Origin of the sequence: Velocimicrobium porci, assembly GCF_009696045.1 — a bacterium.
GTDB lineage: Bacteria > Bacillota > Clostridia > Lachnospirales > Lachnospiraceae > Velocimicrobium > Velocimicrobium porci.
The window spans coordinates 1-57,671 of the sequence record NZ_VUMT01000015.1 but is presented as its reverse complement, the minus strand read 5'-3'; the positions used below and the strand labels follow the sequence as shown (position 1 = coordinate 57,671).

General features: G+C 33.9%; 52 protein-coding genes, 4 tRNA genes and 1 riboswitch (1 of these 57 running past the window's edge). Of the genes, 9 read left to right on the top strand and 47 right to left on the bottom strand.

Going from position 1 to position 57,671, the window contains the following annotated elements; translation table 11 throughout:
* A protein-coding gene (locus FYJ58_RS10435) for a hypothetical protein (protein ID WP_205839231.1) crosses the window boundary here: on the top strand, positions 1 to 2 show a 2-nt sliver of it. 223 nt of this gene lie to the left of the window's left edge; just 2 of its 225 coding nucleotides fall inside the window; its start codon lies beyond the left edge, outside the window; only part of the stop codon is in view: it crosses the left edge, with 2 bases visible at positions 1 to 2.
* Between the two features lie 47 nt (positions 3 to 49).
* Here FYJ58_RS10435 and FYJ58_RS10430 read toward each other — a convergent pair whose 3' ends face one another.
* The 3 genes from FYJ58_RS10430 to FYJ58_RS10420 form a co-directional block, all read right to left on the bottom strand.
* Entirely contained in the window at positions 50 to 202 is a 153-nt protein-coding gene (locus FYJ58_RS10430; protein ID WP_154519671.1) for an SHOCT domain-containing protein, read from the bottom strand.
* 120 nt (positions 203 to 322) lie between these two features.
* Entirely contained in the window at positions 323 to 505 is a 183-nt protein-coding gene (locus tag FYJ58_RS10425) for a hypothetical protein (protein WP_154519670.1), read from the bottom strand.
* Between the two features lie 25 nt (positions 506 to 530).
* Positions 531 to 719 (bottom strand): hypothetical protein, encoded by a 189-nt coding sequence (locus FYJ58_RS10420; RefSeq protein WP_154519669.1) that lies wholly within the window; start codon positions 717 to 719, stop codon positions 531 to 533.
* 284 nt (positions 720 to 1,003) lie between these two features.
* Here FYJ58_RS10420 and FYJ58_RS10415 point away from each other — a divergent pair, with 284 nt between their 5' ends.
* Positions 1,004 to 1,144 (top strand): hypothetical protein, encoded by a 141-nt coding sequence (locus FYJ58_RS10415; protein ID WP_205839233.1) that lies wholly within the window; start codon positions 1,004 to 1,006, stop codon positions 1,142 to 1,144.
* A gap of 268 nt (positions 1,145 to 1,412) precedes the next feature.
* On the opposite strand, the gene FYJ58_RS15365 is transcribed toward FYJ58_RS10415, so the two are convergent.
* The 8 genes from FYJ58_RS15365 to FYJ58_RS10385 form a co-directional block, all read right to left on the bottom strand.
* A complete protein-coding gene (locus FYJ58_RS15365; RefSeq protein ID WP_408647382.1) occupies positions 1,413 to 1,496 on the bottom strand; it encodes a putative holin-like toxin in 84 nt (27 codons plus the stop codon).
* Between the two features lie 116 nt (positions 1,497 to 1,612).
* Positions 1,613 to 1,735: a hypothetical protein gene (locus tag FYJ58_RS15065; protein WP_268892676.1), complete on the bottom strand. Its 123-nt coding sequence runs from the start codon at positions 1,733 to 1,735 to the stop codon at positions 1,613 to 1,615.
* A gap of 28 nt (positions 1,736 to 1,763) precedes the next feature.
* Positions 1,764 to 2,342, bottom strand: a complete 579-nt coding sequence (locus FYJ58_RS10410) for a hypothetical protein (RefSeq protein WP_154519667.1) — start codon at positions 2,340 to 2,342, stop codon at positions 1,764 to 1,766.
* Between the two features lie 690 nt (positions 2,343 to 3,032).
* A tRNA-Thr gene (locus FYJ58_RS10405) sits at positions 3,033 to 3,105 on the bottom strand.
* Between the two features lie 105 nt (positions 3,106 to 3,210).
* The gene (locus FYJ58_RS10400; protein WP_154519666.1) at positions 3,211 to 4,044 is read right to left on the bottom strand and encodes a DegV family protein; all 834 of its coding nucleotides are present in this window, start codon (positions 4,042 to 4,044) and stop codon (positions 3,211 to 3,213) included.
* Positions 4,045 to 4,256: 212 nt separating this feature from the next.
* A complete protein-coding gene (gene htpG / locus FYJ58_RS10395; protein WP_154519665.1) occupies positions 4,257 to 6,329 on the bottom strand; it encodes a molecular chaperone HtpG in 2,073 nt (690 codons plus the stop codon).
* 116 nt (positions 6,330 to 6,445) lie between these two features.
* A complete protein-coding gene (locus tag FYJ58_RS10390; RefSeq protein ID WP_205839230.1) occupies positions 6,446 to 7,612 on the bottom strand; it encodes a CapA family protein in 1,167 nt (388 codons plus the stop codon).
* A 28-nt stretch (positions 7,613 to 7,640) separates the two neighbouring features.
* A complete protein-coding gene (locus tag FYJ58_RS10385; RefSeq protein WP_205839229.1) occupies positions 7,641 to 8,102 on the bottom strand; it encodes a DUF5721 family protein in 462 nt (153 codons plus the stop codon).
* 267 nt (positions 8,103 to 8,369) lie between these two features.
* Here FYJ58_RS10385 and FYJ58_RS10380 point away from each other — a divergent pair, with 267 nt between their 5' ends.
* A complete protein-coding gene (locus FYJ58_RS10380) occupies positions 8,370 to 9,656 on the top strand; it encodes a M18 family aminopeptidase (RefSeq protein ID WP_154519662.1) in 1,287 nt (428 codons plus the stop codon).
* A gap of 79 nt (positions 9,657 to 9,735) precedes the next feature.
* Positions 9,736 to 9,936, top strand: a complete 201-nt coding sequence (locus tag FYJ58_RS10375) for a hypothetical protein (protein ID WP_154519661.1) — start codon at positions 9,736 to 9,738, stop codon at positions 9,934 to 9,936.
* A 24-nt stretch (positions 9,937 to 9,960) separates the two neighbouring features.
* On the opposite strand, the gene FYJ58_RS10370 is transcribed toward FYJ58_RS10375, so the two are convergent.
* Positions 9,961 to 11,835: an alpha-amylase family glycosyl hydrolase gene (locus tag FYJ58_RS10370; protein ID WP_154519660.1), complete on the bottom strand. Its 1,875-nt coding sequence runs from the start codon at positions 11,833 to 11,835 to the stop codon at positions 9,961 to 9,963.
* 14 nt (positions 11,836 to 11,849) lie between these two features.
* Positions 11,850 to 13,664: an ABC-F family ATP-binding cassette domain-containing protein gene (locus FYJ58_RS10365; RefSeq protein WP_154519659.1), complete on the bottom strand. Its 1,815-nt coding sequence runs from the start codon at positions 13,662 to 13,664 to the stop codon at positions 11,850 to 11,852.
* Between the two features lie 227 nt (positions 13,665 to 13,891).
* Here FYJ58_RS10365 and FYJ58_RS10360 point away from each other — a divergent pair, with 227 nt between their 5' ends.
* Positions 13,892 to 15,526 (top strand): ABC-F family ATP-binding cassette domain-containing protein, encoded by a 1,635-nt coding sequence (locus tag FYJ58_RS10360; RefSeq protein ID WP_154519658.1) that lies wholly within the window; start codon positions 13,892 to 13,894, stop codon positions 15,524 to 15,526.
* Positions 15,527 to 15,625: 99 nt separating this feature from the next.
* On the opposite strand, the gene FYJ58_RS10355 is transcribed toward FYJ58_RS10360, so the two are convergent.
* Positions 15,626 to 16,210 carry a zinc dependent phospholipase C family protein gene (locus FYJ58_RS10355; protein WP_154519657.1) on the bottom strand — a complete coding sequence of 195 codons (585 nt, stop codon included), beginning with the start codon at positions 16,208 to 16,210 and terminating at the stop codon, positions 15,626 to 15,628.
* A gap of 277 nt (positions 16,211 to 16,487) precedes the next feature.
* Here FYJ58_RS10355 and FYJ58_RS10350 point away from each other — a divergent pair, with 277 nt between their 5' ends.
* Complete coding sequence (locus tag FYJ58_RS10350; protein ID WP_154519656.1) at positions 16,488 to 16,679, top strand: hypothetical protein; 192 nt, start codon at positions 16,488 to 16,490, stop codon at positions 16,677 to 16,679.
* A gap of 164 nt (positions 16,680 to 16,843) precedes the next feature.
* Positions 16,844 to 18,148 carry an HlyC/CorC family transporter gene (locus tag FYJ58_RS10345; protein ID WP_154519655.1) on the top strand — a complete coding sequence of 435 codons (1,305 nt, stop codon included), beginning with the start codon at positions 16,844 to 16,846 and terminating at the stop codon, positions 18,146 to 18,148.
* Between the two features lie 64 nt (positions 18,149 to 18,212).
* Here FYJ58_RS10345 and FYJ58_RS10340 read toward each other — a convergent pair whose 3' ends face one another.
* From FYJ58_RS10340 to FYJ58_RS10300, 9 genes are all read right to left on the bottom strand, one after another.
* Entirely contained in the window at positions 18,213 to 20,060 is a 1,848-nt protein-coding gene (locus FYJ58_RS10340; RefSeq protein ID WP_205839228.1) for a right-handed parallel beta-helix repeat-containing protein, read from the bottom strand.
* A gap of 1 nt (position 20,061) precedes the next feature.
* Entirely contained in the window at positions 20,062 to 21,306 is a 1,245-nt protein-coding gene (locus FYJ58_RS10335) for a right-handed parallel beta-helix repeat-containing protein (protein WP_154519653.1), read from the bottom strand.
* Between the two features lie 86 nt (positions 21,307 to 21,392).
* Positions 21,393 to 22,352 (bottom strand): hypothetical protein, encoded by a 960-nt coding sequence (locus FYJ58_RS10330; protein ID WP_154519652.1) that lies wholly within the window; start codon positions 22,350 to 22,352, stop codon positions 21,393 to 21,395.
* On the bottom strand, positions 22,339 to 22,854 hold the full coding sequence (locus FYJ58_RS10325) for a hypothetical protein (RefSeq protein ID WP_154519651.1): 516 nt from the start codon (positions 22,852 to 22,854) through the stop codon (positions 22,339 to 22,341). Before FYJ58_RS10325 ends, FYJ58_RS10330 begins: the two co-directional genes overlap by 14 nt.
* Positions 22,851 to 22,997 carry a hypothetical protein gene (locus FYJ58_RS10320; protein WP_154519650.1) on the bottom strand — a complete coding sequence of 49 codons (147 nt, stop codon included), beginning with the start codon at positions 22,995 to 22,997 and terminating at the stop codon, positions 22,851 to 22,853. The genes FYJ58_RS10325 and FYJ58_RS10320 overlap by 4 nt, the downstream gene beginning before the upstream one ends.
* Before the next feature lie 24 nt (positions 22,998 to 23,021).
* Positions 23,022 to 23,483: a hypothetical protein gene (locus FYJ58_RS10315; RefSeq protein ID WP_154519649.1), complete on the bottom strand. Its 462-nt coding sequence runs from the start codon at positions 23,481 to 23,483 to the stop codon at positions 23,022 to 23,024.
* 22 nt (positions 23,484 to 23,505) lie between these two features.
* The gene (locus tag FYJ58_RS10310; RefSeq protein WP_154519648.1) at positions 23,506 to 25,425 is read right to left on the bottom strand and encodes a hypothetical protein; all 1,920 of its coding nucleotides are present in this window, start codon (positions 25,423 to 25,425) and stop codon (positions 23,506 to 23,508) included.
* Complete coding sequence (locus FYJ58_RS10305) at positions 25,410 to 27,092, bottom strand: Flp pilus assembly complex ATPase component TadA (protein WP_154519647.1); 1,683 nt, start codon at positions 27,090 to 27,092, stop codon at positions 25,410 to 25,412. Before FYJ58_RS10305 ends, FYJ58_RS10310 begins: the two co-directional genes overlap by 16 nt.
* Positions 27,093 to 27,102: 10 nt before the next feature.
* Positions 27,103 to 27,900 (bottom strand): hypothetical protein, encoded by a 798-nt coding sequence (locus FYJ58_RS10300; RefSeq protein WP_154519646.1) that lies wholly within the window; start codon positions 27,898 to 27,900, stop codon positions 27,103 to 27,105.
* Positions 27,901 to 28,367: 467 nt separating this feature from the next.
* On the opposite strand from FYJ58_RS10300, the gene FYJ58_RS10295 reads away from it, so the two are divergent.
* Complete coding sequence (locus FYJ58_RS10295; RefSeq protein WP_154519645.1) at positions 28,368 to 29,237, top strand: AraC family transcriptional regulator; 870 nt, start codon at positions 28,368 to 28,370, stop codon at positions 29,235 to 29,237.
* A gap of 75 nt (positions 29,238 to 29,312) precedes the next feature.
* Here FYJ58_RS10295 and FYJ58_RS14770 read toward each other — a convergent pair whose 3' ends face one another.
* The 11 genes from FYJ58_RS14770 to FYJ58_RS10245 all read right to left on the bottom strand — a co-directional run bounded on the left by FYJ58_RS14770 (position 29,313) and on the right by FYJ58_RS10245 (position 38,673).
* Positions 29,313 to 29,465 carry a hypothetical protein gene (locus FYJ58_RS14770; protein ID WP_205839227.1) on the bottom strand — a complete coding sequence of 51 codons (153 nt, stop codon included), beginning with the start codon at positions 29,463 to 29,465 and terminating at the stop codon, positions 29,313 to 29,315.
* A gap of 129 nt (positions 29,466 to 29,594) precedes the next feature.
* Complete coding sequence (gene pyrE / locus FYJ58_RS10290) at positions 29,595 to 30,269, bottom strand: orotate phosphoribosyltransferase (RefSeq protein ID WP_154519644.1); 675 nt, start codon at positions 30,267 to 30,269, stop codon at positions 29,595 to 29,597.
* Positions 30,270 to 30,319: 50 nt separating this feature from the next.
* Positions 30,320 to 31,222 carry a dihydroorotate dehydrogenase gene (locus FYJ58_RS10285; RefSeq protein WP_154519643.1) on the bottom strand — a complete coding sequence of 301 codons (903 nt, stop codon included), beginning with the start codon at positions 31,220 to 31,222 and terminating at the stop codon, positions 30,320 to 30,322.
* A gap of 24 nt (positions 31,223 to 31,246) precedes the next feature.
* Complete coding sequence (locus FYJ58_RS10280) at positions 31,247 to 32,017, bottom strand: dihydroorotate dehydrogenase electron transfer subunit (RefSeq protein WP_154519642.1); 771 nt, start codon at positions 32,015 to 32,017, stop codon at positions 31,247 to 31,249.
* Between the two features lie 143 nt (positions 32,018 to 32,160).
* Complete coding sequence (gene pyrF, locus FYJ58_RS10275) at positions 32,161 to 33,087, bottom strand: orotidine-5'-phosphate decarboxylase (protein WP_154519641.1); 927 nt, start codon at positions 33,085 to 33,087, stop codon at positions 32,161 to 32,163.
* A 23-nt stretch (positions 33,088 to 33,110) separates the two neighbouring features.
* Positions 33,111 to 34,400: a dihydroorotase gene (locus FYJ58_RS10270; RefSeq protein ID WP_328597843.1), complete on the bottom strand. Its 1,290-nt coding sequence runs from the start codon at positions 34,398 to 34,400 to the stop codon at positions 33,111 to 33,113.
* An 88-nt stretch (positions 34,401 to 34,488) separates the two neighbouring features.
* Complete coding sequence (locus tag FYJ58_RS10265) at positions 34,489 to 34,866, bottom strand: Hpt domain-containing protein (protein ID WP_154519640.1); 378 nt, start codon at positions 34,864 to 34,866, stop codon at positions 34,489 to 34,491.
* 88 nt (positions 34,867 to 34,954) lie between these two features.
* A complete protein-coding gene (locus tag FYJ58_RS10260) occupies positions 34,955 to 35,713 on the bottom strand; it encodes a nucleoside phosphorylase (RefSeq protein WP_154519639.1) in 759 nt (252 codons plus the stop codon).
* A 288-nt stretch (positions 35,714 to 36,001) separates the two neighbouring features.
* The gene (locus FYJ58_RS10255) at positions 36,002 to 36,715 is read right to left on the bottom strand and encodes an NUDIX domain-containing protein (RefSeq protein ID WP_154519638.1); all 714 of its coding nucleotides are present in this window, start codon (positions 36,713 to 36,715) and stop codon (positions 36,002 to 36,004) included.
* A 15-nt stretch (positions 36,716 to 36,730) separates the two neighbouring features.
* Positions 36,731 to 37,099 carry a VOC family protein gene (locus tag FYJ58_RS10250; protein WP_154519681.1) on the bottom strand — a complete coding sequence of 123 codons (369 nt, stop codon included), beginning with the start codon at positions 37,097 to 37,099 and terminating at the stop codon, positions 36,731 to 36,733.
* A gap of 182 nt (positions 37,100 to 37,281) precedes the next feature.
* The gene (locus tag FYJ58_RS10245; protein ID WP_154519637.1) at positions 37,282 to 38,673 is read right to left on the bottom strand and encodes an ATP-binding cassette domain-containing protein; all 1,392 of its coding nucleotides are present in this window, start codon (positions 38,671 to 38,673) and stop codon (positions 37,282 to 37,284) included.
* A gap of 49 nt (positions 38,674 to 38,722) precedes the next feature.
* Here FYJ58_RS10245 and FYJ58_RS10240 point away from each other — a divergent pair, with 49 nt between their 5' ends.
* A complete protein-coding gene (locus FYJ58_RS10240) occupies positions 38,723 to 39,664 on the top strand; it encodes an exonuclease domain-containing protein (RefSeq protein ID WP_154519636.1) in 942 nt (313 codons plus the stop codon).
* Between the two features lie 99 nt (positions 39,665 to 39,763).
* Here the strand turns inward: FYJ58_RS10240 and pflA are convergent, their stop codons facing one another.
* The 13 genes from pflA to FYJ58_RS10175 form a co-directional block, all read right to left on the bottom strand.
* Entirely contained in the window at positions 39,764 to 40,489 is a 726-nt protein-coding gene (pflA, locus tag FYJ58_RS10235) for a pyruvate formate-lyase-activating protein (protein WP_205839226.1), read from the bottom strand.
* 5 nt (positions 40,490 to 40,494) lie between these two features.
* A complete protein-coding gene (gene pflB / locus FYJ58_RS10230; protein WP_154519634.1) occupies positions 40,495 to 42,723 on the bottom strand; it encodes a formate C-acetyltransferase in 2,229 nt (742 codons plus the stop codon).
* A gap of 327 nt (positions 42,724 to 43,050) precedes the next feature.
* Positions 43,051 to 43,833, bottom strand: coding sequence for a formate/nitrite transporter family protein (locus FYJ58_RS10225; RefSeq protein ID WP_154519633.1), 783 nt, complete (start codon positions 43,831 to 43,833; stop codon positions 43,051 to 43,053).
* Between the two features lie 57 nt (positions 43,834 to 43,890).
* Entirely contained in the window at positions 43,891 to 45,564 is a 1,674-nt protein-coding gene (locus FYJ58_RS10220) for a formate--tetrahydrofolate ligase (protein ID WP_154519632.1), read from the bottom strand.
* 268 nt (positions 45,565 to 45,832) lie between these two features.
* A riboswitch (ZMP/ZTP riboswitch) is annotated at positions 45,833 to 45,916 on the bottom strand.
* Positions 45,917 to 45,925: 9 nt separating this feature from the next.
* Positions 45,926 to 46,441: an HD domain-containing protein gene (locus FYJ58_RS10215; RefSeq protein ID WP_154519631.1), complete on the bottom strand. Its 516-nt coding sequence runs from the start codon at positions 46,439 to 46,441 to the stop codon at positions 45,926 to 45,928.
* Positions 46,442 to 46,577: 136 nt separating this feature from the next.
* Complete coding sequence (locus tag FYJ58_RS10210; protein ID WP_154519630.1) at positions 46,578 to 47,432, bottom strand: EamA family transporter; 855 nt, start codon at positions 47,430 to 47,432, stop codon at positions 46,578 to 46,580.
* Positions 47,433 to 47,822: 390 nt separating this feature from the next.
* Positions 47,823 to 47,895, bottom strand: a tRNA-Gly gene (locus FYJ58_RS10205).
* 53 nt (positions 47,896 to 47,948) lie between these two features.
* Positions 47,949 to 48,021, bottom strand: a tRNA-Gly gene (locus FYJ58_RS10200).
* 53 nt (positions 48,022 to 48,074) lie between these two features.
* Positions 48,075 to 48,147: transfer RNA gene (locus FYJ58_RS10195), tRNA-Gly, on the bottom strand.
* A gap of 64 nt (positions 48,148 to 48,211) precedes the next feature.
* The gene (locus FYJ58_RS10190) at positions 48,212 to 50,998 is read right to left on the bottom strand and encodes an ATP-binding protein (RefSeq protein ID WP_154519629.1); all 2,787 of its coding nucleotides are present in this window, start codon (positions 50,996 to 50,998) and stop codon (positions 48,212 to 48,214) included.
* Positions 50,999 to 51,002: 4 nt separating this feature from the next.
* Positions 51,003 to 52,430: an HD domain-containing phosphohydrolase gene (locus FYJ58_RS10185; protein WP_328597842.1), complete on the bottom strand. Its 1,428-nt coding sequence runs from the start codon at positions 52,428 to 52,430 to the stop codon at positions 51,003 to 51,005.
* 308 nt (positions 52,431 to 52,738) lie between these two features.
* A complete protein-coding gene (locus tag FYJ58_RS10180) occupies positions 52,739 to 53,500 on the bottom strand; it encodes a nitroreductase family protein (RefSeq protein ID WP_154519628.1) in 762 nt (253 codons plus the stop codon).
* A gap of 163 nt (positions 53,501 to 53,663) precedes the next feature.
* Positions 53,664 to 57,440, bottom strand: a complete 3,777-nt coding sequence (locus FYJ58_RS10175; protein ID WP_154519627.1) for a phosphoribosylformylglycinamidine synthase — start codon at positions 57,438 to 57,440, stop codon at positions 53,664 to 53,666.
* Between the last annotated feature and the right edge of the window lie 231 nt (positions 57,441 to 57,671).

The window sequence follows — 57,671 nt, the reverse complement described above, 5'->3', positions numbered from 1 at the left end:
AGAATTGACTTTTTCTCTTCTACTTTACAAACCTATAATTCTAATGCCTTCACTTTTGTTTCAATGCTTTTATTGCATATAGCCGATTACTTTCCTCTTTAAGAGCCTGTTCTTTCGCTTGATAATTCTTTTCTAACTCGTCAAATTCATCTTGTGAAATTGCTCCATTTTCTAACAGCTGTTTTAATTTTTCTAAATTCATTTATTTCATTTTCCTTTCGAGTTGTTATAAATCGCCCACAATTTGAGTGATGTCAACCTGTCCCACAAATTAGTTTGCCCTCATTTCGGAGCATAAAAATAAGACGTATTTCTCAACGTCCTAATCAGTTTCATTAAATGCCACTATTTCACTTTTTTTAATGTACGCTTTTAAACCATCTTCAAACTGAAAAGGTAAAAACGTATCCTCTTTTATAAAATTATCTTCCAATAAGGCTCTAACATGTTCTACCGTTGCGTCCAACTCATAAAATACATTGTTTTTCAAATATATTTCAACCATTATACATTACCCTTAAAAATACCACTTAATCTCTTCTTTCTTCAAACTCAATACAATATCCTTTTTTATAATCTACTTTATTCTTTTCATCTCGACAATTCTCACACCAAAATTTATTACAATTACCACATAATAATTCAGCTACTGCCATATCTATGGCAGTATTTCTGGGAGCATTATATTTTTCTTGTAAAGTGTCTATATACAATTTCACTTTTTCTTTTTACTGATAAATCGCTCATATAATCACCTTCACTAAAATACATACTTGATTTTTTTGTTAATTTCCACTTTCTTTATTTGATAAGTCGGATTATGTAATATCATTTCACTTTCCATTCTGTTTTCTGTAATAAATGCATTTGTCCCTTTTGGGATTTCAATTATTAGCTTATTTTCTTTATCGTCATAAACATTATTCTTATTTAGGCTACAGGAAGCAAATTGTTTTTCTATACTTACATGAACCCAAACACAGAGAAACTACGCAAAAAATATATGGATAACCCACCGGAAGGAATGACATCCGAGGACATTCGCCGAATGAGCGAGGATAACCTTCTAGATATGGATTATTTCTTAAATGAAGACGACTTATTTGATGACGAGGCTGGCGTTGAAGGTTTCTATATCTCCTAAGTTGCGTCGTCTTGCCACCATATCCAAACACCAGTTTATCTGACGTATGTTTGGCGAACTGTTGTTCTTTTATTACTTTTCCAAAATCGTAATTTCCTACAAAGTCAAAAAAGACACTCCGAAGAGTGCCTAAACTACTTGTAAAATTTATTTCCTTGTGTTATAGTTAAATTAGAAACGGGAAAACCGCCCACAAAGTGGTTGACCTCTAAAATTGGTTCAATAACTGCCCAATTCCGCCAAGAACAGGGGCAGTTATTTTTTTATTTTATTTCCTATCTAAATAGGAGATAAGTGCTATAATAAGTAACCCAAAGGTCAACATAATCATTAACGCTTCATATGTACTCATTTGCACCACCTCCTCTCTTTTTGTATGAGAAGAGGTCAACTACCCTGTACACAGTTATTCCCTGTGTTCTATTGTAGCATGGTTATTTCTTCCATGCAATTATTTCTTAATATTTCTTACCGCCTCAAACGCTCCTCTGCTGTCTTGTCTGTTGTGGTTTCCAAGACTAATGTCCCGTTCTGGATTTCTACTGTTTTGCATGGTAATGTTGTGTTGTCTAATAATTTGATTTTTGTCATACGTTATTTTCCTTTTTTTACATTCTATTTACACGCATATATAATTACAATCAATGCAATAAAAAATTCCTATATCTTGGGAAGGTATCCAGTCATTAAGCCAAATTGTTCCGTTTTTGCATGTCCTTATTTCGAATATTTTATCTCTAAAAAATTTTTCTTCTAATACTTCACTAATGCAAACATTTTTCCGAAACATCAAAATGTCACCTATGTTAGAAGCTACCGCTCCCATATCATCTAAATGCTTTTTTTCTTTCCATTCTGGGTATTTCATATCTTCAGGAATATAATGCGTTTTTCCGTCTTCCCCTCGTGCAGCTCTAACTTCGTCTATATTTTCGACTGATTCCACATATTCGCTTTTAGATTCTGAATTGTTATTTGTTTCGTTTTCTACGAACAAATCTTCTATTTCCAAATCTTCTATTTCCAAATCTTCTATTTCCAAATCTTCCAATTCATACTTCAAGAAACAACGCCAATGAATATCGTTTGCAGCATCTCCACTATTACCATTTGCAAGACCTACACCAATTTGCTGTTTAATATCATACACAACATTTTTACGATTTTTTTCTAATCTGTCTTTTAATGTCAGACCCAAAACAGGATTTTCAACTGCCCTTTTGATTACTTCAAATCTACAGGTTTCTATTCCCGCAAAATTAGCATGTAATTTTTCTGCTGTATTTGCTTTTGAACCGCTGGAAGAATATCATCCACCTTTTTCTGTATCGTATCCATGAAATTAGCATATTCATTTTGTTGTTGCAATATAACATAAGTTAATGAATCATTCTTAGGTGAATTTCATAAATAGTACAATCTTCCCCTATTATTTCTTAGGCAGTCTTATGGCTGCCTTTTCTCAATTACTCTCAAAAAAGTGCTAAAATTATATACTGGGTATGGCAAATAACAGTTGAACCTAGTGGTTACGGAATAAGTTGGAATGAGGATTTAGATTGGTCTGAAAGTGAACTTTGGGAGAATGGAACGGAGACTCCTTTATCTATGTGTGACTTTGTGAATTTTGTAAAATATAATTAATACAAACGAATCCGCTGAAATTCTTAACTGTAGTAGGAAAACTATTGAATCAAGTGTTAAACGTGGTAGATTTCAAGCAATCAAAAAATATTAAGTAGTATGCTAAATGACTCTGTCAAATGGCAAATGATTGATAGTAACCCATGTACAAAGATTTCACCACCTAAACCAAAAAATAGAGAAATACAGCTTTTTTATTTTTCCTAAAATCGCTGTATTCCTCTATTTACAAGGGTTTTTATCAAGCTTTCGATGGGACTCGAACCCACGACCCCTTCATTACGAGTGAAGTGCTCTACCAACTGAGCTACGAAAGCAACTTAATAAGAGTGACTTGCACCACTCTTATTATTATACTAACTTCCTATCTATAACGCAAGTATTTTTTTTAATTCTAAAAATTTTTCATCAAATAGTAATTCTTAATATGCGATTATAATTCCTCCATCATTCGCATAAAGCGTGCTGACCCCTGCTGTATCTGCAATTGTTACTTTTTGAAAAGGAATTTTTTGCAAGATTTGTTCTCTTACGAATTCAGCACGTTCTAAATTATTGCAATGTGCAATTGCCAGCATCTTCTTTTCCGGGTTCTTAACATTTTTCGCAATTATGTCAACCATTTTACTTAATGCACGCTTCATACCTCTTCCTTGATCTAACTGAGTAATTGAACCTTCATCTGTCGAACCCATAACTGGCTTTATGTTAAGTGCATTGGCAAGCAATGCTTTGATATTAGAAAGTCTTCCATTTTTACGAAGGTTATCTAAAGATTCTAAAACAAACATTGTATTCATTTCATCTCTATAACAGCTCACTTGTTCCACAACCTCATTAAAAGACAATCCACTGTCAACAAGCTCTTTTATTTTGCCTGCAATTAATGCCTGCCCACAAGAAGCAGATTTTGAATCAATAATTGCAATATTCTTTTCATGCTGTTCCAAATATAAGTTCTTTGCCAGCTCGGCACAATTATATGAGCCACTCAATTTAGAAGATAATGTCACCACATAAATGTCATCTGCCTGTTCAAATAATTCCATATATGCTTCTGGTGCAGGACATGCTGACTTTGGCACTTCCGGATAAGCTGCCATTTTCTCTATAAATTTTTTCTGGTCAAATGTTTCGTCATCAATGAAACTGTCTTCTCCTATTTCCAACGTAAGTGGTACCAAATAGTAATCTCCTGATTTCCTCTGCTCTCTTGTCAAGTCAGTACAGCTATCTCCTATAATTCGATATGACATGAAACGCACCTCCTATAACTTCTTTTACTATCACATGTAGTATTCATTACCATATATGATAGCATACTTAAATACCTAAGTCAATTTTTTATTCTACTTCTTTTCGACAAATAGAACAACAAAATCTGATAAAAAACAAAGAACTGCCACAAAATACTATTTTATAACTTAGTATCTTGTAGCAGTTTTTATCCAGTGTTTAAAGTCTATCTCTATTTTGCCAAAAGCATCATGATCTTATTACTTCTTGCAATAAAATTCGTCATTGCTTCTGCTGTTAATGGTTTATTACTTAATAATGCCAAATCATATAACTGCTGACAGAACATGTCAACATTTTCACCATCTTTATGCTCAAAAATGTATTGAACAAGTTGGTTATTAGCATTTAAAACTAACGTTTCGCCTTGACCGCCAAACATTGCCGGATCCATTCCTCCCATAGCATACATTTTCATCATATCCTGCATTCTTCTGCTTTCTTCAGATAATGTAATCATAGAAGCAATTGATTCATTTTTCAATTTTTCAACCTTAACTAATAAATTCTCTTTTCCAAGTGCTTTTTTAAATACTTCTGTCAATGTATCCGTTTCTTCTTTTAATGCTTCTTCATCCACATCTTCTTTTAGCGTATCTGTAACATCGGCATCAATTCTCTGGAAGCGAACTTTTAAGTCACCCTGCTCTAACTGGGTAATAAATGGCTGATCAATGTTGTGTGTCAAAATCAACGCATCAAGTCCCTGTTCTTTAAACATATTAATATACTGGCTCTGTTGTTGTAAATCGGTTACATAGTATACAACTGCCGGTTCTTCTTCTTTCTCAGCCTCAGATTCATTGTTATCTGCTTCATTAACTGTTGCGTCCTCTGCCTTTTGCTCTTCAGCTTCGCCGTCTTTCTGTGCTTCTACATACTCAGGCAAAGTGATATATTTTTCTTCCAGGTTTTTAAAGATAATAACCTCTTTCATCTTATCACGGAATTTATCATCTTTTAAGCAGCCATATTTAATAAATGGACTAATATCATCCCAATATTTTTCATAATTTTCACGGTCTACCTTATACATTCCAATTAACTTGTCGGCAACCTTCTTTGTGATGTAATCTGAGATTTTCTTAACAAAGCCATCATTTTGCAATGCACTTCTTGATACATTTAAAGGTAAATCAGGGCAATCAATCACACCTTTTAATAACATTAAAAATTCTGGGATAACCTCTTTAATGTTATCTGCAATAAATACCTGATTATTATATAATTTAATAACACCTTCTAAGTTATCATATTCGGTATTTAGTTTTGGGAAATACAAAATACCTTTTAAATTAAATGGATAATCCATATTCAAATGAATCCAGAATAATGGCTCTTTATAATCATGGAATACATTACGATAAAATTCTTTGTATTCCTCTTCCGTACACTCATTTGGATGTTTTGTCCATAAAGGTGTTGTATCACTTAAAGAAACCGGACGTTTCTTAATCTTTGCTTTCTCTTTTCTAGGAGAAACTTCAACAACTTCCTTTTCTCCATTTTCATTTTCTTTTTCTTCTGTCTTCGCTTCTTCCACGATATTTTCAATTACAACATCATCTTCACGAACTTCACTTGCATCAATTGTTTCATATTCCGGCTCTGCATTTGCCTTTGTCAAGTAAATCTCAACCGGCATGAAAGAACAATATTTTGTTAGTATTTCACGGATTCTGTATTCATTGGAAAATTCATAACTGTCTTCATTTAAATATAATGTAATTGTTGTACCAACTTCTGCCTTCTCGCCTTTATCCATTGCAAATTCAGTTCCACCTTCCGACTCCCAGTGAACTGATTCTGCACCTTCTTTATAAGATAGTGTATCAATTGTAACTTTATCTGCTACCATAAATGCAGAATAAAAACCAAGTCCAAAATGACCAATAATCTGATCTTCACTTGCTTTGTCTTTATATTTTTCTAAAAAGTCAGTTGCTCCTGAAAATGCGATTTGATTGATGTATTCTTTTACTTCATCAGCAGTCATACCAACACCATTGTCAGTAAAAGTAAGTGTTTTTTCTTCCGGATTTACCTCTACATCTACTTTAAATTTAACATCTTCCGGTATGGTAGCCTCGCCCATTAACTCTAATTTTTTTAATTTTGTAATTGCATCACAGCCATTTGATACTAATTCTCTTACAAAAATGTCATGGTCTGAATATAACCATTTTTTAATAATAGGGAAAATATTTTCTGAATTAATTGACAAGCTTCCTTGTTCCATTGACATAAATACTCACTCCTTAATTTCTTATATATTATTTTTAATTATTTCTTGTTTTTCTTCGATAAACATAATATTAATACCGTTTGTTCCGAATGTCAAGAAAAAATTAGCACTCATTTTTAGTGAGTGCTAACAACCCTTCGTTCTTCTGTTTCTCCTACGAATGAAACTTGATATGAAATTTCTTCGTAAAACTTATAAAAGTTATCCAATTCTTCCTTTTCTTTAATTAAAACTGTTTTAAAATGATTTGCCTTACATGGAAGAACGGAGAGTTCCATATGCCCGTCTTCTTCAATAACCACTTTCAAAACAACCGTTTTTTCTATTGTCGTCCCAAAAATAAAATTCCCTAAGCTATATACGATCGGCTTATCCTTATAAAATTCAATCCCCTGAAGACAATGTGAATGACTTCCAACAACAAGATCCGCCCCTGCATCAATATATTGTCTTCCAAGATTTCTCTGATAATCTTCTGGAATGTTCTTTCGTTCTAATCCCCAGTGTACATATAAGATTACAGCATCTGCTTTATTTTTCGCCTCACGAATCAGGTCAAGTACATTTGCCGGATCATAAGTTGTCAATAGCCCCGGCTTGTCAACTCCTGCATTCCAGTCTACGACAGGAATTACACGTGAAGCAGCAATAAATGCAATCGTTCGTTGATTAATTGTTCGATACTTAATCTCTTTTGCTTCTTCAAAATTTTTCCCTGCCCCTAAGTATTCAATTCCTGCATTTTTTAAAGTTTCACATGTATCAAGCAAGGCATCCACTCCAAAGTCAAGGGTGTGATTATTTGCAATTGAGGCAACATCAACGCCAATCTTATTTAATATTGATACTCTGTTTGGATCTACCCGAAAAGTAAATTGTTTATCTGCAGCCTTTTTTCCCCGATTACTGAATGGAAACTCATTATTTATAATTGTAATGTCTGCCGAACTCAATTGCTCTGCTACTGAAGATTCCAATATTCCATCAATTCCATCTTTATCATAACAATCTAAAACACCATCCGAAAATAATATATCGCCGACAAATGCAAGTGACGTCCTCTTTTCTTTTATTTTTTGTTCTTGTTTTTCATCTTGCTTCATCAACTTCTCTTCTTCATTACTATGCTCTTTTTGTATCTCTATACGATTTCTTTTTTGCATATTCTCTGTTTCCCGGTTATTCAATCTGTTTTGACTTTTCAGCTGTTCAAATAAAAAAAGAAAACATACAACTCCTGTCAGAAACAATATAATTTGAAACATTAATTTTTTCTTGTTCAATCCCATTCTCCTATCTAAGCAAAAGTTATTACATCTCTTCAAAAACAATTTCTTTCGCTTTTAAAAATACTTTTACCTTTTCATCCCACTCTTTTTCCAACGATTTATCCATTGAAAAAACAGCAATCGAAGTTCCCGTTACAATTGTAAGATTATTATTTTCATACCGGATATTCAAAAATAATCCTTCAATCTGATCCTCTTTGAACGAACTTTTTATTTCTTCTAAAAAATGAAAAATCCCTTTTTTAGGATACATAAACACAACTTTTAAGACCTGAGGGGTTTTATTCCCTTTTATAATTTGAAATGCCAATGGCTTCATTTCTTTCCATTTTGCATATTCTCTTGCTCCAAGTAATTCCAATTCTTGTTGGTCATACCAACTTTGATTTAAATGCCCATTAATTTTATACTGATTGGAAGTTAAAATTTCCAGCTCTGTCATCCAAAACGTGTCAAAAACTTCCCCGATCAATAACTTTGACATAAAATCCTTCACATCTAAAATTTTTACTGCAACCATTTTATAAATCCTTTCCTTATTTTCTATGCTTTTTCACACATATCAAAGCTACAACGCTCATTATAGCATCTTTTACTATAGAATTCTATTTTTAGTAAAAAATAGAAGTTTTTATCTATACTTCTTGTCTTTTTTTTCAAATTCTTATATGATATTCCTATGGCCTTGGGCAGTTTAAAATTCTTTCCATGTATTTTAAACTTATTAAATATAGAAAAGAGGGATTCAATTATGAATGCAAATGAACAATTACTGTCATTTTTAGATTCAGCAACTTCGCCATTTCATGCAATTATGAAGAGTGCTTCTATGTTAGAAGAAAAAAGTTTTGAAAAATTAGAAATTGGAAAACCATGGACGCTAAAAAAAGGTGGAAATTATTATGTAACTCTATATGATTCCACTTTATTTGCTTTCCATATCGGAAAAAATATAAAAGAAAATGTTACATTTCGAATTGCTTCTTCTCATACCGACCATCCTTGTCTGAGAATCAAGCCCCATCCGGAATATTCTGAAAAAAACTATCTCCGGGTAAATGTCGAAACTTATGGAGGACTGGCAAGAAGTTACTGGCTTGACCGCCCACTATCAGTCGCAGGTAAAGTAGCTTTAAAAAGTGAAACTATCTTTGAACCTGAAATCCGTTTTATTGATTTCAAACGCCCACTCCTGACAATTCCAAGTCTGGCAATTCATATGAATCGGGACACCAATAAAGGAATTGAACTAAATCCACAATCTGATATGCTCCCATTAATCGGAATGATGAATGAAACATTAAACAAAAATGATTATTTTTTATCCTTTATTGCAAATGAATTAAAGGTAAAAAAAGAAGATATTTTGGATTTTGATTTCTATGTATACAATCAGGAATCTGCATGTATATTAGGAATGAATGAAGACTTTATTTCTGCACCAAGATTAGATAATATGACTTCTGTATTGGCATGTTTAAACGGAATTGTAAATGCCTCTAACGAATCGGTTATACAGATAATTGCATTATATGATAACGAAGAAATTGGAAGCCGTACAAAACAGGGTGCCGATTCGGTTATTACTAACATTTTACTTCAAAAAATCTTTGATGCTCTTTCAATGACAACCGTTCAATTATACGATTCCATTATGAACAGCTGTATGATTAGTATTGATGTAGCACATGGATATCACCCTAACAATCCATCTAAAAATGATCCAACGAACGTTACACAATTAAATGGCGGTGTTGTATTAAAACTTAATTCCAGTCAAAAATATGCAACTGATACACAAGCAACTGCAATTATTCAGCAACTTTGTGAAAGTTATCAGATTCCATATCAAAAATATGTGAATCGTTCGGATATGCCTGGCGGAAGCACACTCGGCTCTCTGTCTTCTTCTTGGCTTCCAATGAAGACAATTGATCTTGGCGTACCTCTTCTTGCAATGCATTCTGCAAGAGAACTTATGGGTGCTAAAGACCAAGATTCTATCAACCGACTTGTAACCGCTTTCTTTACGGCCTGATTGTATATTTTTTCTCATCTAAGGAACAATAAAACAGTAATTTATTTTACAATTATGTTCCACAGAAAGGAGATTCTTTATGCGTTCAGATTCAAAAACCTACGAAAAAGTAGCTGAGCATTGTTCTTCCTTTGATCCAAAGAAAGACAGTGACACATTTAAAAGTCTTTACAGCGATAATGTAGATATTTCCTGCACAAACTGTAAACATTTTTCAAAAAATGCTTACTGCAAGCTCGATTTATACGATCAAATCGTAGCCGAACACAATTATCAATAATCCCAATCTTAAAATGACACCAGCCTAGTTCTCTGGTGTCATTTTTGATTGAAATATAACAATACTTCTTGGTTTTACCAAATAAGACGTCATTTTTACCTCATGTACCGCTTCTACTTCTTCGCTTGTATCTAATAATTTTCCCCAATATTTTTTTCCAAAAAGCCGTGGCAAATCAAAGGTATGTGATTCCCAATGCATATTATATGCAATATAAAAATCGCAATCATTTTGTCCATATTCTGTATAAGCATACTCTCCACACAGCATAATTCCCAAAACCCGGCTATAATTACTTGCATCCAGATACCATGCTTTTGTTCCGTGAAATGAAATGTCCGGACATCCAAGCAGAGCATAATCCATAACTTTCAATTCTTTTTTCATGTGAAGAATGGGGTGTGTTTTTCTTAATAGGATTAGCTTCTGTATAAATTCAAACAAATCACTATTTTTCTCAAGTAATTTCCAATTAAGCCAAGATGTTCCATTATCCTGACAATAAGCATTATTATTGCCATCCTGAGAATTTCCAAATTCATCACCAGCCAGCAGCATAGGTGTCCCCTGACTTAATAATAGCATAACAACTGCATTTTTCATTTGCTTTTTTCTAAGAGAAAGTATCGACTTTTTCCGTGTCTTTCCCTCAACACCACAATTCCAGCTATAATTATAGTCTGTCCCATCTCTTCCATCTTCGCCATTTTTTTCATTATGTTTCATATCGTAAGAAACCAAATCTGCTAAGGTAAATCCATTCACATTCGTAACATAATTAATCACCGCAAAAGACTCCGGATTACGCTTCATCCGATATATAAAAGGATTAACCTGCCCTTCATCACCTTTTAAAAATCTCCGACTATCATTCATAAAACCATCATTATACTCTGCAGCCAGCTTTTCATTTGCAAATTTGCAATTCTCTTCTGTACTTCCATGATTCCATGAAGTAGCAAAAAGCTTTGCACTTCCAATCACAGGATCCTGCATAATAAACGAAACCGGAACTACATTGTCATTCACACGAAATCCATCTACATGATAACAAAGAATCCAATATCGAAGGCAATCCAAAACCATTGTCATATTCGTTCCTGCCTCGAAAAACATGTCTAAAATAATTTCCATATCATTTTGATGCAATTCCTTAATAAGAGATTTTAGCTCAACATCCGGCTCTTCCTTATCAAAAGCATAAGAAGTCTTTGGTGCAAAATAATTCGAATTTTTTGTATATCCCCAATAATTTAGATGAATATTATCCAAATCATGCGGTGTTTCTTTAAACTCTGCCGGCATTCCATAAATCTTTCTGCTCTCCCGTTCCATTCGCTCCTCAAATTCGTAAATCGGAAGAAAAAATAACGCATTAACACCTAATCTTTTTAAATAAGGAATTTTCTCCTTCACCCCTTCAAACGTTCCACGCCCGGTCACTCCGGAAGAAATATGCTTTGTAAATCCCCTTACATGAATCTGATATAAAATCATCTCATTATACGGAATATGAGGTGCCTTATCATTTCCCCAGTCAAAAAAATGAGATTCTATTCTGCCTCTCTGCTCGTTCCATTTTTTCGATGCCCAATGCTCTCTTCCTGTTATTCGTTTTGCATAAGGGTCTGGTATAATTTTTCCGTCTATTTCATAATCATATTCCAAACCGTCAAATGAAATTCCCGATAAAATAACAGAGCGTACCATACCGATACAAACTTCTTGTCCTAAAAAAATTTCAAATGCTATTTCTTTTTTTCCTCTTCGATATAATAACAGTTTACAAACTGAATCTTTCGGAACTACCGTTGCAAACTGCATTCCCCTCTCAGTTTCAGTCACTCCAAGTGGAAACGCATTTCCTTTTCTTATTTGTAATTCCTCTTTCTTCGCCACATCTTCCTCCTATACTATGATACGAAGCCATTTTCTTTTTCAGCTTTTATCTGCTCAGCCAAATCATTCAGATACACCCAACGTTCCATTTTCTGTTCAAGCTGAAGTTCCAATTCTTCTTTTTGCTTCATAAGCTCATTTAATTTTCCATAATTACTTGCTTCTTTTTCAATTAGAGGCTCTAAATTTTCTAATTTTTCTTCTAGTTCCGCAATGCAATCATCAATTGTATCATATTCCTGCTGTTCCAGATAAGAAAATTTAAGCTTTTGACTGGTCTTTACTTTTTCTTTTTTAGGTTGGGAAATCTTTTCCTTTTCCTGCCCGCTAACAGATTTCTTATCTCCTGCTACACTATGATAATCAGAATAATTTCCTTCATATTGACGAATCTTTCCATTTTCTTCAAATGCAAAAATTCTTGTTGCTAATTTATCTAAAAAATACCGGTCATGGGATACAGCAATCACAATCCCTGAATAAGTGGATAAATAGTCCTCTAATATTGTAAGTGTCTGAATATCCAAATCATTTGTCGGCTCATCCAAAATTAAAATATTAGGAGCCTCCATCAATACCTTTAATAAGTAAAGTCTTCTCTTTTCACCACCAGATAACTTCTTAATATAAGAATACTGTAACGTACCATCAAACAAAAATAACTCACACATTTGAGAGGCAGATTTTGTTCCATCTGTTGTCTGAATCGTCAACGCAGTATCTTTGATGTAATCAATTACTCTTTGATTTTCATCCATATACTCGTTTTCTTGTGAGAAATATCCTATTTTTACAGTTTCTCCAATTTCAACTGTCCCCTCATCTGGCTCTACAATTCCATTTATAATTTTTAGCAACGTAGATTTTCCACATCCATTATGACCAATAATTCCAACCCTATCCTCTCGCAAAAATATATAACTGAAATCTTTGATTAGCTGTCGTTCTCCATAGCCTTTGGATATATGACTTAATTCAATTGTTTTCTTGCCAAGTCTGGTTGACAGTGTATTTACCTCCACTGTACTATCCCCAACAATCGGTTTTTCTCTATCTCTTAACGCTTCAAAACGTTCAATATGGGCTTTTTGCTTTGTAGACCTTGCCCTTGCCCCACGCATCATCCATTCTAAGTCTTTTCGATAAAGACTTTCTTTTTTCCGCTCTGTCGCAAGTAACATTTCTTCCCGCTCTGCTTTCAATTTAAGAAATCCTTTATAATTAGCAGAATAACGATACAAATTTCCCTTGTCAATCTCTACAATACAATTTGTTACTTTATCAAGAAAATATCGGTCATGCGTTACCATAATGTAAGCCCCACGCCATTGATTCAGGTAATTTTCAAGCCACTCTGCCATCTCATTGTCTAAGTGGTTCGTCGGCTCATCCAGTACCAGAATATCGGCAGGGGTCATTAATGTTCGCACTAATGCCGCACGCTTTTTCTGCCCTCCGGACAAAACAGAGACCGATTCATCTGCATTGGCAATCCCAAGCTTCAATAGCATTGCTCTTGCCTCTCCTTCAATATTCCAATGCTCCTCCTGCCCCTTTTTGTTACAAATCACATTTTCCAGAATCGTCTTTGTTTTGTCAAACTCTGGATTTTGTGGCAAATACTCAATTCTAACTTTATTTCCTTTCGTTACCGTTCCCTCATCCGGCAGTTCAAGTCCCGCAATTAACTTTAATAATGTTGATTTTCCTGTACCATTTATTCCGATAACTCCGATTCGGTCTCCCTCATTAATTCCAAGTGTTACTTCTTTTAATAAGATTTTATCTGTAAAACTTTTTGATATCTTTTCTGCAGTTAATAAATTCATAATTCTAATATATTATCGCCAATCTGCCTGCGATACTATCCTTTCTTTCTCTCTCAGTTCTATAAGCACTATTATAGCTAACTGGTACTTCAAATACAAGTTATCACGGAAATTTCGAAAAAAAGCTTGCAAAATATTGAATTTACGATAGAATATGATTTGGTATGTATATTTTCGGTATCAAAAAAAGTTTAGATAGAAGATAAGAACACAGAAAGGATTTTATTATGATTCAAGCTAGCAACATTACATTACGTCTTGGAAAAAAAGCATTATTTGAAGACGTAAATATTAAATTTACAGAAGGAAACTGTTATGGTTTAATTGGTGCAAACGGCGCTGGAAAATCAACATTTTTACGAATTCTTACCGGCGAAATTGAACCTACAAAGGGTGATGTTATTATTACACCAGGTCAACGACTCTCTTTCTTAAAACAAGATCATTTCCAATATGATGAATATCAGGTTCTTGACACTGTTATTATGGGAAATCAAAGACTTTATGATATTATGAAAGAAAAAGAAGAAATCTATGCAAAAGAAGATTTCACAGAAGAAGACGGAATAAAAGCAAGTGAATTAGAAGGTGAGTTCGCAACTTTAAATGGTTGGGAAGCGGAATCGGATGCTGCTACTTTATTAAACGGATTAGGAATCGAAACAGACCTTCACTATGCTCTTATGAAGGATTTAAATGGTTCTCAAAAAGTAAAAGTACTTCTTGCTCAGGCTTTATTTGGTAATCCAGATATCTTATTACTCGACGAACCTACCAACCACTTAGATTTAGATGCAATTCGCTGGTTAGAAGAATTCTTAATCAATTTTGACAATACAGTTATTGTTGTATCCCATGACCGCTATTTCTTAAATAAAGTATGTACTCATATTGCAGATATTGATTATGCTAAAATTCAGCTTTATGCAGGTAACTATGATTTCTGGTACGAATCCAGCCAGTTGATGATAAAACAAATGAAGGAAGCAAATAAAAAGAAAGAAGAAAAAATCAAAGAATTACAAGATTTTATTCAGCGTTTCAGTGCCAATGCTTCAAAATCAAAACAAGCTACCTCCAGAAAACGCGCATTAGAAAAAATTGAATTAGATGATATTAAACCATCAAGCCGTAAATATCCTTATATTGATTTTAGACCAAACCGTGAAATTGGTAACGAAGTACTTACTGTATCCAATCTTTCAAAAACAATTGACGGGGTAAAAGTATTAGATAATGTGTCCTTTATTGTTGGTCACGATGATAAAATCGCATTCGTTGGAAGCAACACACTGGCAACAACTACTTTATTCCGTATTCTTGCCGGAGAATTAGAGCCAGATGAAGGCTCTTACAAATGGGGTGTTACAACCTCTCAGGCATATTTTCCAAAAGATAACACAAAAGACTTTGACTGTGATGATACAATCGTAGATTGGTTAATGCCATATTCTCCTGAAAAAGACGTGACATATGTTCGTGGTTTCTTAGGAAGAATGTTATTTGCAGGTGATGATGGTGTTAAAAAAGTAAGAGTTCTTTCCGGTGGTGAAAAAGTTCGTGTTATGCTTTCTAAAATGATGATTTTAGGCTCAAATGTTTTGATTATGGATGAACCTACAAACCACTTGGATATGGAATCAATTACTGCATTAAATAATGGAATTATCAAATTCCCAGGGGTCGTTTTATTCACTTCTCAAGACCATCAGTTTATACAGACAATTGCCAACCGTATTATCGAAATCACACCAAATGGTCTGATTGATAAAGTATCTACCTACGATGAATACTTGGATAACGATGAAATGGCACGGAAAAGACAGGTCTTAAGTGTACAAAATGAAGAAGATGAAAACTAAAATAATCTGCTTATAAAAAAAGGTTGTCGCAAAATGAAATTTTCTAAAATTTGCGACAACCTTTTTTAACTTACACCTATTTTCAATTGTTTCAAACTCCTAGGCTAAAACGATTGCTTTTTGAGTTTTAAACTCAAGTAGTTGAAGAATCGCATCTACCACTTTATGACAAAGTTCTACAATATACTCACAGTCCGATTTTACTGCATTGATTAAATTTAAATATTCTTTATGCGTACTCTTAATAAAAGAAATAATCTCTTCCGAATTTTTAAATAAGCCATTTTGCTCACGAACCCGTTTTGCCTCATCACTTGCAACATATTTACGAATCGCATGTTTTAAATCTTCTTCATATGCACAGTGATCTTTTATATTTCCCGGATAAGTTTTATTATGTGGAAATGTAAAATAATCTGCAACATAATGCGTAATAATTCCTAAATGTCTGCAAAAATAAGAACTAAGCCCTCTTTCGCTATCGTAATTTTCTGTAATTTTATCAATCTCTTTTTTTAATATATCAATTGTTTCTTCAATCGAATGTCTTCTTGTAATAAATGATGGGATACAATCTGGAAGGATACTACCTATATAAAAAGCCTTTTTATGAAGCTGTAAACATTCCATTCCATTGCTATTCATTAGGTATTTTGCCACTGAAATATGTGATTTCTTTCTCATAAATTAAACGCACCTCCAAAAACAAGGTTACCAGTTTCTCATATATATTAATTAATCTATACACGCTTCGTTCTCTCCCAAACACCATTCATTTTACTCTCACTTTTATGTTTGTGCAATCTTTTTTTCTTCTTAACATAAAATTTAATTTTTTATTCACATTTTTTTAAAATATGTACAGCCAACAAACGATCAGAATAAAAACACTGCAATTGCACATCCTAATTTGGAAAAACTATAAAAATACTACTTTTATATAATACGAGGTGCTAAAAAAATGATAAATAATAACGAACTTCCAATCGGTTTTACTATGGAACTTGCAATGCATTCTGATATTTTAACACAGTTTGCCACACTGCCAAAGTCAGAACAAGAAAAAATTGTAACTGGTGCAAGACAAGTAAGAAGCAAAGATGAAATGAGAAGCTATGTAGAAAATATGTTTTCTTCTTCGTTTCGACCATAAAAATATAAATTAAAAAACAAAATGGCGGACAATAAAACAATCTCTAGTTTATCTTATGTTCGCCATTCCAACTAGTAATTATTATTACATAATAAATCTCCAGTATATCTTGACAATAATTGGCTTCCTATTGTAGAATAGCTTAAAGATTGGAGATGATGAATTTGGACCCTAGTGATGTGACGCAGATAATAATCTTATTTCTTTTAATCTCATTATCTGCATTTTTTTCTTCTGCTGAAACAGCCCTTACTGCTGTTAATAAAATAAGAATTCGTTCTTTAGCAGAAGAAGGTGTAAAAAGCGCAATAATTGTCAACAAATTAATTGAGGATCCGACAAAAATGTTGGGAGCAATACTGATAGGTAACAATATTGTTAACCTGACTGCCTCTTCGTTATCAACCACAATTGCCATTCATCTGTGCAATAAAATGGGTATGGGAAATAACGCAAGCATCGGTATTGGTATTGCTACAGCGATTGTAACTATTTTAATTTTAATTTTTGGTGAAATCACACCAAAAACACTGGCTACACTGAATTCCGAAAAGTTAGCCTTAAGCTATGGAAAAATAATTTATTTTCTTGGGCAATTACTAACGCCAGCAATCTATATTGTAAATAAATTATCCTTAGCTTTATTATTGCTATTTCATATCGACCCAAATGAAAAAGTTGCTTCGATGACTGAAAATGAGTTAAGAACTATTGTAAATGTCAGTCATGAAGAGGGGGTTATTGAAACAGAAGAGCGCCATATGATTACAAATGTTGTAGACTTTGGTGACTCATTGGCAAAAGATGTTATGGTACCCCACATTGATATGGAATTTACAAATGTAAATGCAACCTATGATGAATTGGTAAGTGATTTTGAAGAAGAAAAATTTTCAAGACTGCCAGTTTATGAAGATTCCAGAGATAATGTAATTGGTATTATCAACTTAAAAGATGTTTTCTTCTACAAAGGAAAAAAAGAAGATTTTCATATTCGTGATTTTATGCGCGATCCTTACTTTACTTATGAATACCAAAAAACTTCTGAACTTTTACTGGAACTTCGAAAAGCTTCTTCCTCTGTTGCTATTGTATTAGATGAATATGGTTCAACTGCAGGTTTAATTACATTAGAAGATTTACTGGAAGAAATCGTCGGGGATATTAAAGATGAGTACGATGATGATGAAGAAGACCAAATTCAGCAGATTGCCCCAAATGAATATATGATTGAAGGAAGTACAAAGCTTGATGATATCAATGATTCTCTTGGTCTTACTTTAGAATCTGATGATTATAATTCAATTGCCGGTCATATTATTAATCTTTTAGAACATCTTCCTGTCGTAGGGGAATCTGTTACAGAAGGAAACATAACATTTACCGTTCATACTATGGATAAAAATAGAATTGATAAGGTTCATGTAAAACTTCTTTCCAACATAGAAGAAGAACCTGAAAAAGAATAAAGAAAAGACATCAGAACTCAAAGGTACGAATTATTTTTTCGTACCTTTTTAATTTAATTTTTTATCAAGTCATATTATCCGGCTTACATTCTTCAAATGTACAATCTTTGATTATACATCTTCCGGTAGAATCAATACCTCCTCCACTATAAGTAGAAATACAGCGAACAAACATACAATTCTCTATCTGCCCGTTACCTCCATATACAATAATTCCTGCACCACTCTTTCCCCTACAGTTAATAAATTGACAATTACGAATCTTTCCACCCTGACAATAAATTCCACCTTTTTGACAAAAAGAAAAAATACAATTTTCAATAATGGAAGTATACGCGTCAAAGACGCCTCTTCCTCCTGCCGTATTTCGAATAATACAGCTTTCCATTTTTAATCTTGTTCCAGATGCACGAAAAATTCCATATTGGAGGTTGCCGTCAAATTCACTATATTCAATCGTTGCTCCTCTAGCCCACTCAAGTAAAAACATATCTCTTCCATTTATTTGCAGTCCTTTTACTTTACTATGACGAATTTCTAATGTGCCACGACACACAATCGGACACATTAAATAAACAAATGCGCCGTCCATTCTCAATGTTCCTTTTTCTGAAACAAAAACAGTTTGTTCTAGCAACGTATTCCATATAATATTATATTCTTTGTCAATGATTTTCTCAGACTTTCCTATAATATGCTGAATTATTTCTTCCCCTCTTGGATAACAATGGGTATAGTAGCAATTTCTAATCTTCTCTTCAATCTCTCCTTCGTAAAAAATTACTCCACCATATTCCAATGCTTTACAAAAATTAAATATACAATCCAAAATCTCTATCCCGTTTTTTGTGTAAATAGCACCACCAAGTTTTCCTTGACAGTCATAAAAACTGCAGCCTTTTATTTGTCCAGTTTCATTTTCAATACAAACTGCACCACCATTCTGATTTGAAAGGCAATGTTCAAAATATACATTCTCAATTTTAAATTTATCACCTCGAAAGATAACTGCACTTCCCAAGGTTTCTCTAATATTACTATCTTTAAAAAACAACTGTCCATGTTCCATTACAACTGCACTGCAGCAACCTTTGCACCAAAAATTTCCATCAACAATATCCAATTGGGAGTAACTCTTACTTTGAATCAATGGCTGACAACTAAAATTCCTTTTTCTTAACTGGCTATTTCTTATCTGGACAATTCCACCATCTAAAATAATGCTTCCATACATGGCAACAACTGCATTAGAAATAATTAACGTCTGACCATTTCCAACAATAATATCATCCTTAATCTCACATTGGTCATACAACTTTACCATTGAACTTTTTGTAAACACTGTATGGTCAATTTTTGTTACATAGTCTACATCTGAAATATAATACTTTAATTCTGCAATCGTACAGCTAATTCCATTTTTAGGCATCTCATTCATAATCTTTTTCGCTCTATTTTTATCATGTAAAAAAGCCGCAACTGCAAATTGTTCCAATAATTTTACCTGTTTATGGGAAATGTGAAATAATTCTGCGAATAAACCAATCGATTCCTTTTCTTCATTTGACATCATATCCGATCCCATTGATACACTGATTAAATCCATTAAAAATAATTCTTTCATAACAGGTGTAGTTAACAGGCGAATAACAGCATCGATTGCCTTTTGCTCATTTCGAGCGACACGAATAACTTGTGCTTTTTCCTTTTGATTAAAATCCAATCCTTTTGTCAAAAGTCTTTCTAACTCAAAATTATTTAACGTATTTACTTTTTTATGTAATCCAGCATGAATAAAAACCCCTGCTGCATAAATTATTTTGAATTCAATCGATTGAAAATAAATCGGATGCTTTGGAGTCGTCCACATCTTTTTTTTATTCTGTAGCCTGCGAAGTAATTCGTTCCCCATATTAAAACACCCCTTTCTCAATCGAAAAGTCATTATAAACTATATTTTCATCCGGTTCACAATTTTTAAACGTACAATTTTTTACAACTTGCCCGTATTTTTTGTAACTAAAATAAATCGCTGGTCCGATAAATCCAGCTCTGCAGTTTGTAAAATTACAATTCAATATTTGTACATCTTCTGTTGTATCAGAATGAACTCCACCACCATGTTCCGCTGTACAGGAAATAAACTGGCTCTCATTTATTATCAAACGACTGTTTCCTTCATTACGAATTCCACCATTTTTACAATCTTTCAAAAGTACCCGCTTCATTGTGAGTGATTTTCCAGTAAACTCCACTGCTGCCATTTTATCGGTATCCCTTAACTCGGAATCCCGAATAATAAGATGACCTGCATCCTGACTTATCAAACCACAAGAATAATTTCCAAATATCAGACTCTGTTCAATAAAAATCACGCCACAATCTTTCACCTGAATTGCTGCTCCTATTCGCTCCTCCTGCTTTATTTGTATTCTTGAATTGCGGATATCCAATTTTCCTCCATCAATTATAATTACTCCATACAGACTAACTGCTCCTCCATGGATAAGTAATGTTCCTCCACTTTTTACATATATAGTTCCATAAATCGAAGTCGGCTTATCCATTATAACTGTTTCTCCAGCTCCGATCGTTAAATCTTTGTATCTCTCTTTTAAAATAATAGAAGGATACATATAACTTAATAATTTAAAACTAATATAGTAACCATTTTTACGAAATTGATTATAGCAGGAAACAGCTTGCTCTGATTGCTTATGAATACCAAAATTCCAAAATTCCTTTAAAAAAGTAAGTTCTTCTTTTGATACTTCAAACACTTCTGCAAATATCTCTATGATTTCATCGCAATAAGTTTCTCCCCACAAAGTCAATTCTTTCATTCGAAGTAAATCACTCAAAAAACAATATTGTTTTTCCTTTGTGTCCATCGCCTCAAAAACATCATAGATGCGCAAATCAAAATCTTCAACGACTTCTTTTAAGATTCGTATTTTGTAATGTTCATGCATCTCAAGTGCATCTAAAATTGCTTCATAAATTAGTTTTACATCCTTATATATCTTGTCATTTCCGGCCACCAAGATACCAAGACCAAAGCAATATATGTATTTAAAAGAATCCTCTTCTGATGCAAATGGGTGAATTCCAACTTTTGTTTCTTTTTTCTTTTCTTTTAATAAATCTAACAAAGCCATTCATTCTGCCTCCTGCAACATATAATCTAGTGTTATATATTATATCGGCAAATGATATTTCTAAATTAGCCTGACTACAGCTCATCTTATGGTCTGCATATTTCACATGGATATGCACCATTTAAAGCACACTCCTGTTTCGTCGAATATTTAAGCTCTCTTCTTCCTCTTTTGGAACATTTCTCTTTGTGATAATAAAGTTTCCGATTCTCTCCCAGCGAAACATAATAGGCAGAATGTTTCCATATTCTTGCACCTCCAATTGCATAGCGATTAAAATAACCATTTCCAGAACGCCATGGATAACCTTGAAAAATCACCAGCATGCTAACATCATCAATTGTCCGATACCAATCTTCCTTTGCAACTGTTGGAAAAAAGAACTGATAAGAAACCCCTAACATCTTTGCAACACTATTATGTAGCCTTAAACCATCCTTCATCGCTTCTTTCAGATGTCCAATAATACATTTTCTTCTTATTTCTTCAAATATTGCCGGACGATTTAAAATTTTACTTTTAGGATATTTCCCTGCAAAGTCATGATAATCGCCCTCTATTAGCAATTCTTTCTTTTTATTATATAATTTTATCTCATTACTTAATGTAAATTCATAAATATAATCCCTGTCAGTATATAAATACGGCTTTTTTTTCGACCAGCACTTTTCAATCACCTGTACTCCATTCTTATTCTTTTTTAATCTGCTTACATTGATATAAAAACCATCTTTATCTGTAATCAATAATAATGGTACACATTGTTTCATTCTTTCTTGTTGGAACCGGTTAGTAGGTATCCCAAAATTACAATAAAGCGACTGATAAAAATTTTCCTCCGCTTTCTCTTTATTCAGTACGATTTCCTTTGAAGAGTCTTTTTCAACTAACTGAAATAATCCATCTTCCACTGCATTATCTAAGTTTCGATTATATCTTAGCTGTTCCTTTCCTATTTCAACCACAGACATGCCATAATGATTCATTGGAAGGTAAAATGCAACACAGATACTAAAAAAAAGCAAAATATAATTACTCATTTTCATCGCGAATTAATCCTCCATATGTTATATGAATTGTATTGACTGCATTTCTTCCAAATATAACTTTTTGAAAACGCTCTGCCCACGTTTCACTTACATTTTGCACTTCGACTGAAAAATAATCTCCTTGACAAAATTGATATTCTCCATTCTTTTCATAGATATTGTCTAATATCTCCTGTTCATAAAAATTAATGTAATCCGTTCGAACCTGTTCTGTAAAAACTCCATTCAAGTCATACACCGGATAAAAAACTTTATGTTTATGTGTCATATGAATGGAATAAATCTGATTTGTCACTTGAAGATTTTTAAGAAATCTTTCATACATGCCTTTACTAAGATATCCATTATTTTTAACCATTTCAGAAAACTCAGCCGTTTCTTCTAACACATAAGACTGAATATACAAATCTTGTTTTTCAGCCAAAATATACACCGGTATTATAAAAAATACAATAGAAGCAGTTAAAACTGCTACAACATGCCCAAAACTCTGACTCATCCAATTTCCTCCTCATACATCACACAAGTACCATGGTATAAGTTATAACGGATACAATTGATTGTCTCTTCTGTAGAATGGAATAGAAAAATTAGTATCGTAACTCCTAAAAGAAACAAAATGGTATTACTTATTTCATTCATTGTCTATTATCTTCATCCTCCGATTTAACCTGCCTGAACAAATTTAAGTCCAACAATCGTGTTGTTTACATCTCTCAGTACTGTACAGATAAATTGTGCATTTGGATTTATATAAGAAGCATGACCAATTTTTTGAGCTGCTTTTATATCGGTCTTAACAGAGCCTCCAAGAGTAGAAGAATTGGTTCCCTCCGATATACTATATCCATAAAACGACTTATTTCCAAGCTTATTAACAACAACAATGCTAATTGTGTCATTTTTAAATTTATTTACAACATTAATTACCTCACTTCCTGACACAGACATCCCATCATACATAGTTTTATCACTCTCGTTAAATTCTGCATTTAACTTTGCAATCTGACCAGTTGAATTAGCAGCTATATCTCTTGCCTCCCGCGCAATATAAAAACCAAGACCAATCACAATACATGAAATTATAACCCCTGCAGCTAATAATAATCCTTTTAAACTATTCTCCATTTTTATTTCCCCTTCTTTCTCTTTACACCATTGTATTCATTTGTGACATATAACCGGATAGTTTGGATAAACTTTCTAAAACAAACGGAAGAATCAAATACAATCCAATCACTAAAATCATTGGTACATATGCTACAATTTTCCCAATTGCTCCCTTATTTGATATCATTATCTCATTATCCTGCTTCCTTTTTTCCAAATAATAGTTTCTTTGGCCTGCCAGCTCATCAAACGCCTGGAAAATACCAACCCTGTCACAAGCTTCTAAGTTCTCTATAATTCGTACAAAAGGAAGAAATGGTTCCTTCTCTTTTAATTTTTTTAACGCCCCCTCATTGTCAAACGAATAATGGTCTACACATTCCATAATCGACTGTTGAAAAATCACGCTAAACATTTCTAACCATTCTAACAATATTTCTACATTCATTCTTGGAATCTCTCTCAGCATCAAAAGAATGGAATAAAACTGCATGACTTCTTCTTCCATTGACGCCAAAAGGAAAAAACCTCTTAACTCTAATAGGCATCTTGGCATAATTCCCATAAGTGCTGCAAAAAAAATTGAAATCAGCATATAATACCATCTATACCCTGTTTGTTTATATTCAAGTAATCTTCGTTCTATCTCCCGATATAACTGTTTTTGCTCTCTTTCACCTCCCTTACACGAGCTTTTTGTCATTTTCCTTTTCAATGCCTCATCCCATTGCATCAATGGAAGCTTTCTTATTTCATCTACCGTACTCTCAATTAGACTTTGATTATATTCTAAATCTTCTTTATTGATTACTGGTGATGCCCCTTTAAATTCTTTTGTGTAATGTATCAAGTTATGTTTTGTTATTAACGTTGTATGAATAAACAATAAATTTACTGCAACCATGGTTATAACAAACAATAAACTGCATTTTATTAAATATTGTTTCACAGTTAAACTTTCCATATTTCTTTTTAACATAAAGTCTAATTTATGTACTTTGTTTGGATGAGAATACATCCATTTTGTTAAAAATCGTTTTGTTATTTTTTGTTTCTCCATCCATTCAAGGAAACGATGTCGTGTTCTCAAAATTTTTCCATCTTGCCGGAGCTTGCAAATTAATATATAAAATAACATTGTTACAATAAAAATAGTTACAGATACTATAGTTCCATATTTTCCGCTATAGAACTTTTCTAATTCCGGAAGGTTGGCAATTCCCCACTTTTCAATTGGTTTTAAAAAAAATACAGGCAAAAGTTCTAATAAAATCAGTCCGGAAAATGTATATCGTATTTTATCTCTTTTTAATAGTTCCATATGGATTTCTTGCTTTAAATGATTGAGATTGGCAAGAAATAAAGAACTGTTATTTTCCATCGTATCCCCATATTGCATTGTAATCTGACAAAGTGCCACAAATGTTGTAAGATATTTGTTTGGAGCAGTGTCTTTGTATTGTTGCAACTCTTCTAAATCCTCCGCTACTAACAAATCATAAACTTTTTGCATATGAAGAGAAATTTCATATGGTGCTTCCTCTAACGAATCATAAATTGCTTCTTCAACAAGCCCACCCACATGATAATAATGTCTCACATCTCCCAAATATTTTTCCAGTTGCTTTAGCAAACGATAGTCTTCTTTATCTATATGCCATGTTACAATCTGATTGCAAATAATATATAAAAATCCTAAACCGCTAAACCATATCGTTGTCAAAGTTACTCCAAAAAAATTTAGTAAAATTATTAATATGGCAAATGAAATCACGCACTCATTTACAATATAAATTGTCTGTATTTGAACCTGAACCTCTGTTGTCGGACGTATTAAAATAAGCATTTTCTGTATATCAAAGACATATTGATTTATAATCGGACAATCCATAAGCAAAAAATATTCTTTTCTAAGCCACAATTCGATTGTTTCATTCCATCGTTTCACCTTTTGCACCACTCATAATTCCTCCATTTTCTGCTTGTCTGTTGATATTCTTCCACTTCTTCCTTATTCCAATGTTCTTTCATTCGTTTATATCCCTCTTTACTTATATCTTGAACCCATACATATTGATTTTCTTCAAATCTTATAATATCTCTTGTACAAAAAGACTTTTTAGAACCATTTTTCTGTGTATGATATACTTTTTGATACTCCTCTTTTATTGGTACAATTTCCGTAATTCGTTCAATATATCGATGTCCTTCTTTTGTCTTTTTCATATGAATATCAAAATTAATTGCTTCCACTACTTGTTCTTCTGCTATTGTTTCATTCTGAAAACCCCCCTCCATAAGAAGAGCATTTCTCATAGCTATGACTAAATTGTCTGTTGTTTTCGCATGATGTGTAAACAGCGTAAATAACGAAGCAACCTGCGACATACTAATTAACCAGCAACATACTTCATTTGTTGTCACTTCTCCCAATATACTTACTGTCCCGTCACTTTTTTTCTGAAAATCCAGACTTTCACGGCCGGAAATCGTATCTGTTTCCCGAAATGTTACAATATTTCTTCTTGGATATATTTTTCTTAGATGAAGTTCAAATGATAATTCTTGAATTCTTAGATTATAAGATGGGTGAATAAATCGAATAAAAGACATCAGCAATGTTGTTTTTCCAGAACCCTGTTCTCCGGTTATCGCAATTACCTGGCACCCTTTTATAAGCCATTTTATTACTTCAATTGGAAGATTATAATTTAAATCTGTAATTAGATTTGTAATGTCTTCTTGTAAAACCATATCAAATTTTCTTATAAAAAACACCCATGATTCACAAAACGGTGGTCTTGCAACAGCAATTCTTGCACCATCTTTTGCCTCAGCAACAAGATAGCCTTTTTGTTCAGTTAATTGTTCTGGATTGTCATAGCGATAAATATTTCTACATACCCGAATCAGCTCTTTATAACTATGAAATCCCATAAACGATAAATGAATTGATTTTCCCTTATAAAAAATCCAAATGCTGTCATAAGAAGCCGGCAATGTTTTTGTATTAAAAAAGTTGTCCAATCCAAAACCTTCCGGAATTCCTGATACTCCGGCACTAATTCCATCAATTTTCATATCTCGGATGCTATCAATAACCCCATTTCCTTTATAGCGTTCATATATTTTTTGTGATAATAATGTCAGCTGGTCATGAAAGCTTAAAATAAGTCCTCCATACCTATCATATACGTCTGTAATTTCTTCTTCTGTTATCTCATAATAATAATTGCCCTCCTTATCTTCTTTGGGCATATCCAGATTATATTCTGTAATAAACCGCTCCAATGCGAATATGTTATATTGCTTCTCATATACAAAAAGTAAAATCTGAAACTTGTCCTCAGCAGACAACAAATTAGAGTTATGAAACGGAATATAATCAAAAATATTCTCCTCATTGATTTTGCATTGTTTTATCAAAATGTCTTTTATCATATCTTTTACATACATTTTTGCCTGTTTATCTCCATATACACAAGTTCGTAAAGCCTTCCTAAGTATTTTTTTATGTTGAATCCGCTCATTTACCTGGTCATTATTCAAACCCCGCTCATACGGATTTTCTCGAAGCATTTTTGTAAACGTATCAATTACTTCATCCAATAAAATATGAATTGACATGCTATCCCTCCTATTCTTCTCTAAATCTCTCTATCATTTTGACAGCATTTTTCACCTCCCGCATAAAATAATAGTCTTCACATTTCTTATTGCACTTATATGTCTGATTTATAAAACCAATGACTCTTCCATCTGTCATGGCATCTTGAAAATGTACATTATAGGGAATTACTGCGATTTTTTCTCTTTCAATTCGGTATTTATGAAGAATATATTTAGAATTATATTTTGATTCAGGATTATAGTTCCCGATTAGATAAACAGCTTTCTTTGCTATAGAATTGTAATTATCAAAAAAATCTTCCAATATGTATGGATTCTGTGTCAAATTTACTACAACTAAATCTGCTTCCTCCAAAATGATTTTAGAACTCAAATTACCATTTACAGCAGTATCAATGTATATATCTTCTCCTTCCAGCTCTAATAGCTGAAATAAAGAATAAATTACTGTATTTAGCTCATAATCAAATATTTCCTGATTAATCTGGTTGTTCTGCGGTAAATAATAAATCGAATTATTCATGAGACTTAAAGAACTGCTCTTTACTGCATTATTCAATCCATATCCCGAATGAATCTGCCGAATCAGCTGTTCAATTCCAATCCGATAATACAAATCATATTCTCTCACCACCTCATGAAACATAGACTCATTAAGCATGCGTTCTAAGTTGTTAATATTAATATGGTTTTCCAGCAAAATACTTTTCCTTCGATTGAGTAACACTGACATTACACTAACACAGGCTAAATTGCTAGTCACCCCGCTTTTTCCATGTACATTGCTCCAAAAAGCAAGTTTCACATTGTATGCCCTCCTTTGTTCGATCAATATTTTATTTCTAAATAAAATGGATTATTTATTCGAAATACGAGAAAATTAAGATTATTTTAGATATAAAGATTATTTAGAATTATTTTAGAAAATTTGTCGTACTTCTTATTGTCAATGATACATCAACTTACATCATTTGTAAATACCCTTTTTTATTTTTTTATAAAAATGAAAAAACAACCAGAAATTGTATGAAGAAATTGAATTATAAAATGAATATTTTGGTAGAGGTATTTTGCATTTTATAAAATTTCATTCTTTCTAGTTGTTTTCGTGTCTAATTTATTATCAATTCTTGATGGTGTTTTTATTTTATCAAGCATTATACGATATTAAAATAAAAATATTGCTCTTTATATTGCAAATAATGCTCTTTTCATGTATGATAAAAAAGCTTCTTTTCGTCAACTTGTTATCGAAAGAAAGGACACAACAGAATGAGCCTATATGAAAAAAAAGGATATCTAAACGAAGATTTTCAATTGTTCCACCTAATCGACCAATCAGTAAAAGAATTTGAATTACATTACCATGAATTTGATAAAATTCTTTTATTTTTAAAAGGTGATGTTTCTTACCAGATTGAAGGAAAATCCTATGATTTAAAACCATATGATATTGTCTTAGTAAATCATGGAGAATTACACCGACCCATTATTCAGAGCAACCAGCCTTATGAGCGGATTATTATATATATATCATCAAAATTTATGAATGATTACAAAACGGATTCTTATAACCTTTTAAACTGTTTTGAAAAAGCAAAATCAGAACATGCTAACGTTTTAAGACTCTTTTCTATGGAACACAGTAAGCTTTATCTTGCAACAAAAGACCTAGAATCCAGCTTTCAAGACAATGGCTATGCAGCATCACTTAGAAAAAATATTCTGTTTCTTGAATTTATGATCCAGCTAAACCGGTCAGTTTTGACCAATTCGCTTGAATATATAGAAACCTGCTCAAAAAACCCGAAAATCCAAGATATAATTGATTATATTAACTTACATTTAACCTCCCAGGACTTAACAATTGATACACTTTCTTCCCTGTTTTTTATGAGTAAGTACCATATGATGCGACAATTTAAACAAGATACCGGCTATACAATTAATAACTATATTCTTCAAAAGCGCTTGCAATTAGCAAAAGAATTACTTAAAACTGCTGTTCCGCTTACCCAGCTATGTTATGACTGTGGCTTTAAAGACTACTCTACTTTTTCAAGAGCTTACAAAAAACAATTTCATGAATCTCCAAGAAAAACCCGGCAAAATTTAAAATTATCGAATGAATCGAAAGAATAAATCAAAGTAAGGCTGTTACAGAATGAAAAACTCATTTTGTAACAGCCTCATATCACTTCTTCTTCGTTTTTTCTACTAGAACAACACTTCTGATTTTCGTTTTAGCAGTTTTGCACCATTTACAATAATGTAAGTTCCTGTAGCAATTCCAACTACCATAACTACAATCCCAATTACCAGATTCCCAATCCCTGCCGATTTCATCGTACGATATACTTTTTCTCCCATATTATAACCTCCAAGTATAATAATGATATAGTCCCAGTGACTATATAGTTAATAAAAATCACTGTTATGAATATATTTTATCAAAACAGCAAAAGAGATTTATTCACAGGCTCTTTAACCGAACAGTCATTATTTCACACCATACTGCTCATAATACGAATCAATTGCCGCCTTTAATGTATCATCAATTATAATTTTTCCTTTATACTCACGATTATACAAATGCTCAATTACTTCTTCCATTGTAACAATTGCAGTCGTTTTTATCTGATATTTTTCTTCAATTTCATTTAGTGCACTCTTCGTACCTTGCCCACGTTCCATTCGATCCACTGAAACAACTAAACCTAAAATATCTACATTTCCTTGTGCTTTTATGATTGGAAGTGTTTCCTGCATGGAAGTACCAGCAGTTGTAACATCCTCAATTACTACTACCCTATCATTGTCTTGTATCGGACTTCCAAGTAAAATTCCCTTATCCCCGTGATCTTTTACTTCTTTTCTATTTGAACAATATTTAATTTCTTTTCCATACATTTCACTCATTGCCATGGAAGTTGCCACGCTCAAAGGAATTCCTTTATATGCCGGTCCAAATAATACATCGAAGTCTGTTCCATATTTTTCATTAATTGCCTTCGCATAATATCCTCCAAGCTTTCGAAGCTGGGTTCCTGTACGATAAAATCCTGTGTTTACGAAAAATGGAGTTTTTCTTCCACTTTTTGTAACAAAGTCTCCAAATTTTAATACTTCACAATCCACCATAAATTCAATAAATTCCTGTTTGTACTGTTCCATTTTAGCTTAAAACCTCCTACTTAAATTTCATGCTTTTTTTATATTAATAATTATTTCACACACCCAATCAGCTCATTAATATCTTCAATTCCATTCTTACTCATATATTCTTCCAATCCATCTACAATATCTACCGTAGCCATTGGATTTGTAAAGTTCGCTGTTCCAACTGCGACTGCACTTGCTCCTGCCATTATAAATTCCAATGCATCCTCTTCGTTTATAATTCCTCCCATACCAATAATAGGAAGATTTACTGCATTTGCAACCTGATATACCATTCGTACCGCAACCGGTTTAATTGCAGGACCTGAAAGCCCTCCTGTCTTATTGGCAAGTACAAAAGCACGCTTATTTACATCAATTTTCATACCTGTCAATGTATTAATAAGAGAAAGTGCATCTGCTCCTCCTGCCTCTGCTGCCTTTGCCATTTCAGTAATATCGGTCACATTCGGACTTAATTTCATAATAACTGGCTGTCTTGCTATTCTTTTTAATTCATTTGTTATTTTCTCAACAGCCTTTGGATTCTGACCAAATGCAATTCCTCCTTCTTTTACATTTGGACATGATATATTGATTTCTAATAAATCCACATCACAATCCGCAAGACGTTCTACAACTTCACAATAATCCTCTGTCGTCCTTCCACAGACATTTACAACAATTTTTGTATCATATTGTTTTAAAAACGGAATATCACGCTCTAAAAACAGGTCAATCCCGGGATTCTGAAGACCTACTGCATTTAACATTCCTCCATAAGTTTCTGCAATTCTTGGTGTAGGATTTCCCTGCCATGGTATATTAGCAACCCCTTTTGTCACAACAGCTCCCAGACGATTTAAATCGACAAATTCACTATATTCCACACCTGAACCAAACGTTCCAGAAGCAGTCATAACCGGATTTTTTAATGTAACTCCTGCAATATCTACTGACATATTCATGCTGTTTTCATTCCTTTCCCTTCTTTATAATTCAATATCGTCGATGTAAAATACCGGACCATCTTTGCAAATTCTTGTATTTTTTACATTGGTATGATGATCCTTTTCTTTCTTTCCACATACACATGCTAAGCATGCTCCGATTCCACATGCCATTCTTTCCTCCATGCTAATCTGAGCTTTTATTTCATGAGAAATGGCGTATTCTTTAACTCCACGAAGCATTGGCGCAGGTCCGCAGGCAAAAATAATATCTGCATTCAAATCATTCCCTTTGATTGCATCAATTACATTTCCCTTTGTCCCAATCGAGCCGTCTTCTGTTGCTACATACACGGTTCCATATGGTTCAAATTCTTCTTTTAAAAAGGTGTCACTGTCACGGTATCCCAGTACAATCTGTTTTTCACATGAAAGTTCCTTTGCAAGCTCTAACATAGGTGGAATTCCAATACCGCCACCAATTAAAATAGCCTTCGTTCCCTCTAAAGTAAATCCATTTCCAAGCGGTCCCATCACGTCAATAAAATCACCTGGTTTCATTTTTGCAAATTCTTCTGTCCCTTTTCCTGCTACACGAAATACAAGGCGAACCATTCCTTTCTCCTTATCTATTTCGCAAATACTAATTGGACGTGGCAGTAATCGGCTTCCATCTCTACAGTATAATGATACAAATTGACCTGCTGTTGCTTCAAATGTGATTTCTCTGTCTTCCAGCCATATACTAAAAATCCCTGCACCAATTTGTTCCATCTTTTCAATTTTAACAATCTTTTTGTACTTTTTGGACATGTCAATCTCTCCTCATTCTTTTTTCTGAGCAAATCTGATAAACGAATTTCTCTTATTTTACAAAACTATTAAAGCTTGTCCTGCTATTTATTTTCATAGGAAAAGATGCCCCACTAACACTAGTATAAGACATCTTCTCTGATTTAATGGGACACTAATACCCGATTAATATCTTCTCTCATATCAATAACTGCCTGTCGGGAAGCATCTGCATAAGATGTTTCACCATACTTTGCATATTCTGGTTTCTTATATGCAGCAATGATACCTCTGGAAGAATTTATAATCGCTCCAAGTCCGTCTTTATTAAAATATGGTGCAAGATCTTCGGCCTTGCCCCCCTGCGCACCATAGCCGGGAACTAATATATATTGCTTTGGCATAATCTCACGTAAAGCTTTTCCCATTTCCGGGTAAGTCGCACCAATAACACAGCCAACATAGCTGTAGGAATCTCCCATACATTCTTCTCCCCATTTTGCAACCTTTCTGGCTACTAATTCATAAAGTGGTTTTCCATCAACCAATTGATCTTGAAATTCGCCACTTGATGGATTCGAAGTTTTAACTAAAATAAAAATTCCTCTTTTTTCTTCCTTGCATACGTCTAAATATGGTTTAATTCCATCAATTCCAAAATAAGGATTTACTGTCATAAAATCTTCCGCAAAAGGAACGTAAGAGTTATTACCGATTTTAATTTTTCCAATATGTGCAGTCGCATAGGCAGTAGAAGTAGAGCCAATATCTCCACGTTTCACATCGCCAATTACTACAAGATCTTTTTCCTTACAATAATCCACGGTCTTCTTAAAAGCCTCAAGACCCGGAATACCGAACTGTTCATACATTGCAATCTGTGGCTTTACAGCTGGTACCAAATCATAAATCGCATCAATGATTCCTTTATTATACTGCCAGATCGCCTCCGCTGCTCCCTCTAATGTTTCCCCATATTGTTCCCAGGCTTTCTTTTGTAAGAACTCTGGTACATACGAAAGCATTGGATCTAGTCCTACTACAATCGGAGCCTTATTTTCTTCAATTTTTTTAACGAGCTTATTTATCATTGTTATCCTATTTCCTTTCTAATCTAAATTAAATTCTGTCCTTCCTTATATACGACTGTTCCGGATACCATTGTCATTACTACCTTTCCTGTTACTTCTCTATTGTGAAATGGTGTATTTTTTCCTTTCGAAGCAAATTGAGAGGAATCAATCACATATGTCCTGTCCGGATCGGCAATTGTAATATCTGCCATCTTTCCAACTGCCAGTGAGCCTTTATTAATACCAAGAATTCTTGCAGGATTATAACTCATTTTTTCTACCATCTCATAAGGTGTTAAATATCCTCCCTTTACCAGCTCTGACATAGTAAGTGCAAATGCCGTTTCCAGACCAACAATTCCAAATGGTGCATCTTTTATTGATTTTTCCTTTTCTTCCAAACTATGAGGTGCATGGTCAGTCGCAATCACATCCATAATTCCATCACGCAACCCTATTTTCAATGCTTCCCGATCTGTCTTCGTACGAAGTGGCGGATTCATCTTATAATTGCTGTCATCTTCGAAAATGTCATCTTCCGTTAATGTAAAATGATGCGGACACACTTCTGCACTTACTAAAAGTCCCATTTCTTTTGCCATTTTAACTAAACGAACGCTATCTTCTGTCGAACAATGACAAAGATGTAATTTTACGCCTGACGCTTTTGCAAGGAAAATGTCTCTCGCCGCAATAATATCCTCTACTGCATTCGAAATACCTTCAAGACACAGCTCTTCTGCTTTCTTTCCCTGATTTAAAACACCATTTCCTACCAGATGCTTATCTTCACAGTGAGCTAAAATAACCATATCTTCACCGGCAGCAAGCTTCATACCCTGAAAATACAATGAGGTATCCATAACTGACTTTCCATCTTCGCTTAATGCCTTTGCACCGGCCTGCTTCATTCCTTTTATGTCTGCCAGCTTAATACCTTTTTGTCCATCTGTCACAGCACCGACCGGAACAATATGAACAATGGATTCTTCTTTTTCCTTTTTCATTAAAAATTCAACCATTTCTTTGGAATCAATACATGGATTGGTATTCGGCATTGGACAAATCGTCGTATATCCACCTCTGGCAGCTGCCTTTGCACCAGTTTCTATCGTCTCCTTATATTCAAATCCGGGTTCTCTTAAATGTACATGTAAATCAATAAATCCAGGCATAACAAAAAGACCCTCAGCATCAATTACGTTATCTGCCTCATCCATTAGATTCGGCTCGACTTTAATAATCGTTTCATTTTCAATCAAAATGTCGTATCTTCCATCCTTTTTTGTTGCCGGGTCAATCACTCTTCCATTTTTTATTAATATCCTCACGTTTTAACCTTCCTTTTTCATATCATTCCAGAATCTACTCGTTACACTGTTAAAAACTAATTCTTCCAATATAAAATTCCTTAGTTCTTTATTCTTCTGTAATAATCTGATAAATCTCGTTATAGTTCTCTTCTACTTTCTCAAAATTTTTCCATATTTTCTCCTCAAGTTCTTTCTCTGTCTTTATATCATCTCCACATCTTAATTTTTCAACCAACATATTTACTTCCTCATAAAGAGGTGTCAAACCAAGATTGCCGGCTACCCCTTTTAGCGTATGCGCATATTTGAAAGCTTCTTCATACTCTCTCACTTCTAATGAGTTTTTTAATCCGGCAAAATTTTGATCTTGTATAAACTTATGTAAAAAGCGAATATATAAGTCTTCTCTCTGCATAAAACGTTTTAACGTACTTTCTACATCAATACCCATGTTTTGTAACTTCTCTAATATAACTTCTTCCATTCTGATACCTCTTACCTGGCTTCGCCATTTTTTTATATTGTAACAGTAATTCTATGATTTTTCTACTTCTTTTTTGTCAAAGTACTTACTAATAACACAAAATAGCTTCCAATGCAAGCTGTAACGCCTGAGAAAAAACAGAATATCCCCAATCCCTTGCATCATGTTTCCCATCTGCCAATGTATCCGCGGTAAATAAAATTTGCCCAAAACAAATTCCTCGAAATTCCGCTACCGCTGCCAATGCAGAACATTCCATATCTACTACAATACATTCTTCTTTTTTTCTCTTTACTACCATATCAGTAGTTTCCCTAAAAAATCCATCGGTTGTCCATACTTTTCCATACCGGAAATGAATATCATTTTTTTTCATCATAAACGAAATCGCATCGACTGCTTTTTTATTTAATTCGATTTCTCTTCCTGCTTCTATATAATGATACGATGTTCCTTCATCTCTCACTGCCCTCGTTGGAATAATAAACGCATGCTCTTCTAACTCTACTAATGCACCACAGGTTCCGCATGCAATTATCTGCTCTACCCCATTTGCAATTAAATATTCCATAACCGATACTGCAGCAGGTGCGCCCAATGGAGCTTGACAAATACAAACTTCTTCCCCCTTATAGTTTATTTTATAAACCACAAAGGTTTTCATAATCGTAACAAATTCTCCAATTTTCTCTCCCCCATGCGATAAAGCATAGCGTTCCGTTTCATCTTCTAAAAACAAAAATGCTGCCTTTTTCGGGAATGGCTTACTCTCTTTTTCCGGCATTAATAATGCCTCTTTCTTTGTGTCCCTTTCCAAAATTGGTAATTGATATTCTATTATGCTCATATGTACACTCCTTCACATTTTTTATTTAAAACCTCTTCTCGTAATCACAAATAAAGAAATTTTCTTACATTTTCTTTTCTTTTTGCAAAGTTTTTACCATTTTCATCGTATTAAGAAATATTTTTTCATTTTTTTGCATTTTTCTCTTTACTTTTTACTAATTTTGTAGTTTAATATTAGTAGAGAATCAAAAAACATTTTATTCCCCAAAATGTTAATACCTAATTCTCTTTATAACCCCTCTCTAAAAGAGAAGAGCTGTTTCCCCTCAATCACAGCTCTTCTTTTTTACATACTTTTTCTTAAATATAAAATGGCTTGTACCAAAAATCTCGCATGGTCAAATGCAATTCCATTATTTTCCGCAACATAGTAACTTGTTTCTTTAATAATAGAGTCTTTGTTCTCTTCCACATCTACATAGGCAGTTAAATCTACCTGTTTATCTTCATTATATACATGGACTTTATAGCGATTTTTAAGTTTTTTTAAGCCTCTTTGTTCTACTTCTTCTTGCTTTTCGTGTTTTATTTCTAAACTTAACCAGGCAGCATCGGATGCATCATCGTCTGCCTTTATTTCTGCCACTGACTCATCGACAATTGCAAGATAAGCAACTGTAATCACCCGATATCTGGGATCTCTGCACTCCTCTCCCCATGTTCTTAGTTGTTCCATAGGAATATTAGAAAGATGTGTTTCTTCTTCTAATTCACGCTTTGCAGCAGCTTCCACATCTTCTCTGATATTTACAAAGCCACCTGGAAGTGCCCAAGTTCCAATACATGGATGATTTTTTCTTTTTACCATCAAAACTTTAAAATCATTTTCCGGATTTTTAATCGTTCCGTTATGCTTCAATACAATAATATCCGTTGTTACACTTGGATTTTCATAATCTCCGGGATGATAGTTTTCTAAAAAACAAGGCAAGTCAAGTCCCTGCTCATTTTTTTCCCCTGTCCCATAAAAGGAACTATAATCTGCTAAAAACGAAGGCATCCTAATCTCTCCTTTTTATTTTGTCGGTATAATCTCAATCCAATATCCATCCGGATCACTAATAAAATAAATACCCATTGTCTTATTTTCAAAACAAATGCAACCCATTTGACTGTGTTTTTCATGAGCAGCTTCCATATCATCTGTCTCAAATGCCAAATGAAATTCATTATCACCAAGATTATATGGACGTTCCCAATCTCTAAGCCAGGTAAGCTCTAATGCATGGCTTGTTGAATCATCACCTAAAAAAACAAGAATAAAACTTCCATCCGCAGCTTCTTTTCTTCTAATTTCTTTTAAGCCTAGCGCTTCTTTATAAAAAGCAATTGACTTTTCTAAATCAATAACATTTATATTGTTATGATTAAATGCAAACTTCATATCATTTACCATCATAGCCATTCTCCCGCTTCTTACTCACAAAAGGCTATCTGTATCCTTTCTTTTTTCCTAATTTTATCATATGAAAAAATAGAATACAATAAAAAACGACAAATGCTTTTTATAACCTCTGTATTCTAATCAAAACTTTGCTTTTCATCATTCTTATTTTTTATTTCGTATCACCTTATTTCTCTGATTGTTCCATGTTCTACTCTTATTATCATATCATATTTATTCAAAAGCTCTTTCGTATAATTATGAAGAACATGTATTACTGTCAAATCCGTTTGCGATAAAATATAATCTTGAATTTTCTCTGCCATTTCACGATTTAAATTTGAAGTTCCCTCATCCATAATTAAAATCGGTTTATGTTTTAGCAATTCACGAATAATACCAATTCTTTGTTTTTCACCGCCTGATAAATTCGTAGAATTCTCATCTATCATTATGTCTTCCATATTCTGTTCATTCTGAACAAATTTAGATAATTCAAATTTTCTGATAAGCTCTTTCGCCTCTTCAACCCGCTCTGACTGCTTTAGCAAAAGATTAAATTGCAATGTATCACAAAATAAGTGAATGTCTTGAGGAACATACCCTATCATGTTATACAAAGCCTCTTCCTTTATCTCTTTTAGCTCTACATCGTCAAATTGAATTCTCCCTTCTGAATAAGAAAATTTCTTTAATAGCAAATTAATAATCGTTGATTTTCCTGAAGCAGAATCTCCAATTATTGCATATTTTTTGTTCCTCTCTAGTTTTAAATCAATAGAATTCAGTATTCGCGTTTTCCCATCATAGGAATATCCCACCTGTTCCCATATAATTTTATCAAATTCTTTTATTTCTATTTCTCCCTTATCCCATCTACCTTTATCAGCTAAAATTTCACCTAATTTATTTACAACCGGCTTTACTGTTGTAAACTCACTAATTTGAAACGAAAGCTCTGAAATATTTTGAAAGACACCTGAATACAATTGTAAAATTGCAACCAGACTTCCTATCGTAATCTTATTCTGAATCACAAAATATGCTCCACATACCAAAATTGTTATAATTGCACCTATCGATAAAATTTTTAAACTACTATTTAAAATATTGCTAATTAACAAATATTTATATTTTTTCTTTTCCGTTTCTTCATTTACTATATTAAATTTTTCTAAAATTATATTTTGAAGATTTGATATTTTAATATATTCAAATCCCTTAAAATAGTCGGTTAGATTTCCATTCATCTTTTCATAGGAATTTAACAGTGTTTTCCGTTTAATTTCAATACTTGATGAAAATAAAATCGGAAATGCCAATACAAACAATCCAATAAAAATCACTATAATTGTTAAATAAAAGTTTAAATAAAGTGCAACAAGAACCTGTAAGATAATTCCCAAAATATTGGAATAAATTTGGAATAAATTCACAAAATAATCCTGTTCTACCATATCAATATCATTATTAAAAATAGAAACATATTCTCCAATCTTTTTTTCTCTAAAGCTCTTTAAATCTCTATCTAAAATACACGCAAAATTATTTTTTTCTTGCTTTCCCCTTCCCATACTGCTAAAATAAAATTTATCTAATTTTGTATATGAGGTGATTTTTATTATGATACATCCACAATCACAGAAACGTTACGATTTTCCAAATGATTATACTGTTATTGACTTAGAAATGACCGGGCTGTCACTTGAAAATGATTATATTATTGAACTTGCAGGTCTTAAAATAAAAAATAATACAATAATTGATACATTTGAAACACTAATTAAACCACCCATTTCTAACTTATCCCCGCATGTTATTTCTTTAACAGGCATTACAGACACTATGCTTGAAACTGCTCCTTCTTTTTCAGAAAGTATTTCTTCTTTTCTACTCTTTCTTGGGGATGTTCCAATTGTTGGTCACAATGTTATATCTGATCTTTCCTTTTTAAATAAAGAACTAAATGAGGCTAATTTGCCAATTTTAACAAATGATTATATTGATACACTGACAATTTCCAGAAAGCTATTTCCAGAATTTATTCACCATAAATTATTAGATATGGCTTCTTACTATGAAATTGATTTATCTGGAGCACATCGTGCATTAACCGATTGTTATATCACCAATTCCTGTTTTTTGAAACTGAAACAGACAATGCTTGCCTCTTTTCCTACTGTCAAAGATTATCTTTTCAGTTTTACTAATACCGGAAGGAGATTAAAAGCCGAATCCATTTTTCCATCTGCCGAACCGAATGGAAATTTTCCCAATGATATTTGGCAAAAAACATTTATTTTTACCGGTATTTTAAAAACAATGTCCAGAAGAGAAGCAATGCTTAAAGTTGTCAATCTGGGGGGACTTCTTTCAGATAAATTAAATTCTTCTGTCGATTACCTCGTTGCCGGAATCGGAGAAGAAGAAATTCTTGTCGCAGAAGGCGGCATATCCAGAAAATTAGAAAAAGCAATCAAACTACAGCAGAAAGGTCACCCTATCAAAATCCTATCAGAAGAAGAATTTACAATTCTTCTTAATAAAAATCATAATCTGCAATAATTTTTATTTAATAGTTCCACCTAAAAAATGTCTTCCAAATGTATTTCATAATTTTTATACATTGGAAGACATTTCTATTCTTTTTCTTGTTTCAATACGCTATTCGATTTCTTTTCCTGAAAGTTTTAATAACTCAATCACTCGATTGATTAACTCCTTTGATGGCGGTTCTGTGTCTGCCAGCTGATAATTATAACCAAGTTCTTTCCACTTAAACTCACCCATCTTGTGAAAAGGAAGTAACTCAATTCGTTCTACATTTTCATATCCTTTTAAATATTTGGCCATACTTTTAATTGTATCCAAATTATCTGTAAGTCCCGGAACTAAAACATAACGAATCCATGTTTTTATTCCTTTTTCTTTCAAATAATCCAAAAATTGTAATGTTGGCTTAAGTGGAACTCCTGTTACTGTTTTATATACCTCTGGGTCAAAATTTTTCATATCCAAAAGAACTAAGTCCGTAACCTCAAGTAATTCTTTCACTGTCTGATTGAATATAAATCCTGATGTATCAATTGCAGTAGAAATCTCTTCTTTTTTACAAAGGGTACATACCTCTCGTAAAAACTCAGCCTGCAATAACGGCTCTCCTCCTGTGAAGGTCACACCTCCGCCAGAAAATTTCATATACGATTTATATTTTTTAATTTCTTTCACCAACGCTTCCGGTGTATAGACAGTCCCACCTTTTGTGTCCCATGTATCTGCATTGTGACAATACTGACATCGCAGTGGACACCCTTGTAAAAATGTGACAAAACGAATCCCTGGTCCGTCAACGGTACCGCAACTTTCCAGACTATGAATTCTTCCTTCCATTGACATTAATCCCTTTCATGGAATGTTCGATTAATAACATCCAATTGTTGTTCTCTACTTAATTTAATAAAGTTTACTGCATAACCTGATACACGAATTGTAAGCTGTGGATATTTTTCCGGATGATCCATTGCATCTAATAATGTTTCACGGTCAAATACATTGACATTAATATGATGTCCTTTATCGTGGAAATATCCATCTAATAATGCAGCTAAATGTTCAACTCTCTCATCCTCTGTCTTTCCTAATGCTTTTGGTACAATAGAGAATGTATAAGAAATTCCATCTTCTGCATCCTTATATTTCAATTTTGCCACAGAAGACATAGATGCCAAGGCACCGCTCTTATCTCTTCCGTGCATTGGGTTTGCACCTGGTGCAAATGGTTCTCCACCTTTTCTTCCATCTGGTGTACTTCCTGTTTTCTTACCATATACAACATTTGATGTAATTGTAAGAATGGATAACGTAGGTTTTGCATTACGATATGTTTTTACCTTACGAAGTTTATTAATAAAGGTATGAACTAAATCAACTGCCATTTCATCTACACGTTCATCGTTGTTTCCGAATGCAGGATAATCACCTTCTACTTCATAATCCACTGCTAATCCCTCTTCGTTACGGATTACTTTTACTTTCGCATATTTAATTGCAGATAAAGAATCGGCAACTACAGAAAGTCCGGCAATACCACATGCTTCTGTACGGAATACATCAACATCATGAAGTGCCATCTGAAGTCTTTCATAGCAGTATTTATCGTGCATGTTATGAATTACATTTAATGTATTGATATAAAGTACAGATAACCAATCCATAACCTGGTCAAAGCGTGCCATTACCTCATCATAATCTAAGTAATCACTTGTAATTGGAGCAAATGCAGGTCCTACCTGTTCTCCGGATTTTTCATCTTTACCACCATTAATTGCATAAAGAAGTGCTTTTGCAAGATTTGCTCTCGCTCCAAAGAACTGCATTTGTTTACCAATACGCATTGCAGATACACAGCATGCGATTCCATAGTCATCACCCCATACATCACGCATTACATCGTCATTCTCATATTGAATTGAACTTGTATCAATTGATACCTTAGAGCAGAATGTTTTAAATGCCTTTGGAAGGTTATTGGACCAAAGTACAGTCAGGTTTGGTTCCGGAGCCGGTCCTAAATTGTATAGTGTGTGTAAAATACGGAAGCTATTTTTTGTAACTAAAGTTCTTCCGTCCATACCCATACCACCAATAGATTCTGTTACCCATGTAGGATCTCCTGAGAATAATTCATTATATGCCGGTGTACGAAGGAAACGAACCATACGAAGCTTCATAACAAATTGGTCAATTAACTCCTGTGCTTCCTCTTCTGTAATCACTCCGTTCTTTAAATCACGTTCAAAGTAAATATCAAGGAATGTGGATACACGTCCAAGACTCATTGCTGCTCCATCTTGTTCTTTGATTGCTCCAAGATAACCAAAATAGGTCCATTGAACTGCTTCTTTTGCATTTTTAGCAGGTTGGGAAATATCGCAGCCATAAGATAATGCCATTTCTTTTAACTGCTTTAAGGCTTTAATCTGCTCCGATAACTCTTCTCTCAGACGAATGTCTGGTGTTTCCATAACATCACGTTCTAACAACTTCTTTTGCTCTAAACGTTCTTCAATTAAATAATCTACACCATATAAAGCAACTCGACGGTAATCACCAATGATTCTTCCTCGTCCATAAGCATCTGGAAGTCCTGTGATAATTCCAGAATGTCTTGCCTTTCTCATTGCTTCTGTATACACATCAAATACACCATCATTATGTGTTTTTCTATTATTTGTATAAATACTTTCTGTTGTTTTATCTAATTCATATCCATATGCAGACAGTGCATTTTTCACAACACGGATACCACCGTTTGGCATAATTCCACGTTTTAATGGTTTATCTGTCTGGAATCCAACAATAACTTCTTTTTCTTTATCTATATAAGCAGGACCGAATGTAGTAATTGTAGAAGGATGTAATGTTTCAGCATCTAAAATCCCTCTTTCATTTTCTTCTTTCATAAGCTTTAATGCTTCGTCCCATAATTCTTTTGTACGTTCTGTAGGACCAGCTAAGAATGAATCATCGCCCTCATAAGGAGTATAATTGTGCTGAATAAAACTTCTTACATTAATATCGCTTGTCCAGCTCCCTGGTTCAAAATCATACCATTCTGTTCTCATTTTCTCTTCCTTTCTTATCTCGTCTTCACTTTGATTGTTGCCTTTTTAGGATATGTGGAAGTTGCCATTTTGTCAAGCTATTTTGCCTTTTCAAACCATGTAAAATAAAGCAATTCTGCCCTTTTTACAACTTGCATTTTTTTTTATTTTACGAATCGAATGTCAAAGAATAAATATACATTCGTCAACATGCCAATTCTTCATTGCTTTTTTCGTTTTCAATTCAGCAAAATATCTTATTTTTTTTATTTTTTTTACTATATTTTATTCATTTTGTAGAAATTGCTAAATTTTTAACAAATGAAAAAGTTTATCAATGTTTTCATTCTACTTTTCGTTCTTTAAAATAGGTTTTGAAATCAGAAAATAAGGTACTGCTACGAATAAAATTCCACCTGTCATATTACCGGCTGTGACAAAGAAAAGGTTATAAAGATAATCCCAAAAAGTTATATCAAGACCTGAAGGATTCAAAAGTCCTACCAAAATTACAGTCATATTTGCAATGCTATGCTCAAATCCACAAATCATAAATATGTAAATACACCAAAAAATCATAATTAATTTTCCAGCTTCACTTTTCATTCGTATCCCGCACCAAACCGCCAGACACACAAGCATATTACAAAGAATTCCTTTTACAAAAAGAGTTCCGGGGCTTCCAGTAATTTTTGTATAAGCAATCTCAGCAAAAAAGTTCCCTACAATTCCTGTCGGCATCTTTGTGAGGAAAAATAAAAAAGTCCCCAATACAGAGCCAAGCCAATTTCCTAAAAAATTAATTCCCCACAGCTTCCATGTATCCTTCATTGAAACCTGTCCTGCCAAAGTTCCAACTGCCATAACAAAATTATTTCCGGTAAATAGTTCCGCACCAGCCATCATAACAAGGCTGAGCGCAGAAGCAAAGGAAAATGCCATAATAACTTTAACCGGAGCATATCCGGCATCTGTAAGATATGCTCCCATTGTGAATGTAACAAAGCAACCGAAACTAATAAACATCCCGGCTAACAAAGATGCTATAACGTATCCGAACGGATTTGATATTAAAAATCGTATCTTTTGTTTTGCAAAATTTACAGCAGTTTTAAACTCTTCCTGATACATACTTCTTCTCCTATTTTTATAAGTCACCCAAAACTTATAACGTATTTTTTTAACTAATTAAAACAATCCTGAAATCTTACCGCTCTCATCGACATCAATTCGTTCTGCAGCCGGAATCTTTGGAAGACCAGGCATTGTCATAATGTTTCCAGTAAGTGCTACAATAAAACCTGCTCCTGCAGATACTTTAAGCTCTCTTACTGTAACCTTAAATCCTTTTGGTGCTCCTTTTAATGTCATATCATCCGAAAAACTATACTGTGTCTTTGCAACGCAGATTGGCAATTTATCAAAACCTAACTCGGTCAATTTGTCCGCTTGTTTTTTTGCATTTGCAGTTAGTACGACACCATCACCATGATAAATTTTCTTTACAATTGCATTTAATTTTTCCTCAATGCTCAAATCAAGCTCGTAGCTTTGTGAAAACTCATTTGGTTCTTCACAAAGTCGAATTACTTCCTTTGCCAAAGCAATTCCACCTTGGCCACCTTTTGCCCACACTTCAGATAATGCAACATTAACGCCTAATTCATTACATTTTCGTTCCACCAAATCAAGCTCTGCCTTTGTATCGGTTGGAAAGGCATTAATCGCTACCACGCATGGCAGTTTATATACATTTTTAATATTCTCTACATGTTGTAATAAGTTTGGAATCCCTTTTTCTAATGCTTCCAGATTTTCTTCATTTAACTGCTCCTTTGCCACGCCACCATGATTTTTCAATGCTCTTACCGTGGCAACAACAACAACCGCTGATGGCACAAGTCCCGCCATACGACATTTAATATCCAAAAACTTCTCTGCACCTAGGTCTGCGCCAAAGCCTGCCTCTGTAACTGCATAATCCCCTAATTTCATTGCCATTTTTGTTGCAATAACAGAGTTGCAGCCATGAGCAATATTAGCAAATGGTCCGCCATGAACAATCGCCGGTGTATGTTCAAGTGTCTGCACTAAGTTTGGCTTTAACGCATCTTTTAATAATGCTGTCATAGCACCTTCTGCATGCAGGTCGCCGGCTGTTACAGGCTTTTCATCGTAAGTGTAACCAACAATAATACTTGCAAGACGTTTCTTAAGGTCAGTGATATCATTTGCAAGGCATAAAACTGCCATAACTTCGGAAGCAACTGTAATATCATAGCCATCTTCCCTAGGCACACCATTTACTCTTCCACCAAGACCATCCGTCACAAACCGCAACTGACGGTCATTCATATCTACGCACCGTTTCCATGTAATTCTTCTTGGGTCAATATTTAAAGCATTCCCCTGATAAATATGATTGTCAAGCATTGCTGCCAAAAGATTGTTAGCGGCGCCGATTGCATGCATATCTCCTGTGAAATGAAGATTAATATCTTCCATTGGAACTACCTGTGCATAACCACCTCCGGCTGCACCGCCCTTAATACCAAAAACAGGTCCCAAAGAAGGCTCTCTTAACGCCACCATAACGTTTTTTCCCAATCGTTTCATTCCGTCAGCAAGACCGACTGTAGTCGTTGTCTTTCCCTCTCCTGCAGGTGTTGGTGTAATTGCTGTTACAAGAACCAATTTTCCATCTTCAAGATTTTTTGCTTTCAGTAAATTGTAATCAATTTTTGCTTTATAGCGACCATATTGTTCCAAATAATTTTCTTCAATTCCCGCAGTCTTCGCAATCTCAGTAATCGGCTCCATAACAGTTTCCTGTGCAATTTCAATATCAGATTTGTAATTCATAATAAAAAATCTCCTTTCCTTTGTCAACTGGCATAATGCTCAATGGGCAACCATAGAAAGCAGATTTACTTATCAGCGTAATAACAAAATTGTTATCCGATTTATAAATTTTACACTCGCAACCTAGATAAGTAAACATGCAATTATTTCCTATCGTTCCCTTCACAATAAGCTGTCCTTATTTTATAAACTGCGACTAAAACAATAGCATTTACAAATTCAATCTAGTTCACTCATTTTTTCATAAAAAAAGGACAACATTCTCCGCAAATGTTGCCCAGACGGTCGGCATAATAGCAATTTCTGATTCCCCTGTGGTTCTCCACATTACCCGTCAGTAATCAGAAACCTTTGAATGAATTTATCTTACCATACCAAAAGACTCTGTGTCAAGAAAAGAAAGCCATTTTTTCCACTTCACTTTTCCTGAAAAAAATTCTGCAATTGTTAAATATTTATCGACCGTTAAAACAATATAACTCTCTTTAAATTTTGGCACTTTCCAGATTGTAAGAGGAAACATGTGTGTAATAATAATATCCGAACATTTGTCATCAATTTCGAAATATTTTCTTGCATTCCGTTCTGCAACTACTCCATGCGTAAACCCATGAGGCAGAAAAAACTCTTTTTCTCGTTCCTTATCTTTAACATGCCAATCATATAAGAAAAAATCATGAAGTAATCCTCCAATCGCACAATCTTTCGCATCACAATGGAATCGCTTTGCTAATTTGTAACTATAATAAGATACTTTTAAACAATGCTTATAGGTTGTTGTATTACCATGCTGGACATATTGTTTCATTTCCTTTACTTTTTCATCATTTAAAAAATCGATAATGTAATCAATATATTCCTGATCTACACTACTCATGCTTTTCCTTCTTTCTTGTATTAATCGAACAAATGATAGTTTTCACCTTATTATTATCATAACATATCTATTAAGAAAAGTGCAGTGTTTTCATTGTATTTCAACTTAATTCTTTAATTTGGGGAGTAATTTTCTTTCACATAATCATCCCAAGTGTGCCTGCTATAATCCATACAAGTCCAAGAAAAGATTTTTTGGAAAGTTTTTCATGAAATACAATGTATGAAAATAATACGGTAACTAATATACTTAATTTATCAATTGGTACAATTATGCTAACAATTCCATCCTGTAACGCCCGATAATAGCATAACCAGGAAAGGCCGGTTGCAAAACCTGATAAAAGGATAAAAAACCAGCTTTTTTTATTGATTTCTTTTATTTTTGTATGTTTTTTTTGTAGAAATACAATAAGCCATGCCATTATTAATACAACAATTGTTCTTATAGCCGTCCCTAAATTTGAATCTATGTTTTCGATTCCTATTTTCCCTAATATTGATGTTAAACTTGCAAAGACCGCTGATAATAAGGCATACGCTAGCCAGCCTTTCCGTTCGTTTTGTGTCTGCTGCTTTTTCTCAATCATCAGATAAGTTCCTGCTCCTATCAGTGCTATTGATAGAACTTTCATTATACTAATTGGTTCATGAAAAAATAATATTGCAAGGATAACCGTTAACACAGTGCTTGATTTGTCTATTGGTACTACTTTATTAACATCTCCGATTTGTAATGCCTTAAAATAGCATAACCAGGATGCCCCTGTCGTGACTCCCGATAGACACAAAAATATTAATGTGTGCAGTGAAAGCCGGCTTAAGTCGGAAGCTGCTCCTGTCACAAATACCATAAGCCATGAAAATATCACAACAACAATCGTCCGTAATGCTGTGCATAAGTGAGAATCAATATCTTTAATACCGATTTTTGCAAATATCGAGGTAATGCCTGCAAAAAAAGCTGAACCTATCGCAAATAATAACCACATTTTACTCTTCCCTCTTTTTTCTATTACTGGTTTTTCTATAATACTTATATAATATGATACCAGGGTCAAAAGGTCATGCTTTTCATGCTGGCATGAAAAGCATGACTTTGAGCCCCGTAAAAACTTATCAATGCAAAGGTCTTTCCTATTTTGTAACGTCAAAAGCCTTAGACACTCAAATAAATGAAGTATCTAAGGCTCTAAATCTAAAGAACAAAGTGGACAAGTCTACCTCAACTCCCTGTATTCCTCACTCATGAGGGACTTGCTCCACTTTGAGTGCCAGATGCGTGTTGCATGCTTTTTGCAACAATACTCCCTTCGCATCTGTGCACATCCTCCGGAGCGTTTTTACTTTATAGGAGACGAACTTTCCTACAAAATAAAAAAAGCGCGAGACGGGACTCGAACCCGCGACCCCGACCTTGGCAAGGTCGTGCTCCACCAACTGAGCCACTCGCGCATATCTACCATTACCGATATTTTTTATATGTATCAATATGAATTTTTCTCACAAGCGCGAGACGGGACTCGAACCCGCGACCCCGACCTTGGCAAGGTCGTGCTCCACCAACTGAGCCACTCGCGCATATCTACCATTACCGGTATTTTTTATATGTATCAATATGAATTTTTCTCACAAGCGCGAGACGGGACTCGAACCCGCGACCCCGACCTTGGCAAGGTCGTGCTCCACCAACTGAGCCACTCGCGCATATCTTTCGTTCTTCTTTTTCATCGCCGAACAAAAGATATTTTATATCATTATTTTCTATTTGTCAACAGTTTTTTTTAATTTTTATATTTTTTTCAATCCACTGCGATACAAATGCCTCTCCTCTCTCATATTCCAGCTCATAAATCAGTTTTTTTAGCTCCAAAATAAATGGTTCTAAATTTTCATCTGCCTCCCAGGTTTCTAATTCATTAACCAATAACTCTAACTTTTCGATATCATAATTCGAAAAAGCTTCTTTAAATTGTAAAATTAACTGATAAAGTTCAGACTCTTTCCTGCCGATTCCTTTATCCTTCCGTTCTATTTCGTTTTCTCGTACTATTACTTCATCAATCTTCTCTAATAAATGCTCCAAATTCTGAATAAATAATTTTAAGTTATTTTCAACAAATTCTGTTTCTCCTTCCTTCGCTCTGCTCTCTATTAGTTCTGCTTCGTTTCCTATATTGATTGCACCTATATTCCAACTGCTTCCTTTAATTCCATGTATTTTTACATTAAAAAGATCTCTATCCTCTTTCCATATATCAGACAATTCATCTTTTAATTTTCCTATTTCCTCCATATAGGTTTCAAGAATTCTAATATACTGTTCCTTTCTGCCTCCTGTTTGCCTGATTCCACTTCTCATATCCAGCATAGTTTCTAAAAACCACTCCATCATAATTTGCTCTAACTCTTCTATCTGAACCGGCTTCGCTAAATTCGAAGTAAATCCGTATTTTGTATACTTCTTAGCTTCTCCATAGTTTCCTTCTGCAGACATCATGATAATTGGTAAGTCTTTAAAATAATTGCCCCGTTCTCTTCGAATGATTTCCACAACCTCCGCTCCATTCATTTCCGGCATTCGGCTGTCCATAAAAACTAAATCAAATAACTGGCTTTTCATTAATTCAATTGCTTTTTTTCCATTCGTAGCTGTTGCCACACAAATATCATATGGCTCTAATAGTCCTTGCATCACTTTTAAATTCATTAAAACATCATCGACAACAAGAACTCGCCTCCCAGGAAATTTAAGCTGTTCTTCCCGTTCTTTCCCCTTTTTCTTCAACTCTCCAATCGTCTTCTTCGTATATTGTTTCTTACCAATCATTTCACATTCTTTTTCTTTTTCCTGAGAAACAATAACCGTAAATACACTTCCCATACCATATGTACTTTCAACCTGAACCGTTCCATTCATTAGCTCTGCCAATTCTTTCACAATAGAAAGCCCCAAACCTGTTCCTCTTGCTTTTTCAGATTCTTCTCTAATCTGTCCATATTCTTCAAAAATCACATCCAAATTTTCCTGTCGCATTCCAATCCCTGTATCACTCACCTGAATTGTTAAATTTTCCTCTTCCGAGAATTCTTCCCACGAAATATTTAAATTTATTTCTCCATCTTTTGTAAACTTTGTGGCATTTCCTAATAGATTCATTATAATTTCCCGAATTCGGATTCCATCTCCAATAAGAAATTTCGGTATTTTTGTTTTTATATTTACGTAAAATTCTATTGGCTTACCCATAAGTAAAATATAAATCATCGCAGAAACTTCATGTATAAGTTCAGACATATCATATTTTTCTTTTTTTAGTACTAATTTTCCTGCTTCTATTTTAGAAAAATCTAAAATATTATTGATAAGCCCTAATAAACTTTGGGCAGAATATTCAATTTCTGAAAGCAGTTCCTTTTGCTTTGCTTCTTTTTCTTTCCGCACTGCAATTTGACACATACCAATAATTGCATTCATCGGAGTTCTAAGATCATGACTCATATTCGCCAAAAAAGCACTTTTCGCATGATTTGCCTCATCTGCCTTTTCTTTCATACGAATCAAATCTTCCATATATTCTCTTCTTTGTGTAACATCCGCAATACAAAAAGCATATCCCTCTATCTCATCTTTATTGCGAACAATTGTTGTACTACATTCATAGTAACAATTATTATAGACAAATTCTTGTGGATAGTCTTCCACTATATTGTCCAAATCAATCAAATCAGATAATTTTTCTTCCTTTTTCTTTGCCTGCAAATCTTTAAAAATCTGTTTCGCTGTTTTATTCGCATGAAGAAAACCACCTTGACTGTCAACAATAATAATTGCCTCTTTCATTGTATCAATCATTCTGTCTTTTACATTTTCTATAACATCAAATAATTGATATTTATAAGTTCCTGTCATAAGGAATACTCCTGAAATAAATAAGGCAATGGGCATTGGATTATATGGCTTAAAAAGATAGTAATAAAAGAAAAAGGAAAGTAAAGGAACAATCGTAGAAATAAACAGATAAATTTCTCTTTTTCCTCTCTTTCCCTTTCGATTTTCCATAGAATTTTTAAATGTAACAAAATTAATAATTACTCCCAAGAGGAATATCATCCCATAATATCCATATGCACCCACCCCATTTTCAAATTCCAAATGAGGATACGGACCTGTTTTCACAAATTCAATCTTCTTAAAAAACCACCGGTTCGTCTGGCAAGTCATAGCTCCGGTAACAACAACAATGTTTACTATAATTAAAAGTGCCTCGATTCCTTTTGTTAGTTTTAAATTATAATATTTTACAATAAATAAAAACATCAAAAATAGAGCATGACAAATCGCTATTGCTTTTATCTGAAAAATAAAGAGGGCGGCTTCTTCGCCCTCACATCCAATTTCAAATATGCAGCTTAAGTTATAAACAAATACATAAATCATCCCGGTTAACAATAATTTATATTCATTTGAATTCGTTTGATAATTTAATATTGATACTGTTATAAAAAAAGAAAGAATAACACAAATTACCTGTAAAATTGATAGCATTATAAACATATAGCTATTCCTCCAATGCTAATACAATTCTTGCCAATACATAGACTGGTTTGAATGGCTTTACAATATAGTCTTTTGCTTTCACTTTTCTGCATCTTTGTACTGTTTGTTCATCCGCTAATGCAGTTAAAAATATAACCGGTATTTGCGTTCCATATTTTTCTTGAATCTTCTCAACCGTTTCTATTCCATCCATATCCGGCATATCAATATCCATCATAATCAAGTCCGGCATCACACGCTCTAAAAAATTTAACGCCTGCTGTCCTGATTTTACAATTGAAACCTTATAGTCATTTTCCAGTATTCCCTGCATTGTCTTCAAATTCGTTACCATATCATCAACAACAAGGATATGTTTTTTCCCAAAATGTCTTCTGGCCTCATGTTGAAGTAAATCTTCTCCTACCGCAATCTCTTCGCCCTGAATACCTATAATTGTAATATTACGATTTTTTGTTTCGTCACTCAAATTAATCTCTTCTCCTGTAGTAAGACGAACTTTTGGCCGAAGCGTACTATGTTTATAGTTTTCAACTACAATTGCTTCTCTTCCATCTGAAAGTAAGACGGTAATTCCTTTTGGATACACTGGTACATAATCCAAAAATGTTTCAACCACTTTTCGGTCAAATAAAATATCACATCCACCCATTAAATATTCAATTGCCTCTGCCAGTGAAAATGCTTTTTTATAAGAACGTTTTGTAATAAGAGCATCGTATACATCAGCAACATGAATAATTTTCGCAAATGGATGAATGTTGTTTTTTTCCAGACCAAGTGGATAACCGCTTCCGTCTTCGTTCTCATGATGAAATAATACACCATTCTTTGTTTTTGCCGATATATTCCATTTTTCTTTAATCAAATCATAAGAAAGTCTGGCATGGGTTTTTATCACATCATATTCCTCTGATGTAAGCTTTCCCGGCTTATTTAAAATGTTTTTATCAATACATATTTTCCCAATATCATGTAAAATAGCAGAAGCACATAAATCCACCAATTCCTGGGAATTCATTCCCATACCACTTCCGATTACAGTTGAAAGTACAGCTACATTTACGGAATGTCTATAAGTATAATCATCAAACGTTCGCAAATCTACCAAATCCAGACTTATAACCCTGCTATTCATAATCTGGTCAACAATCGCTTTTGCAATATCAAGTGTCGCATCAATATTGCATTCTTTTAAGCTTCGCACTGCATAATTTCTAAGTTCAGCCGAAATTGTTTCCTGGATAATAATATCCTTCGACAATTCATCTTCTATATAAACTCCTGGAAATCCTCGTTTCGCTAATTTTGTTATAAAATCCTCTGTAAGCTCATTATAAGCACCTACCAGTACCCTGTCGGCTTCATCATAAACTGACCTTGCCAGCATCATTCCCGGTTTTGCATATTCAATTGAAATGTAACGCACCTGCTCACCTCCAAATTAATCATCTGTCATATTATAAGTGAACTTGACAGTTTTTGTCAATGTATCTCCCCCGTTCTTCACACGAACTGTACATTACATATCCCCACTATAATTCACTTATCAAAACTTTTCCACTTTGCGTGCCAGATGCGTGTTGCATGCTTTTTGCAACAATACTCCTTTCGCATCTGTGCACATCCTCGCGGAGCGTTTTTGCTTTATAGGAGACGAAGTTTCCTATAAAGTAAGAAAGAGGAAAACAGATTCTATTCCTGCTTTCCCCTTTTTTCTCTCTTCACAGATTTTTTCTATCTCATCAGCTTTAATGTAGCAACATATTCATTTTTACGAAAATGTCTTTCTAAAATATTTTCTGATTTCATCAGTTCCGATAAAAGCCACATCTCTTCTGCTCCAATGCACAAATTTGCCAAAATAATTCCCATGTCAATTTCATGCAATGCTTTCATTTTCTTAAAAGCAATAACTTCTTTTCTGCAAAACAAGTGAATACGATTATCATAAACAATTAATCTCCATGGCTGACTATTTAAAGATGAAGGTGCCATTCTTGCTGCATTCAATATTTCCTGAACTTCTTTACAAACTTCCTCTTTAAAAATGCAAATTTCATTTAATTTAAGCCTTTTCACTTTTTTTGCTTCACGGTAAATATTTTTGTTGCTCTTGCCAAAAGCAATTTGAAGAACAGGTTCATACCCTTCATGCTTTTTAATACTTCCTACATTTTGCATAAAACAGGTTGCAAGTCCCTTTGTTGTCATATAAAGGCAAATATGCTCCAGCAAATAACCGGCATTCATTAAATAATTTTCGCCTATTTTACTATATAATACAAAATAATAAGGAGCTTTTATCCAAAGAGAACCATTATGTTTTTCCTGTTCTGTCACTTTATCTATTATTTCATATTTCACTTCCAGCGAATCATCCAGACTTTCCAGATGATTCGCAAAATTCATTATATTATTTAACAGCCTCTGCTCAATCGGCTCTAACTGAAAGCTTCGCACAGATTGCCGCACAAATATCGCATCGTACAAATTCATCGTTACACCACCTACTACGAACTAATAATAAGTGTATCACAACTTTTCTTTTTTTACTTCACAATTTTTCTTAATTTTTTCTTATAATTTTGTATATTTTTCTGTATACGGGCAACCTTGTCCTTTTCAGTATAAATTAGAGTGTCTTGAAACATTTCAAAACTTATCGAAAATATTCCACACCTGCTTCAAAAATGTGCTGATTCTGATTTCCTGATATATTCAGTGCAACTCCATCTCCCCGACGCTCGGAATGTGCCATCTTTCCTAATACACGACCATCCGGACTTGTGATTCCCTCAATTGCCATATAAGAACCATTTGGATTAAATGCCTCGTCCATTGTTGGGTTGCCATCAAGATCAACATACTGGGTTGCTACCTGTCCTTGTTCAAACAATTGTTTCAACCATTCTTTGTTTGCTACAAACCGCCCCTCTCCATGGGAAGCAGGAATTGCATAAACACCGCCAAGTTCTGCTTTTGAAAGCCATGGTGAATGATTTGTTACAACCTTTGTATAAACTGACTTTGAAATATGTCGTCCGATATGATTTGTTGTCAAAGTAGGAGCATTTTCATCGATCTCACAGATTTCTCCATATGGAACCAATCCAAGCTTAATTAATGCCTGGAATCCATTACAGATACCCAAAATCAAGCCATCTCTCTGCTTTAGCAAATCATTTACTGCCTCCATAATCTTAGGGTTACGGAATGCAGATGCGATAAATTTAGCCGAGCCATCTGGTTCATCTCCTGCTGAAAAACCACCAGGGAACATAATAATATTTGCCTCGCGAATTGCTTTTTCATATTCGTTTACTGAATCCTTAATATTTTGTTCCGTCATATTTTTAAATACCACACTTGTTACTTCTGCTCCAGCTTCTTTAAATGAACGTGCTGCATCATATTCACAATTTGTCCCTGGAAATACCGGAATAAATACCTTTGGTTTAGCAATTTTTTGTTTTGCAGTATAAATTTCTTTTGCATCATAAACAGATGTCGGAAGAATTTCTTTTTCCACACCAGAGTGGGTTGGATATACCGACTCTAATGTCTGCTCCCACGCCTTTTGTGCTTCTTCAATAGAAAGCTTCATTTCTCCACAAATAAATGCCTTATCATTGATTGTCTGTCCAATAATTTCATAATCAACACCAGACTGCTCCAATTTCTCCATATCTAATTTTGCAACTTCTGCAATAATTGCGCCATACTGTTTTTCAAAATAAAATTCATTTGCTCTTTTTCTACAAAGCTCAGCACCAATTTGATTACCAAATGCCATTTTGCTGACTGCCTCTACAATTCCTCCATTCGAAACAGCATAGGCAGCTTTTATTACCTTTTGTTCCATCAGCTTGTGAATTGCATCGTAGTTCTTCATCATAGTCTCATAGGCAGGCAATTGATATTTATCCATCTTGCATGGGAACAATACTAATGTATCTCCTGCTTCTTTCAATTCAGGTGTAACGACATCTTGAACATTTGCTACATCCACAGCAAATGAACAAAGGGTAGGAGGAACATCAATATCATTGAACGTACCGGACATACTGTCCTTACCACCGATGGAAGGAAGTCCAAACTGCATCTGTGCTTCATAAGCACCCAAAAGTGCAGCCATAGGTTCACCCCAACGTTTTTTATCTGTTCCAAGACGTCTAAAATATTCTTGAAACGTAAATCTGATTTTTCTAAAGTCCCCACCGGAAGCAACAATTTTAGCTACAGATGAAAGTACTGCATATACTGATCCATGATATGGACTCCAGGACGATAAGTATGGATCTAATCCATAGCTCATCATTGTTACCGTGTCTGTTTTTCCGTCTAATACCGGAAGTTTTGCTATCATTGTCTGGGTTGGAGTCATCTGATATTTACCGCCATAAGGCATTGTTACTGTTGCTGCACCAATTGAACTGTCAAACATTTCAACCAGTCCTTTTTGAGAACATACGTTTAAATCTTTTAATGTATGAATCCATTCGTCTTTTAAATTCTCTATCTCTTTTTTGCGAGCAAAATAAGACTCTTTCGAAGGCATTGTAACACATACATCCGTTTCCTGATGTGCCCCATTTGTATCTAAAAAGGCTCTTTCAATATTTACAATTTCTTTTCCCCGCCAAAGCATTACAAGTCTTGGCTCTTTTGTTACTTCTGCTACAACTACTGCTTCTAAATTCTCTTCTTCTGCAAATGCAAGCATTTTTTCTACATCATTTGCTTCTACAACAACTGCCATTCTCTCTTGAGATTCTGAAATCGCAAGCTCTGTTCCATCCAGTCCTTCGTATTTTTTTGGAACTTTATCTAAATCAATCCGAAGCCCATCTGCCAGTTCTCCAATCGCAACGGACACACCACCCGCTCCGAAATCATTGCATTTTTTAATAATTGAGCTAACCTCTCCTCTTCGGAATAACCTTTGAATTTTCCGTTCCGTTGGAGCATTTCCTTTTTGTACTTCCGCACCACAGGTATGAATTGATTCCGTCGTATGTACTTTCGAAGAACCTGTTGCTCCACCACATCCATCACGACCTGTTCTGCCACCTAATAAAATAATCTGGTCACCCGGGTCAGAATTTTCACGAATTACATTTTTTCTAGGAGCTGCACCCATAACGGCACCGATTTCCATACGTTTTGCAACATAATTTGGGTGGTAAATTTCATTTACAAGACCGGTTGCCAGACCAATCTGATTGCCATAGGAGCTATATCCGCTTGCAGCACCTTTTACAATTTTTTTCTGTGGAAGCTTGCCTTTTAATGTTGCTTCTACCGGAGTTGTTGGATTAGCAGCACCTGTTACACGCATTGCCTGATATACATAGCCTCTTCCTGACAACGGATCACGAATTGCTCCTCCAAGACAAGTAGCAGCACCACCAAATGGCTCAATTTCTGTTGGATGATTATGGGTTTCATTTTTGAAAAATACAAGCCATTCTTCTTCCTCTTTTGTTCCATCTTCTTTTTCAATCTCCACTGGAACAATAATTGAACAAGCGTTGATTTCATCCGATTCTTCCATATCTGCAAGCTTGCCTTCTTGTTTTAATTTTCTCATTGCCATAAGAGCAATATCCATCAGAGAAACAAACTTGTCCGGTCTATCTTTAAAAATTTCTTTTCTATCATTCATATAACGCTCGTAACTTGCTACAATCGGTTCATGGTAATATCCGTTTTCAAAAGTAACATTTTTAAGCTCTGTTAAAAATGTCGTATGACGGCAATGATCTGACCAATAAGTATCTAAAACCCTAATTTCTGTCATAGAAGGGTCGCGTTTTTCTTCTTCTGAAAAATATTTTTTTATATGAAGGAAGTCTTTTAATGTCATAGCAAGGTTTAAAGAATCATAAAGCTCTTTTAATTTTTCCTCATCCATATCACAAAAACCATCAAAAATCAAAACGTCTTCTGGACGTTCAAATTGAGTTACCAATGTCTGTGGTTTTTCTTCATCTGTTAATCTGGAATCTACCGGATTTACACAATATGCCTTTATCTCTTCTAACTCTTTCTCTGTAATTGTACCAGAAAGTACATATGTAGTAGCTGTATGAATAATCGGATTTTCTGCTTCATTTAATAGCTTTACACATTGTTCTGCAGAATCTGCCCTCTGATCAAATTGTCCTGGCAAGTATTCTACTGAAAATACAACATCTGTATCTTCCGTTTCAAACTCCTCTTCATATAAAATATCAACAGGAGCCTCGGAAAATACAATTTTTAAAGCTTTTTGATAAGTTTCATCACTTACATTTTCCATATCGTAACGCACTAATACCCTTACATTTGTAATATGTTCCATTCCAAGATAACTGGACAACTCTTCTTTTAACTCTTTTGCACGTACAGCATAAGGTGCTTTTTTTTCTACATAGATTCTTTTCACGTTGCTCATAATTTACCTCCGATTTCAGACTGTTTTCTTTCTAATTATCATAGTAACACAACTTTTATTATAAATAAAATTAATATATTTTATTTTTTCTATTAGAAAAGCTAATAAAAAAGTGTCTTCGACACTTCAACTCCCCTGCCCTCAATCTTGAGGGAATTTAGGGGTTTCTTTTTGTTAATTTTTCCTGCATAATAGGGTTATGAATATCTTACAAAGAATCTTTACCGACTA

Excerpts from the sequence above, each read along its gene's own strand:
- FYJ58_RS10210 (WP_154519630.1), bottom strand. The coding sequence starts at position 47,432 with ATGTGGTTATTATTTGCGATAGGTTCAGCTTTTTTTGCAGGCATTACC.
- FYJ58_RS10250 (WP_154519681.1), bottom strand. The coding sequence starts at position 37,099 with ATGAAGTTTGCATTTAATCATAACAATATAAATGTTATTGATTTAGAA.
- FYJ58_RS10380 (WP_154519662.1), top strand. The coding sequence starts at position 8,370 with ATGAATGCAAATGAACAATTACTGTCATTTTTAGATTCAGCAACTTCG.
- FYJ58_RS10285 (WP_154519643.1), bottom strand. The coding sequence starts at position 31,222 with ATGAATATGTCAGTAGATATTGCAGGAGTTACATTAAAAAATCCGGTT.
- FYJ58_RS10175 (WP_154519627.1), bottom strand. The coding sequence starts at position 57,440 with ATGAGCAACGTGAAAAGAATCTATGTAGAAAAAAAAGCACCTTATGCT.
- FYJ58_RS10315 (WP_154519649.1), bottom strand. The coding sequence starts at position 23,483 with ATGGAGAATAGTTTAAAAGGATTATTATTAGCTGCAGGGGTTATAATT.
- FYJ58_RS10400 (WP_154519666.1), bottom strand. The coding sequence starts at position 4,044 with ATGTCATATCGAATTATAGGAGATAGCTGTACTGACTTGACAAGAGAG.
- FYJ58_RS10180 (WP_154519628.1), bottom strand. The coding sequence starts at position 53,500 with ATGAATTTGTACGATGCGATATTTGTGCGGCAATCTGTGCGAAGCTTT.
- FYJ58_RS10190 (WP_154519629.1), bottom strand. The coding sequence starts at position 50,998 with ATGTTTATAATGCTATCAATTTTACAGGTAATTTGTGTTATTCTTTCT.
- FYJ58_RS10385 (WP_205839229.1), bottom strand. The coding sequence starts at position 8,102 with ATGTCAAAGTTATTGATCGGGGAAGTTTTTGACACGTTTTGGATGACA.
- FYJ58_RS10215 (WP_154519631.1), bottom strand. The coding sequence starts at position 46,441 with ATGAGTAGTGTAGATCAGGAATATATTGATTACATTATCGATTTTTTA.
- FYJ58_RS10295 (WP_154519645.1), top strand. The coding sequence starts at position 28,368 with ATGAGCCTATATGAAAAAAAAGGATATCTAAACGAAGATTTTCAATTG.
- FYJ58_RS10280 (WP_154519642.1), bottom strand. The coding sequence starts at position 32,017 with ATGTCCAAAAAGTACAAAAAGATTGTTAAAATTGAAAAGATGGAACAA.
- FYJ58_RS10260 (WP_154519639.1), bottom strand. The coding sequence starts at position 35,713 with ATGAGCATAATAGAATATCAATTACCAATTTTGGAAAGGGACACAAAG.
- FYJ58_RS10340 (WP_205839228.1), bottom strand. The coding sequence starts at position 20,060 with ATGGGGAACGAATTACTTCGCAGGCTACAGAATAAAAAAAAGATGTGG.
- FYJ58_RS10430 (WP_154519671.1), bottom strand. The coding sequence starts at position 202 with ATGAATTTAGAAAAATTAAAACAGCTGTTAGAAAATGGAGCAATTTCA.
- pflB (WP_154519634.1), bottom strand. The coding sequence starts at position 42,723 with ATGAGAACAGAATGGTATGATTTTGAACCAGGGAGCTGGACAAGCGAT.
- FYJ58_RS10425 (WP_154519670.1), bottom strand. The coding sequence starts at position 505 with ATGGTTGAAATATATTTGAAAAACAATGTATTTTATGAGTTGGACGCA.
- FYJ58_RS10305 (WP_154519647.1), bottom strand. The coding sequence starts at position 27,092 with ATGTCAATTCATATTTTATTGGATGAAGTAATTGATACGTTTACAAAA.
- FYJ58_RS10355 (WP_154519657.1), bottom strand. The coding sequence starts at position 16,210 with ATGAGAAAGAAATCACATATTTCAGTGGCAAAATACCTAATGAATAGC.
- FYJ58_RS10225 (WP_154519633.1), bottom strand. The coding sequence starts at position 43,833 with ATGTATCAGGAAGAGTTTAAAACTGCTGTAAATTTTGCAAAACAAAAG.
- FYJ58_RS10320 (WP_154519650.1), bottom strand. The coding sequence starts at position 22,997 with ATGAATGAAATAAGTAATACCATTTTGTTTCTTTTAGGAGTTACGATA.
- FYJ58_RS15065 (WP_268892676.1), bottom strand. The coding sequence starts at position 1,735 with ATGACAAAAATCAAATTATTAGACAACACAACATTACCATGCAAAACA.
- FYJ58_RS10240 (WP_154519636.1), top strand. The coding sequence starts at position 38,723 with ATGATACATCCACAATCACAGAAACGTTACGATTTTCCAAATGATTAT.
- FYJ58_RS10265 (WP_154519640.1), bottom strand. The coding sequence starts at position 34,866 with ATGGAAGAAGTTATATTAGAGAAGTTACAAAACATGGGTATTGATGTA.
- FYJ58_RS10360 (WP_154519658.1), top strand. The coding sequence starts at position 13,892 with ATGATTCAAGCTAGCAACATTACATTACGTCTTGGAAAAAAAGCATTA.
- FYJ58_RS10325 (WP_154519651.1), bottom strand. The coding sequence starts at position 22,854 with ATGAGTCAGAGTTTTGGGCATGTTGTAGCAGTTTTAACTGCTTCTATT.
- FYJ58_RS10330 (WP_154519652.1), bottom strand. The coding sequence starts at position 22,352 with ATGAAAATGAGTAATTATATTTTGCTTTTTTTTAGTATCTGTGTTGCA.
- htpG (WP_154519665.1), bottom strand. The coding sequence starts at position 6,329 with ATGTCAATGGAACAAGGAAGCTTGTCAATTAATTCAGAAAATATTTTC.
- FYJ58_RS15365 (WP_408647382.1), bottom strand. The coding sequence starts at position 1,496 with ATGAGTACATATGAAGCGTTAATGATTATGTTGACCTTTGGGTTACTT.
- FYJ58_RS10255 (WP_154519638.1), bottom strand. The coding sequence starts at position 36,715 with ATGCCTTCGTTTTTAGCAGATTATAGTTCCTTTTATGGGACAGGGGAA.
- FYJ58_RS10245 (WP_154519637.1), bottom strand. The coding sequence starts at position 38,673 with ATGGGAAGGGGAAAGCAAGAAAAAAATAATTTTGCGTGTATTTTAGAT.
- pflA (WP_205839226.1), bottom strand. The coding sequence starts at position 40,489 with ATGGAAGGAAGAATTCATAGTCTGGAAAGTTGCGGTACCGTTGACGGA.
- FYJ58_RS14770 (WP_205839227.1), bottom strand. The coding sequence starts at position 29,465 with ATGGGAGAAAAAGTATATCGTACGATGAAATCGGCAGGGATTGGGAAT.
- FYJ58_RS10335 (WP_154519653.1), bottom strand. The coding sequence starts at position 21,306 with ATGGCTTTGTTAGATTTATTAAAAGAAAAGAAAAAAGAAACAAAAGTT.
- FYJ58_RS10375 (WP_154519661.1), top strand. The coding sequence starts at position 9,736 with ATGCGTTCAGATTCAAAAACCTACGAAAAAGTAGCTGAGCATTGTTCT.
- FYJ58_RS10350 (WP_154519656.1), top strand. The coding sequence starts at position 16,488 with ATGATAAATAATAACGAACTTCCAATCGGTTTTACTATGGAACTTGCA.
- pyrE (WP_154519644.1), bottom strand. The coding sequence starts at position 30,269 with ATGGAACAGTACAAACAGGAATTTATTGAATTTATGGTGGATTGTGAA.
- FYJ58_RS10415 (WP_205839233.1), top strand. The coding sequence starts at position 1,004 with ATGGATAACCCACCGGAAGGAATGACATCCGAGGACATTCGCCGAATG.
- FYJ58_RS10220 (WP_154519632.1), bottom strand. The coding sequence starts at position 45,564 with ATGAATTACAAATCTGATATTGAAATTGCACAGGAAACTGTTATGGAG.
- FYJ58_RS10365 (WP_154519659.1), bottom strand. The coding sequence starts at position 13,664 with ATGAATTTATTAACTGCAGAAAAGATATCAAAAAGTTTTACAGATAAA.
- pyrF (WP_154519641.1), bottom strand. The coding sequence starts at position 33,087 with ATGATAAATAAGCTCGTTAAAAAAATTGAAGAAAATAAGGCTCCGATT.